General features: G+C 70.9%; 49 protein-coding genes and 1 pseudogene (2 of these 50 cut by a window edge). 25 read left to right on the top strand and 25 right to left on the bottom strand.

Annotated features, from left to right (window positions below):
• The 7 genes and pseudogenes from OG714_RS39845 to OG714_RS39875 all read left to right on the top strand — a co-directional run.
• Positions 1–1,316, top strand: partial view of an FAD/NAD(P)-binding protein gene (locus OG714_RS39845; RefSeq protein ID WP_406128422.1) — the 3' portion only. It extends 451 nt beyond the left edge of the window; 1,316 of the gene's 1,767 nt are visible here — the last part of the coding sequence; its start codon lies off the left edge, out of view; its stop codon occupies positions 1,314–1,316.
• Between the two features lie 87 nt (positions 1,317–1,403).
• Positions 1,404–2,480, top strand: coding sequence for an LLM class flavin-dependent oxidoreductase (locus OG714_RS39850; RefSeq protein ID WP_406128424.1), 1,077 nt, complete (start codon positions 1,404–1,406; stop codon positions 2,478–2,480).
• Complete coding sequence (locus tag OG714_RS39855; protein ID WP_406128426.1) at positions 2,477–3,787, top strand: NtaA/DmoA family FMN-dependent monooxygenase; 1,311 nt, start codon at positions 2,477–2,479, stop codon at positions 3,785–3,787. Before OG714_RS39850 ends, OG714_RS39855 begins: the two co-directional genes overlap by 4 nt.
• A 36-nt stretch (positions 3,788–3,823) precedes the next feature.
• Positions 3,824–4,360: pseudogene (locus tag OG714_RS39860) on the top strand (DUF1684 domain-containing protein); the annotation flags it as partial.
• Positions 4,361–4,601: 241 nt separating this feature from the next.
• The gene (locus tag OG714_RS39865; RefSeq protein ID WP_406128428.1) at positions 4,602–5,498 is read left to right on the top strand and encodes a S1 family peptidase; all 897 of its coding nucleotides are present in this window, start codon (positions 4,602–4,604) and stop codon (positions 5,496–5,498) included.
• A 161-nt stretch (positions 5,499–5,659) separates the two neighbouring features.
• Complete coding sequence (locus OG714_RS39870; protein WP_406132114.1) at positions 5,660–6,577, top strand: slipin family protein; 918 nt, start codon at positions 5,660–5,662, stop codon at positions 6,575–6,577.
• Positions 6,578–6,808: 231 nt separating this feature from the next.
• Positions 6,809–7,891, top strand: a complete 1,083-nt coding sequence (locus OG714_RS39875; RefSeq protein ID WP_406128429.1) for a S1 family peptidase — start codon at positions 6,809–6,811, stop codon at positions 7,889–7,891.
• 73 nt (positions 7,892–7,964) lie between these two features.
• Here the strand turns inward: OG714_RS39875 and OG714_RS39880 are convergent, their stop codons facing one another.
• Both OG714_RS39880 and OG714_RS39885 read right to left on the bottom strand, forming a co-directional pair.
• The gene (locus OG714_RS39880; RefSeq protein ID WP_406128430.1) at positions 7,965–9,164 is read right to left on the bottom strand and encodes an AAA family ATPase; all 1,200 of its coding nucleotides are present in this window, start codon (positions 9,162–9,164) and stop codon (positions 7,965–7,967) included.
• Entirely contained in the window at positions 9,161–10,243 is a 1,083-nt protein-coding gene (locus OG714_RS39885) for a DUF3533 domain-containing protein (protein ID WP_406128432.1), read from the bottom strand. The genes OG714_RS39880 and OG714_RS39885 overlap by 4 nt, the downstream gene beginning before the upstream one ends.
• A 279-nt stretch (positions 10,244–10,522) precedes the next feature.
• Between OG714_RS39885 and OG714_RS39890 the strand changes: the two genes are divergently transcribed.
• On the top strand, positions 10,523–13,990 hold the full coding sequence (locus OG714_RS39890) for a DNA polymerase III subunit alpha (RefSeq protein WP_406128434.1): 3,468 nt from the start codon (positions 10,523–10,525) through the stop codon (positions 13,988–13,990).
• 5 nt (positions 13,991–13,995) lie between these two features.
• Complete coding sequence (locus tag OG714_RS39895) at positions 13,996–14,976, top strand: DNA polymerase thumb domain-containing protein (RefSeq protein WP_406132116.1); 981 nt, start codon at positions 13,996–13,998, stop codon at positions 14,974–14,976.
• A 28-nt stretch (positions 14,977–15,004) separates the two neighbouring features.
• Here the strand turns inward: OG714_RS39895 and OG714_RS39900 are convergent, their stop codons facing one another.
• A complete protein-coding gene (locus OG714_RS39900; protein ID WP_406128436.1) occupies positions 15,005–15,211 on the bottom strand; it encodes a hypothetical protein in 207 nt (68 codons plus the stop codon).
• Between the two features lie 161 nt (positions 15,212–15,372).
• Positions 15,373–15,747 (bottom strand): cupin domain-containing protein, encoded by a 375-nt coding sequence (locus OG714_RS39905; protein ID WP_406128437.1) that lies wholly within the window; start codon positions 15,745–15,747, stop codon positions 15,373–15,375.
• Positions 15,748–15,842: 95 nt separating this feature from the next.
• Between OG714_RS39905 and OG714_RS39910 the strand changes: the two genes are divergently transcribed.
• Entirely contained in the window at positions 15,843–16,286 is a 444-nt protein-coding gene (locus tag OG714_RS39910) for a MarR family winged helix-turn-helix transcriptional regulator (protein ID WP_406128439.1), read from the top strand.
• A gap of 146 nt (positions 16,287–16,432) precedes the next feature.
• On the top strand, positions 16,433–17,293 hold the full coding sequence (locus OG714_RS39915) for an esterase/lipase family protein (RefSeq protein WP_406128441.1): 861 nt from the start codon (positions 16,433–16,435) through the stop codon (positions 17,291–17,293).
• Positions 17,294–17,357: 64 nt separating this feature from the next.
• Here the strand turns inward: OG714_RS39915 and OG714_RS39920 are convergent, their stop codons facing one another.
• Positions 17,358–18,392, bottom strand: a complete 1,035-nt coding sequence (locus tag OG714_RS39920; protein ID WP_406128443.1) for a lytic polysaccharide monooxygenase — start codon at positions 18,390–18,392, stop codon at positions 17,358–17,360.
• 193 nt (positions 18,393–18,585) lie between these two features.
• On the opposite strand from OG714_RS39920, the gene OG714_RS39925 reads away from it, so the two are divergent.
• Positions 18,586–19,038, top strand: a complete 453-nt coding sequence (locus OG714_RS39925) for a GNAT family N-acetyltransferase (protein WP_406128445.1) — start codon at positions 18,586–18,588, stop codon at positions 19,036–19,038.
• 27 nt (positions 19,039–19,065) lie between these two features.
• Here OG714_RS39925 and OG714_RS39930 read toward each other — a convergent pair whose 3' ends face one another.
• Positions 19,066–19,200, bottom strand: coding sequence for a hypothetical protein (locus tag OG714_RS39930; protein WP_267930306.1), 135 nt, complete (start codon positions 19,198–19,200; stop codon positions 19,066–19,068).
• 136 nt (positions 19,201–19,336) lie between these two features.
• Between OG714_RS39930 and OG714_RS39935 the strand changes: the two genes are divergently transcribed.
• Entirely contained in the window at positions 19,337–19,945 is a 609-nt protein-coding gene (locus OG714_RS39935; protein WP_406128447.1) for a class I SAM-dependent methyltransferase, read from the top strand.
• Positions 19,946–19,984: 39 nt separating this feature from the next.
• On the opposite strand, the gene OG714_RS39940 is transcribed toward OG714_RS39935, so the two are convergent.
• Both OG714_RS39940 and OG714_RS39945 read right to left on the bottom strand, forming a co-directional pair.
• Entirely contained in the window at positions 19,985–20,485 is a 501-nt protein-coding gene (locus OG714_RS39940; protein WP_406128448.1) for a DUF402 domain-containing protein, read from the bottom strand.
• Positions 20,466–21,395 carry a GNAT family N-acetyltransferase gene (locus OG714_RS39945; RefSeq protein ID WP_406128450.1) on the bottom strand — a complete coding sequence of 310 codons (930 nt, stop codon included), beginning with the start codon at positions 21,393–21,395 and terminating at the stop codon, positions 20,466–20,468. The genes OG714_RS39940 and OG714_RS39945 overlap by 20 nt, the downstream gene beginning before the upstream one ends.
• Positions 21,396–21,506: 111 nt before the next feature.
• Here OG714_RS39945 and OG714_RS39950 point away from each other — a divergent pair, with 111 nt between their 5' ends.
• Positions 21,507–21,878 (top strand): GntR family transcriptional regulator, encoded by a 372-nt coding sequence (locus OG714_RS39950; protein ID WP_406128451.1) that lies wholly within the window; start codon positions 21,507–21,509, stop codon positions 21,876–21,878.
• Between the two features lie 97 nt (positions 21,879–21,975).
• Here the strand turns inward: OG714_RS39950 and OG714_RS39955 are convergent, their stop codons facing one another.
• Positions 21,976–23,070: a DUF5925 domain-containing protein gene (locus tag OG714_RS39955; RefSeq protein WP_328684271.1), complete on the bottom strand. Its 1,095-nt coding sequence runs from the start codon at positions 23,068–23,070 to the stop codon at positions 21,976–21,978.
• Between the two features lie 208 nt (positions 23,071–23,278).
• On the opposite strand from OG714_RS39955, the gene OG714_RS39960 reads away from it, so the two are divergent.
• Positions 23,279–24,694, top strand: a complete 1,416-nt coding sequence (locus OG714_RS39960; RefSeq protein ID WP_406128453.1) for a GH39 family glycosyl hydrolase — start codon at positions 23,279–23,281, stop codon at positions 24,692–24,694.
• Between the two features lie 42 nt (positions 24,695–24,736).
• On the opposite strand, the gene OG714_RS39965 is transcribed toward OG714_RS39960, so the two are convergent.
• The 6 genes from OG714_RS39965 to OG714_RS39990 all read right to left on the bottom strand — a co-directional run bounded on the left by OG714_RS39965 (position 24,737) and on the right by OG714_RS39990 (position 33,618).
• Entirely contained in the window at positions 24,737–28,588 is a 3,852-nt protein-coding gene (locus tag OG714_RS39965) for a lipopolysaccharide biosynthesis protein (protein ID WP_406128455.1), read from the bottom strand.
• On the bottom strand, positions 28,581–29,381 hold the full coding sequence (locus OG714_RS39970; protein WP_406128456.1) for a polysaccharide deacetylase family protein: 801 nt from the start codon (positions 29,379–29,381) through the stop codon (positions 28,581–28,583). The genes OG714_RS39965 and OG714_RS39970 overlap by 8 nt, the downstream gene beginning before the upstream one ends.
• A 144-nt stretch (positions 29,382–29,525) precedes the next feature.
• Positions 29,526–30,581 carry a glycosyltransferase family 2 protein gene (locus tag OG714_RS39975; protein ID WP_406128458.1) on the bottom strand — a complete coding sequence of 352 codons (1,056 nt, stop codon included), beginning with the start codon at positions 30,579–30,581 and terminating at the stop codon, positions 29,526–29,528.
• Positions 30,578–31,441, bottom strand: coding sequence for a glycosyltransferase family 2 protein (locus OG714_RS39980; RefSeq protein ID WP_406128460.1), 864 nt, complete (start codon positions 31,439–31,441; stop codon positions 30,578–30,580). The genes OG714_RS39975 and OG714_RS39980 overlap by 4 nt, the downstream gene beginning before the upstream one ends.
• Positions 31,442–31,809: 368 nt before the next feature.
• Positions 31,810–32,235, bottom strand: a complete 426-nt coding sequence (locus tag OG714_RS39985; protein WP_406128462.1) for a hypothetical protein — start codon at positions 32,233–32,235, stop codon at positions 31,810–31,812.
• Positions 32,236–32,409: 174 nt separating this feature from the next.
• Positions 32,410–33,618, bottom strand: coding sequence for a S8 family peptidase (locus OG714_RS39990; protein WP_406128464.1), 1,209 nt, complete (start codon positions 33,616–33,618; stop codon positions 32,410–32,412).
• A gap of 285 nt (positions 33,619–33,903) precedes the next feature.
• On the opposite strand from OG714_RS39990, the gene OG714_RS39995 reads away from it, so the two are divergent.
• Entirely contained in the window at positions 33,904–34,710 is an 807-nt protein-coding gene (locus OG714_RS39995) for an SGNH/GDSL hydrolase family protein (RefSeq protein ID WP_406128466.1), read from the top strand.
• Positions 34,711–34,714: 4 nt separating this feature from the next.
• On the opposite strand, the gene OG714_RS40000 is transcribed toward OG714_RS39995, so the two are convergent.
• The 4 genes from OG714_RS40000 to OG714_RS40015 all read right to left on the bottom strand — a co-directional run bounded on the left by OG714_RS40000 (position 34,715) and on the right by OG714_RS40015 (position 41,725).
• Positions 34,715–36,331, bottom strand: a complete 1,617-nt coding sequence (locus tag OG714_RS40000) for a serine/threonine-protein kinase (protein WP_406128467.1) — start codon at positions 36,329–36,331, stop codon at positions 34,715–34,717.
• A 45-nt stretch (positions 36,332–36,376) separates the two neighbouring features.
• The gene (locus OG714_RS40005) at positions 36,377–38,092 is read right to left on the bottom strand and encodes a nickel transporter (RefSeq protein ID WP_406128468.1); all 1,716 of its coding nucleotides are present in this window, start codon (positions 38,090–38,092) and stop codon (positions 36,377–36,379) included.
• Positions 38,089–40,017 (bottom strand): tetratricopeptide repeat protein, encoded by a 1,929-nt coding sequence (locus tag OG714_RS40010; RefSeq protein ID WP_406128470.1) that lies wholly within the window; start codon positions 40,015–40,017, stop codon positions 38,089–38,091. The genes OG714_RS40005 and OG714_RS40010 overlap by 4 nt, the downstream gene beginning before the upstream one ends.
• Before the next feature lie 166 nt (positions 40,018–40,183).
• Positions 40,184–41,725: a DUF4331 domain-containing protein gene (locus tag OG714_RS40015; RefSeq protein WP_406128472.1), complete on the bottom strand. Its 1,542-nt coding sequence runs from the start codon at positions 41,723–41,725 to the stop codon at positions 40,184–40,186.
• Positions 41,726–41,954: 229 nt separating this feature from the next.
• Between OG714_RS40015 and OG714_RS40020 the strand changes: the two genes are divergently transcribed.
• The 3 genes from OG714_RS40020 (at position 41,955) to OG714_RS40030 (ending at position 43,726) form a co-directional block, all read left to right on the top strand.
• The gene (locus OG714_RS40020) at positions 41,955–42,497 is read left to right on the top strand and encodes a sigma-70 family RNA polymerase sigma factor (RefSeq protein ID WP_406132117.1); all 543 of its coding nucleotides are present in this window, start codon (positions 41,955–41,957) and stop codon (positions 42,495–42,497) included.
• Positions 42,494–43,333 carry an anti-sigma factor domain-containing protein gene (locus tag OG714_RS40025; RefSeq protein ID WP_406128473.1) on the top strand — a complete coding sequence of 280 codons (840 nt, stop codon included), beginning with the start codon at positions 42,494–42,496 and terminating at the stop codon, positions 43,331–43,333. Before OG714_RS40020 ends, OG714_RS40025 begins: the two co-directional genes overlap by 4 nt.
• 126 nt (positions 43,334–43,459) lie before the next feature.
• Positions 43,460–43,726, top strand: a complete 267-nt coding sequence (locus OG714_RS40030; RefSeq protein ID WP_033286328.1) for a hypothetical protein — start codon at positions 43,460–43,462, stop codon at positions 43,724–43,726.
• A 42-nt stretch (positions 43,727–43,768) separates the two neighbouring features.
• On the opposite strand, the gene OG714_RS40035 is transcribed toward OG714_RS40030, so the two are convergent.
• Positions 43,769–44,977 (bottom strand): CaiB/BaiF CoA transferase family protein, encoded by a 1,209-nt coding sequence (locus OG714_RS40035; protein ID WP_406128475.1) that lies wholly within the window; start codon positions 44,975–44,977, stop codon positions 43,769–43,771.
• Positions 44,978–45,060: 83 nt separating this feature from the next.
• Between OG714_RS40035 and OG714_RS40040 the strand changes: the two genes are divergently transcribed.
• Positions 45,061–46,707, top strand: a complete 1,647-nt coding sequence (locus tag OG714_RS40040) for an amidohydrolase (RefSeq protein WP_406128476.1) — start codon at positions 45,061–45,063, stop codon at positions 46,705–46,707.
• 4 nt (positions 46,708–46,711) lie between these two features.
• Here OG714_RS40040 and OG714_RS40045 read toward each other — a convergent pair whose 3' ends face one another.
• Both OG714_RS40045 and OG714_RS40050 read right to left on the bottom strand, forming a co-directional pair.
• Positions 46,712–47,494 (bottom strand): ABC transporter permease, encoded by a 783-nt coding sequence (locus OG714_RS40045; protein WP_406128478.1) that lies wholly within the window; start codon positions 47,492–47,494, stop codon positions 46,712–46,714.
• Positions 47,491–48,435, bottom strand: a complete 945-nt coding sequence (locus tag OG714_RS40050; protein WP_406128479.1) for an ATP-binding cassette domain-containing protein — start codon at positions 48,433–48,435, stop codon at positions 47,491–47,493. Before OG714_RS40050 ends, OG714_RS40045 begins: the two co-directional genes overlap by 4 nt.
• 63 nt (positions 48,436–48,498) lie before the next feature.
• Between OG714_RS40050 and OG714_RS40055 the strand changes: the two genes are divergently transcribed.
• Positions 48,499–49,221, top strand: a complete 723-nt coding sequence (locus OG714_RS40055) for a TetR/AcrR family transcriptional regulator (RefSeq protein ID WP_406128481.1) — start codon at positions 48,499–48,501, stop codon at positions 49,219–49,221.
• 65 nt (positions 49,222–49,286) lie between these two features.
• Here OG714_RS40055 and OG714_RS40060 read toward each other — a convergent pair whose 3' ends face one another.
• From OG714_RS40060 to hmgA, 3 genes are all read right to left on the bottom strand, one after another.
• Entirely contained in the window at positions 49,287–50,453 is a 1,167-nt protein-coding gene (locus OG714_RS40060) for a type ISP restriction/modification enzyme (RefSeq protein ID WP_406128483.1), read from the bottom strand.
• 12 nt (positions 50,454–50,465) lie between these two features.
• Positions 50,466–51,218, bottom strand: a complete 753-nt coding sequence (locus OG714_RS40065; protein WP_406128485.1) for a GntR family transcriptional regulator — start codon at positions 51,216–51,218, stop codon at positions 50,466–50,468.
• Positions 51,219–51,345: 127 nt separating this feature from the next.
• Positions 51,346–52,662 carry a homogentisate 1,2-dioxygenase gene (gene hmgA / locus OG714_RS40070; protein ID WP_406128487.1) on the bottom strand — a complete coding sequence of 439 codons (1,317 nt, stop codon included), beginning with the start codon at positions 52,660–52,662 and terminating at the stop codon, positions 51,346–51,348.
• A 160-nt stretch (positions 52,663–52,822) separates the two neighbouring features.
• Between hmgA and OG714_RS40075 the strand changes: the two genes are divergently transcribed.
• The 4 genes from OG714_RS40075 to OG714_RS40090 form a co-directional block, all read left to right on the top strand.
• Positions 52,823–53,386 carry a hypothetical protein gene (locus OG714_RS40075; protein WP_406128489.1) on the top strand — a complete coding sequence of 188 codons (564 nt, stop codon included), beginning with the start codon at positions 52,823–52,825 and terminating at the stop codon, positions 53,384–53,386.
• A 64-nt stretch (positions 53,387–53,450) separates the two neighbouring features.
• The gene (locus tag OG714_RS40080; protein ID WP_406128490.1) at positions 53,451–54,068 is read left to right on the top strand and encodes a TetR family transcriptional regulator; all 618 of its coding nucleotides are present in this window, start codon (positions 53,451–53,453) and stop codon (positions 54,066–54,068) included.
• A 65-nt stretch (positions 54,069–54,133) separates the two neighbouring features.
• Complete coding sequence (locus tag OG714_RS40085; RefSeq protein WP_406128492.1) at positions 54,134–54,994, top strand: hypothetical protein; 861 nt, start codon at positions 54,134–54,136, stop codon at positions 54,992–54,994.
• Positions 54,975–56,708, top strand: partial view of a caspase family protein gene (locus OG714_RS40090; RefSeq protein ID WP_406128494.1) — the 5' portion only. The gene runs 3,696 nt beyond the window's last position; the window shows 1,734 of its 5,430 coding nt (coding positions 1–1,734); the start codon lies at positions 54,975–54,977; the stop codon falls past the right edge of the window. The genes OG714_RS40085 and OG714_RS40090 overlap by 20 nt, the downstream gene beginning before the upstream one ends.

The following is a 56,708-nucleotide window of genomic DNA, read 5'->3' on the forward strand; positions in this document are numbered from 1 at the left end:
AGGGCCGCCCGCACCCACTCCTCGCCGACCTGGTCGTCCTCGCCCTCGGCCACCTCGACGCCGAACTCGACGAGGACCAGCGCCAGTTGGCCGCGTACGCTCGCGACCACGACCTCGTCCATCTGCCGCCGGACTTCACCGCCGACAGCGACCTGTCCTCCCTCGCCGCCGGCGAACCCGTCCTCGTCCGCGGCTTCGGCCTCGCCTTCGTCGACCTGATGGTGCTGCTCACGGAGGGGAGAGGCGGACGCTACGACGGCGACACCTACATCCCCTCGGGGCAGGAGCCGGTGCTGTACGTCGGGTCGCGGCGCGGAGTGCCGTACCACTCGAAGATCGGCTATGAGTGGAGTGGTGAACGGCCGCCGCTGCCACGGTTCTTCGGGCCCGCCGAGGTCGACGCGGTACTCGCGCGACCGAACGGGTTCGACTTCCGGCGGGACGTATGGCCGCTGATCGAGAAGGAGTTGGGGTTCGCGCACTACCACCGGCTGTTCGGTGTGCACCCCGAGCGGACGAGCATCGCCTGGACCGACTTCGAGGAGAAGTACGCGGCCGGGGAGGCGGCGGAGCGCGAGGCCCTCGTGGCGTCCGCGGTGCCCGACCCTGCCGACCGGCTCGACCTCGCGGCGCTCGACCATCCGCTGGACGGGGTGCGGTACGCGTCGCACGAGGAGTTCCAGGAAGGGCTACGGACGTATGTGGAAGGCGATCTGAGTCGCCGTCACGATCCCTCCAACAGCCCGGACTTGGCGGTCTTCCTCGGACTGCTCTCCGTCTACGTGCAGTTGATCCGGCTCGGTGACGTGGGGCCCTGGTGGCACGGCTTCTTCAGCTATCTCGCCTCCGGGCCGCCCGGACCCCGGCTGCGCCAACTGCTCGCGCTGTCCCGGGCCGGCGTCGTGCGGTTCGTCGGCGCGGACATGGCCGTAGCGGCCGAGGACGGGGTGTTCCGCGCGTCGAGCGCGACCGTGCCGGGTGTCACGATCGAGGCGCGGGCGCTGGTCGAGGCGCGGCTGCCGGAACCCACGGTCGGGCGGTCCGTGGACCCGCTGCTGCGTGACCTGCACGCCGACGGGGCCGTGGTGGAGAGCCCCGAAGGGCTGCTGCGGGTGGACCGCACCGACGGACGGATCCTCGGCCGGGACGGGCAGCCGCACCCCCGGCGGTTCGCGCTCGGGCCCTACACCGACGTACGGACGCCCGGCGCCTTCACCCGGCCGCGCACCGGCGGGCCCGCCTTCCGGCAGAACGACGCCACCGCGCGGGCCGCGCTGGCGTTCCTGCGGGACCTCGCGTGTCGGGCCTCCGTGTAGCTCCGAGCTGGTCGGTGAAGTCCCGGGCTTCGCCGAGGACTTGGCCCTCTCCGAGGCGCTCCCGAACGACAGGAAGGCTTCCCTCCCATGACCTCCTCGCACGGCCGGGGCCTGCATCTGGCCGCCGCCGTCGACCAGCGGTCGGCCTACGACGCCGACTCCTACGTCGCGTTGGCGCGGCTCGCCGAGAGCGGCGGCCTCGACTTCGTGACCCTCGACGACACCTTCGCGCGCCCAGGACCCGACGCCCTCGCCGTCCTGTCCCGCGTCGCCCCGGCCACCAACCGGATCGGCCTGGTGCCGACCGTGACCGTCACGCACACCGAGCCCTTCCAGGTGCAGGCCGCGGTCGCGACCCTCGACTGGGTCAGCCGGGGCCGGGCCGGCTGGCGGCTCGACGTGTCGACCACCGAGGGCGAGGCCCGCCTCTTCGGCCGCCGGCACGCCGCACCGGCCGACGCGCTGTGGGAGGAGGCGGGTGAAGTCGCCCAGGTGGCCGCCCAGTTGTGGGACAGCTGGGAGGACGACGCCGAGATACGGGACACCGCCACCGGCCGCTTCGTCGACCGCGACAAGCTGCACCACGTCGACTTCCAGGGCTCCGGGTTCTCCGTCAAGGGCCCCTCGATCGTGCCCAGACCACCGCAGGGCCACCCCGTCCGCGTGGTCGACGCCACCGAGGGCCAGGCCCGGCGGACGGCCGCCCGCTACGCCGACGTCGCGCTCGTCCGCGCGGCGAGTTCCGCGCAGGCCGGCGCCGTACGGGCCGAACTGCGGGCGTCCGCCGAGAAGTTCGGCCGCGACCCCGACACCCTGCGGGTCCTGGTGAGCCTCGTCGTCGACCTCGGCGACGGCGAGCACGCGGCCGAACCGGGTCACGGCGGGGGCGGGCCCCGGCAGACCGCGCACGGCCCGCTGTACCGGGGCGGCCCCGTCGACCTCGCGGAGCTGATCGCCGGCTGGCACGGCGACCGTACCGTCGACGGCTTCCACCTCACGCCCGTCGAACCCCGCCGCGACCTGGAACGGCTCGTCAACGGCACGGTCGCACTGCTCCAACACCGGGGCCTGTTCCGCACGTTCTACCCGGGCAGCACGCTCAGGGAGCACCTGGGCCTGGCCCGGCCCGCCAACCAGTACGCCGTGACCGGGGGAGCGTCATGACCGTACGGAGGCCTTCTCGCAAGCGGATCCATCTGGCGGCGCACTTCCCCGGCGTCAACAGCACCACCGTGTGGGCTGATCCGCGGTCGAAGTCCCAGATCGAGTTCTCCTCCTTCGAGCATCTCGCCCGCACCGCCGAGCGCGGTCTCTTCGACTTCTTCTTCCTCGCCGAGGGGCTGCGGCTGCGCGAACACAAGGGCCGTATCCACGACTTGGACGTCGTCGGACGCCCGGAGTCCCTCACGGTCCTCAACGCGCTCGCCGCCGTCACCGAGCGGATCGGGCTGGCCGCCACGGTCAGCGCGACCTTCAACGAGCCGTACGAACTCGCCCGCAGACTCGCCACGTTGGACCACCTCAGCGGCGGCCGGGCCGCCTGGAACGTGGTGACCTCCTCCGACGCCTTCACCGGTGAGAACTTCCGGCGCGGGGGATACCTCGACCGCGCGGACAGGTACACCCGGGCGGCCGAATTCGTGGACGTGGCACGGGAGTTGTGGGGCTCCTGGACCCCCGACGGAGTGTCCCGCCCCTTCGCCCACCGGGGCCGGCACTTCGACATCGCGGGCGAGTTCACCGTGCCGCGCTCACCCCAGGGACACCCGGTCGTCATCCAGGCCGGGGACTCGGGGGAGGGCCGGGAGTTCGCGGCGCAGACCGCCGACGTCATCTTCACCCGGCACGGCACGCTGGAGGACGGCCGCGCCTTCTACGCCGACGTGAAGGGACGCCTCGCGAAGTACGGCCGCAGCGCGGACGACCTCAAGATCATGCCCGGCGTCAGCGTCGTCCTCGGCGACACCGCGGCCGAGGCGCAGGAGAGGGCCGCCGAGATCCGGCGGCAGCAGGTCTCCCCGCAGAACGCGATCCTCGCCCTGGAACAGATCTGGGGCACGGACCTCTCCTCCTACGACCCCGACGGCCCGTTCCCCGACTCCGACCCGGTGCCGGAATCGTCGATCACCCAGGGGCGGACCCGGCGCGGCGACACCGTCGCGCTGGCCGAGAAGTGGCGGGCGCTGTCCCGCGAGAAGGGGCTGTCCATCCGGCAGACCGTGATCGAGACGAGCGGCCGGCAGTCCTTCATCGGCACCCCGGAGGCGGTCGCCGCCGAGCTGGAGACCTTCGTACGACAGGACGCCGCCGACGGCTTCATCCTCGTCCCGCATCTCACCCCCGGCGGCCTCGACGAGTTCGTCGACCGGGTGGTGCCGCTGCTCCAGGAACGTGGCGCGTTCCGCACGGAATACCGGGGCACGACCCTGCGCTCACATCTCGGGCTCCCCGACCCGGCCGGGAAGGGGTGACCGCACGACGACAGGACTGAGCGCACGGCGATGGAGGTGAGCGCGGCCCGGGTCGGTCTCGGCGAGCGCCGGCTGGTCGTTCTGGTCCGCGAGGGGATCCGGGGCGTGCGCGACTACGACCCCGACTCGGCGGCGCGGCGCGCGTTCCGGGGGGTCGAGACCACGCCGTACGACCCGCGCTGGTCGGTGCCGGGGCGCTTCACGCCGTACGACGCGCGGCGCACCGTGCGTGTCGACACGGCGGACGGTGTCGAACGCGGGCTCGGGCTCGCGGGTGAACTCGCCTTCCGGCTTGACGGGTTGGAGGTGACGTTGCAGGTGGCGGTGCAGGACGACGGGAAGTTGTGGGCGGTGTTCGCCGACTCCACGAGCGGGGACGGCAGTTACCGGTTCCGGTTCCTGTACCCGGCGGCGCCCGATGAAGAGGGGCACACGACGGTCGACTTCAACCGGGCGGCGCTCCCGCCGTGCGCGTTCGCCGACCATTTCATCTGCCCTTTCCCACCACCCGGGAATACGCTGGGCCTCGCGGTCGAGGCGGGGGAGCGCATCCTTCGGCAGGCAGGGCGTTGACCTGCGGCGGGCCGGGTTTCGGCCCACTGCGTTCGGGTGATCAACTCGCGTAGACCGTGGGCCAGTTGAAGGCCGTACGGCCGAAAGGCGCCCTTGCGCCCGTCGGTCGGGCGGCCGAATACTCCCCCACAGCGCTTGTCAGGAGCACGGCGTGTTCGAAAACCGGACGGCCGACCCTGACTGCGCCTCACGGGCCCCGACCCCACGCGGGCCCCCGAATTCCCCTAGGAGGGAACGAAACGTGAGGATCAAGCGCACCACCCCGCGCAGCGGAATCGCGAGACGGACCAGGCTGATCGCCGTGGCCACCGGATTCGCCGCCGCTGCCGCGTTCGCCGTCCCCACCGCGAACGCCAGTGAAGCCCGGACGTTCAGCGCGACCCAGCTCTCCGCGGCCAACTCGTCCGTGCTCAAGGCCGATGTCCCGGGCACCGCCTGGGCGGTCGACAGCAAGACGAACCGTGTCGTCGTCACCGTCGACAGCACGGTGTCCCAGGCCGAGATCGCGAAGATCAAGGCGCAGGCGGGCAGCACCGCCGACGCGATCACCATCAAGCACACGGCGGGTCAGTTCAAGAGGCTGATCACCGGCGGCGACGCCATCTACGGCGGTGGCTACCGCTGCTCGCTCGGCTTCAACGTGCACAGCGGGAGCACGTACTACTTCCTGACCGCCGGCCACTGCGGTGAGGTCGCCTCCACCTGGTACTCCAACTCCGGTCAGAGCACGGTGCTGGGCACCAACGTCAGCTACAGCTTCCCGACCAACGACTTCGCGCTGGTGCGCTACACCGGCTCGGCCGCGCACCCCAGCTCGGTCGGCAGCCAGACCATCAGCAGCGCGGCCACGCCGAGCGTGGGCACGACCGTCTACCGTCGTGGCTCCACCACCGGTACGCACAGCGGCCGGGTCACGGCACTGAACGCCACCGTCAACTACGGCAGCGGCGACGTGGTGTACCAGATGATCCAGACCACCGTCTGCGCCGAGGGCGGCGACAGCGGCGGTCCGCTGTACTCCGGCACCGTGGCCTACGGTCTGACCTCGGGCGGCAGCGGCAACTGCACCTCCGGTGGTACGACCTTCTTCCAGCCGGTCACCGAGGCGCTGAGCTACTACGGCGTGAGCGTCGGCTGACGCCCGCCTGAACCACCTCCGCTCCGGACTGCAGCCGGCAGCGGGTGAGCCCCCGTACGCAACTGGCGTGCGGGGGCTCGCTCTTGTGCGGCACACGGAGTTACCGTCGTGGGTATCGGAGAAGGCACCTGATGCGCCACGTCGGACCCTGGGGGGCCGTGATGGTCGAGGAGCTGGTGACGGCGGGAGTGACACTCGCGTCCGTCGGAGTGGTGTACACGATGGCGGCGGCGCGGGTCGTCAAACAGTACGAGCGGGGTGTGGTGTTCCGGCTCGGCAGGCTGCGGCCCGAAGTGCGCGGGGCCGGCTTCACGATGGTCGTCCCGTTCGTGGACAAGCTCCGCAAGGTCAACATGCAGATCGTGACGATGCCCGTGCCCGCGCAGGAGGGCATCACGCGGGACAACGTGACCGTGCGCGTGGACGCGGTCGTCTATTTCAAGGTCGTCGACGCGGCGGACGCGTTGGTGCAGGTCGAGGACTACCGGTTCGCGGTCTCGCAGATGGCGCAGACCTCGCTGCGGTCGATCATCGGCAAGAGCGACCTCGACGATCTGCTCTCCAACCGTGAAAAGCTCAACCAGGGGCTGGAGTTGATGATCGACAGTCCGTCCATCGGCTGGGGCGTGCAGATCGACCGGGTCGAGATCAAGGACGTGTCCCTCCCCGAGACGATGAAGCGGTCGATGGCCCGGCAGGCTGAGGCGGACCGTGAGCGGCGGGCCCGGATCATCAACGCGGACGCCGAGTTGCAGGCCTCGAAGAAACTCGCCGAGGCCGCCGAGCAGATGTCCGAACAGCCCGCCGCGCTCCAACTGCGGCTGCTGCAAACGGTGGTGGCGGTCGCGGCCGAGAAGAACTCGACGCTGGTGCTGCCCTTCCCGGTGGAGCTGCTGCGCTTCCTGGAGCGGGCGGCCCCGGCTCCGGCCGCAGCTGCCGCGCCCGCGGCGCCCGTAGCGCCCGTTGCTCCCGCGGCGCCGGTTGCCCCTGTGGCACCGCAACCGGTGCACGAGCAACTTCCGCCCGCCGGGCCTCAGCCGGATCCGGACTCCGATGGGTCGATTTCAAGACAGGACTAGACCTCACCCGCTGATGAGCGTTACTCGCACGTGGTGTTTGCAGTGCGAATGGCCTGGGGTGACCGTGAACTGTCAAAGCGAGGGGGGCGTGCAACCGCGTTCCGCGCACGACCTGAAGTCGACCTTGTGCGCTCCCTGTGCGATTAGGAAGAGTAGGCGCTCGTCAACCTACCTTTCGGCCGGTCGGGTCCCCATAACCTGGCGGGCCGACCCCCCACAGGAGGACACGAGTTGAAGCACCGACGCATACCCAGGCGACGGGTGGCCGTGGCAGGCGCGGGCATAGCCGCACTGGTCGTCGCGGGAGTCACCTTGCAGAGTGCGAACGCCAGCGAGACCACGCGGGCGGCCGCACCCCACACCCTCTCGGCCCTGGCGGCCGGAAAGCTCGCCTCGACGCTCGGCAAGGACCTCGGCACCGACGCGGCCGGCACGTTCTACGACGCGAAGACCAAGAGCCTCGTGGTCAACGTGCTCGACAAGACCGCCGCGGACACGGTCGAGGCGGCCGGCGCCAAGGCGAGAATCGTCGAGAACTCCCTCGCCGAACTGACCGGCGCCCGCACGACCCTCAAGCAGGACGCGACGATCCCCGGCACCTCGTGGGCGACCGACCCCACCACCAACAAGGTCGTCGTCACCGCGGACCGCACGGTCTCCGACGCCGAGTGGACCAAGCTCGCCAAGGTCGTCGACGGGCTCGGCGGCAAGGCCGAACTCCAGCGCACCAAGGGGGAGTTCAAGCCCTTCATCGCGGGTGGCGACGCCATCTCCGGCTCGGGCGGGCGCTGTTCGCTCGGCTTCAACGTGGTCAAGGGCGGCGCGCCGTACTTCATCACCGCCGGGCACTGCACCGAGGCCATCTCCACCTGGTCCGACTCCAGCGGCAACCAGATCGGCACGAACGAGCAGTCCAGCTTCCCGGACAACGACTTCGGGCTGGTCAAGTACACCTCGGACGTCGCCCACCCGAGCGCGGTCGACCTCTACAACGGCTCCTCGCAGGCCATCACCCACGCCGCCGACGCCACCGTCGGCGAGAAGGTGACCCGCAGCGGCTCCACGACCCAGGTGCACACCGGCACGGTCACCGGCCTGGACGCCACCGTGAACTACGGCAACGGCGACATCGTCAACGGCCTCATCCAGACCGACGTCTGCGCCGAGCCCGGTGACAGCGGCGGCTCGCTGTTCGACGGCGACGCGGCGATCGGCCTCACCTCCGGCGGCAGCGGCGACTGCACCTCGGGCGGCGAGACCTTCTTCCAGCCGGTCACCGAGGCGCTGTCGACGTTCGGGGCGCAGATCGGCTGACCTGCCCACAGGGTGGTGCGAAGTCCCGCTCCCGCGCGCGAGGGAGCGGGACTTTCGTGTCCGTACGGTCGGCTCAGCGCGTGGGCCAGTACCACAGCGGTTCGTCGAGCGGGCCCTCGCGGCCCGCCACCGTCGTCTGCCCGAACTCCTTCACCAGCTCTATGGAGTTGACGTCGAGACGGTGCCGTATCGCGCCCTTCTGGAGGGCGTCCGCGAGTGGTCTGGCGTGGGTGACCACGACGATCTGGGTGTCCTTCGTGGCGGTGAGGATCAGATCGGCGAGCGGCGGGATCAGGTCCGGGTGGAGGCTGGTCTCCGGCTCGTTCAGCACGAGCAGCGACGGGGGCCGGGGCGTCAGCAGCGCCGCCGCCCACAGGAGATAGCGCAGGGTGCCGTCCGACAGCTCGGCGGCGGTGAGCGCGCGCAGCAACCCGTGCTGGCGCAGGGCGAGTTGGAAACGTCCGCCGAGGTCGGCGATGTGGACCTGACTGCCGGGGAAGGCCGCGTCCACGGCCGCGTCCAGCGCCTCGGCGTCACCGACCTCGCGGATCGTCTGAAGGGCGGCGGCCAGATCGGAGCCGTCACCGCTCAGCACGGGCGTCCGCGTGCCGATCTGGGCGGCCCGGGCCGGTGCGTCCGCGTCGGTGCGGACATGGTCGTAGAACCGCCAGGACCTGATGAACTCCCGTACCGCCAGGACGTCGGGTGCGTGCTGGGGGTCGGCCAGTTCGCCGAGCATGCTGTCGTACGGGCGCAGGGTGCCGTGGGCGCGGGACCAGCCGCCGCCCGCGCCGCGGAGTCTGACGGCGGCTCCCGCGCGGTCGGAGAGCACGGAGGCCGGGCGCAGGACGGGGCCGCTCCAGATGGACTCGCGTTTGATCTCCGGGTCGAGGTTGAACATGGACGACACTCTGTCCGTCCCCGGGGACGGGCTGGGGTGACCGAAGTCGATCGCGTACCCGAACTCGTCGCCCGCGAAGCCCAGTTGCAGACTGACCGGGCCCGAGCGGGCCGTGCCCTGCACGGGATGGAGTCCCTCGCGCACCGCGCGGCTGATCTTCTCCGGGCCCGCCCACAGCACCGACGGCAGCCCGCCCTCCTGCGCGAGCGCGGCGACGGCGCCGCCGCGCGCGGACGCGGCGAGCAGGCGCAGCGAGCGGTACAGGCTCGACTTGCCCGTGCCGTTCGCCCCTGTGATCACGTTCAGTCGCGTCAGCGGGACGATCAGGCGGCGCAGGGAGCGGTAGTTCTCGACGGCCAGGGTGCTGATCATGCGTCCAGGGTTGCAGACGGGTCTGACAATCCCGGTCGGTCCAGGAGGTCCTCGTGCTTGCGCCGTAGCGTCGCCGCCAGCAGGGTGACCACGATCCCGGCGAGTGCCCACGCGGAGAGGACCAGCAGCGGGCCGGTGACGGCGTTGCCCTTGAAGTAGGCGATCGAACGCGCCACCCAGGTGCCGGCGCCCGGTGGCAGCGCGGGCCCGATCGCGTTCCAGAACGGCGGCAGCAGCGGCAGCGGGAAGGCGCCGCCCGCGCTCGGGTTGCCCGCGATCACCACCAGCAGGATCGCAAGACCGATGCCCACGACCCCGAAGACCCCCTGAAGTCCGAGGGTCGCCGCCCCCACGGCGAACGTGATCAGGGCGCCGAGCCCCCAGAACGCCATGACACTGCCCGGCAGCGCGCCCAGGACCGGCCCGACGATCACCGCGCCGCCGAGGCCGCCGACGATCGCGACCAGCGCCATGACGATCAGCCGGATCACCGCGCGGCGCGGGTTGGCGGGCCGGGCGCCGGTGCTGATCGCCAGGATCGAGGCGCACAGATAGCCGCCGACACACCAGCCGACGACCAGGTAGAACGACGACAGCCCGTCGAAGTCCTGGGACGAGGCCGGGGCCACGTCCACCGTCCGGACCGTGCGCTGCTCGGTCCTCTCCAGGGTGGCGGTGATGGTCTCCAGGGTGGTGGCGAGGACCGTGCCGCCGCCGGTGGCGACCAGGAGCGTGTCCGTGGTGCCGCGCGGGTCGATGACGAGGGCGCCGTCGATGTCCCGGTCCAGGATCTGCCTCCGCGCGGTCGTCGCGTCGGACACCGCGCGCGGGGCGAGCGGTGAGCCGGGCAGCTGCTTCAGCCGGGCCACCGTCTGCTCGGCCGTGACCTGAGGAGCTACGACCCCGAAAGCCACGTCCCTGGGCTTCGGGTTGTGGAGCGCGCCTACGTAGGAGGCGATGAAGAGCAGCTGAAGAGCGACCACTCCGATGACGAGCAGGGTGGCCCGCAGGCTGACCGCGTCCTTCACCTCACCGAAGAAGGACGTACGGGACGTACCGGCACCCGGGGTCTCTGTCATGTCCCCACGGTCTCGGCGGCAGGGCGCTCGCGCAGGCGGGAAGGGACCGAATGGATGTCGTACGTGTGTTCGGAAAGCATTTTTTCACCAACTGCTCAGCCTGGGCGGGGAGCTGACGGAGTGGTGTCTGTTTCGGCCACCACGTATCTCCCCAAGGAATCGTTTACGTGTTCGAATGAGGTCGCTGACCGGGGCTGATGGGGCTAGAGTAATCGAACGGGCGTGCGATGAACATATCGGGCGGATGACCGAAAAGGGGTGGAGTGATGGAGGTGCGGCATGGCGGGCTTCGCCCATCTGCATGTCGCGTCCGGTTACTCCGCCCGCTACGGCGCCTCCCATCCCGAGCAGCTCGCCCAGCGGGCGGCCGAACGGGGCGTGACGGCGCTCGCGCTCACCGACCGCGACACGGTCACCGGCGCCGTCCGGTTCGCGCGGGCCTGCGCCAAGGGCGGTGTCCGGCCGGTCTTCGGCATCGACCTGGCGGTGGAGGCGCTCGCACCCCCGCCGCCCACCCAACGCCGCCGCACTCCGGTCCACGGTGGCTCGCATGTCGTAGAGCCACCGCTCCGCTTCGTGCTCCTCGCCCAGGACCGGGCGGGCTGGGCCCGGCTGTGCCGCATCACGTCGGCGGCTCACGAGGGCGCCTTGTCCGGTACGGCGCCGGTGGTGCCGTGGGAGGCGCTGCGCGCGTACGGCGGCCCCGGACTGACCGCGCTGCTCGGGCCGCTCTCGGAGCCGGTGCGGGCGCTGTCGGTGGGGCGGGAGGACGTCGCGATGAAGCTGCTGGCGCCCTGGAAGGAGGTCTTCGGGAGGGGGGTCCGGTTGGAGGTCGTCGCGCAGAAACGTTTCAGCGCAGGTCCGGGCTCCCTCCGCCTGGCCGCCCGCACCCTGGCGCTGGCCGACCGCACCCGCACCACCGCCGTGCTCTCCAACGCCGTCCGCTACGCCGACCCCGACCAGCACCGCCTCGCCGACGTCCTGGACGCGGCACGCCTGCTGCGCCCCATCGACCGACGCCGGCTGGACAGCGGGCAGCGCTGGCTCAAGGACGAGAGGGAGATGACGGTCGTGGCGCGGATGATCGCCGAATGCGCCGGAGCGGACGTACGGCGGGCCCGCCGGCTGATGGCGGACACCGCGAACACGGCGGAGGCGTGCGTCGTGGACCCCGTGGACCTCGGCCTCGGCAGGCGGCACTTTCCGGAACCGTCGCTGTTCGGGACCGGGCAGGGGGCGAGCGCCGCGCTGGAGGCGGGCGGTGCGGCCCGGCTGCTGCGCCTGAGGTCCGAGGAGGGCCTGGTCCGACGCGGCCTCGACCGCGACCGGGCGGCACTCGACCGGCTGGAGGAGGAACTCGCCGTCATCGCCCACTGGAACTACGACGCGTACTTCCTCGCCGTCGGACAGGTCGTCGCCGACATCCGCGCCAAGGGCATCCGGGTCGCCGCCCGCGGCTCCGGCGCCGGCTCGCTGGTCTGCCACGCGCTGGACATCGCCACCGCCAACCCGCTCGACCACAGCCTGCTGTTCGAACGCTTCCTGAGCACCCGCCGGGAGTCACTGCCCGACATCGACATCGACGTGGAGTCCGCCCGCCGCCTGGAGTGCTACGACACGATCTTCGAACGCTTCGGGAAGGAGCGGGTGGCGGTCACCGCGATGCCCGAGACCTACCGCGCGCGCAGGGCGCTGCGGGACACCGGCCTCGCGCTCGGTATCGCGCCCGCCGACGTCGACCGGATCGCCAAGAGCTTTCCGCACCTGCGTGCCTCCGACATCACGAACGCCCTCGCCGAACTGCCCGAACTACGCCAACTGGCGGGAGAGACGGGCCGGTTCGGACCGTTGTGGGAGCTCGCCGAAGGCCTCGACTCCCTGGTCCACGGCATGGCCATGCACCCCTGCGGCGTGGTCATCAGCGACGCCACCCTCCTGGACCGGCTGCCGGTGCAGCCCACCCCGCAGGGCGACTACCCGATGGCGATGGCCGCGAAGGAGGAGATCGAGGCGCTGGGCAACATCAAACTCGACGTCCTGGGCGTCCGTATGCAGTCCGCGATGGCCCACGCCGTCACCGAGATCGAACGCGCCACCGGCGACCGAATCGACCTCGACGACCCCCAACAGGTGCCGCTCGACGACGTGTTCGCCTTCAAGTTCATCCAGGAGAGCCAGACGCTGGGCCTGTTCCAACTGGAATCCCCCGGCCAGCAGGACCTGTTGTCCCGGCTCCAGCCCCGCGACGTGCAGGACGTCATCGCCGACATCAGCCTCTTCCGCCCCGGCCCGGTCGCCGGCGGCATGCCCGAGCGGTACATCGCCGCGCGTCATGGCGGTACGCCGGTGTATGCGCACCGGGACCTCGAACCCGTGCTCGCCGACACCTACGGCGTGACCATCTGGCACGAGCAGATCATCGAGACGCTGCGTGTACTGACCGGCTGCGACCGGGCCTTCGGGGAGGTCACCCGACGAGCACTCGGCGACAAGGACCAACTGCCCAGGATCAAGGACTGGTTCCACCGGAAGGCACGCGCGCGTGGCTACAGCGCGGCCGTCCGCGACGAGGTCTGGAAGACCGTCGAGGCCTTCGGTGCCTACGGCTTCTGCCGCGCCCACGCGGTCGCCTTCGCCGTACCGGCCCTACAGAGCGCCTGGTTGAAGGCACACCATCCAGCGTTCCTGCTGGCGGGCTTGCTCGAACACGACCCCGGGATGTGGCCCAAGCGCGTCCTGGTCTCCGACGCCCGCCGGCGCGGTGTGCCGATCCTGCCCGTCGACATCAACCGCTCCAGGGTGAAGCACACCGTGGAGATGACCGAGCAGGAGGAGTGGGGCGTGCGGCTCGCGCTGTCCGGGGTGCGCGGTATCGGCGAGGAGGAGTGCGCGCGGATCGAGGAGGCGCAGCCGTACGGATCGCTGTCGGACTTCTGGCAGCGGGCCCGTCCCAGCAGACCGGTCGCCGAACGCCTCGCCGAGATCGGTGCGTTGACCTGTCTGCACGACGGCCGTCTCACTCGACGGGATCTGCTGCTCCAGATCGCCGAGTTGCACCGGCAGTCCCGCAACCGGACCGCGGGGGCCGGTCAACTGCCCATGGATACGGGCGCTGTCGGGGGAGCGGAGCCGAGCGGGCTGCCGGAGATGACCGGACGTGAGGCGCTGAGCGCCGAGTTGGGCGCGCTCGGCATCGACGTCTCCAGGCATCTGATGGAGCATCACCACCGGCTGCTGCGGGAGATCGGCGCGACGGACGCGGCGCATCTGGCCGAACTGCGTGCCGGACAGCAGGTGTTGGTCGCCGGGGTGCGTGCTTCCACCCAGACCCCGCCGATCGCGAGCGGCAAGCGGATCATCTTCGTCACTCTGGAGGACGGCTCGGGCCTGGTCGACCTCGCCTTCTTCGAGGACTCCCACCCGGCCTGCGCGTACACCGTCTTCCACAGCGGGCTGCTCCTGGTGCGCGGCACGGTCCAGGAGCGCGGCACCCGTCGTACCGTCGTCGGTTCCATGGCCTGGGACCTGGACGAGATCGCGGGCGCCCGCCGGGACGACGGCCCCGAGGCCGCCCTCGCGCTCCTCGGCGCCGACCGCCCGCACCCGACCCCCGCCCAGCCGCAACGCACCCTGGCCGACGGCACCGCCGGCGCGCGCCTGCATCCGTATGCCGACCTCCAGCCCGCCGGCACCCGTTCCGCCGACCTGAAGAAGTTCGGCCACCGCAGCCCGGGGAGTGCGGGATGAGCGGGATGACCACGCGGCGGCGGCACATCGCCCACTTCCATCTGCATGCCGCGCTGAGAGAGGCCCGGTACGACGACATAATCGAACTGGTGTCCGGGATCACGCCTCACGTCCAGGCCATCCCGCCCAACGCCCTTCAGGTGGACCTGACTTCGGCGCTCCGGTACTTCGACATGTCTCCCTACGACGCGGTCCAGACGGTGAAGATGAGACTGAAGGCCCACTACGACATCGACAGCAGCGCCGGTCTCGCGGGCAACCGCATGCTGGCGGCGATGGCGGCCGACGCGTCCGCCCCAGGGGACACCACCTCGGTGCCCACCGGGGAAGCGGCCGACTGGTTGTACCCCCGGCCGGTCACCGCACTGCCCGGCATCGGCCGCGCGACGGCGGACACGCTGCACCGGTACGGCCTGCACACCATCGGCCAGCTCACCGACCTGCCTCCGGCGACCCTGCAACGGCTCCTCGGCGCAGGCCAGGCACGGCTGTTGACCGAGCGCGCCCTCGGCCACGACCCCCGCCCGATCGTGCCCGCGGAACCGGCGGCACATCTGGCCGCCGACCTGGTCCTCGGCCGGGACTGCCTGGACCCGGCCCAACACCACCGAGCCGTCCTGGAACTTGCCGACCGGATCGGCCAACGCCTGCGTGGAGAAAGGGAGTTCGCGGGCCGACTCACCCTCACGGTCCGCTACGCAGACAGCACCTCCACCACGCGCACCCGCGCCCTGCCGGAACCCACCGACCACTCACCCGCCCTCGCCGCCACCGCCCTGGGCCTGTTGACCTCCCTCGGGCTGCAACGCGCCCGCGTCCGTGCCTTCGTGCTCCGCGCCGACGACCTGCGGCCGGCCGGCAGCGCCTACCGTCAGCTCTCCATGGACCCGGCGGACGCCCGCGCCCGCGCGGTCGAAGCCGCCGCGGACCGTGCCCGGCGACGCTTCGGGCAGGAGGCGGTACGCCCGGCCGCGCTGGCCGACTGACCTCTGTCGGCCACAACTGTCCATACGCTCAGGGGCGTTGGTGGAGGTCGGGGTTCTTCCGTATCCGCCAGGCACGCAGCAGCAGGAAGAGCCCGATCAGCGCGACCACCACGCCCAGCACCGCGTACTGGCCGTGGCCGGACATGGCCGAGCCGTTCATCGCGCCGATGCCCTGCGCGATCCAGACCGCGCCGAGCACGACGAGGATGATCCCGCCGATTCCGCGGACCAACATGGTCACTCCATTCCCCGCATCGATACGTCCGCGGCGGTACCCGCCCACGTTCACCGCTCAGCTTCGCCCCGTTCGGTGCGGCTGGGGCGGTCGAAAACCTTACGGAACGGGAACGTCGTGCGGTCGCTGTCCGCATGCGACCAAGGCGCCTTGTCCGTACGTCAGTTGGCCCACGGTGCGACGATGCGCGTGCCGTCCGCCAGCTCCGCCTCCAGGCCGATGGTCGTGGTGACCCATGTGAGCACGGTCCGGTCGGTGGGGTTCTCGACGCCGAAGGTCGCCCCCGGGTTGATGATCAACGTGTCACCCGCGCCGACCCGCTCGGTACGGCCGTCGAGTGTGATCACCAGTTCGCCTTCGAGGATGTGCAGGATCTCCTCGCGGTTGACGGTGTGCAGGGGCGCCTTGGTGCCGGCGGGGATCTCGCCCCGCCACGCGCACAACTCCTTGCTGCCGGTGCCGGGATGGGCGTACGAGACGAAGCGGGCGCCGTGGATCTCGTGGACGACGGCGTCGGACGGGTGGATGACGGGCATGACTGCCTCCGGGAGTAGTTAGTCAAGCTGCTTGACCATATGCCCAACATGGTCAAGCAGCTTGACCAATCCGTCAAGGGTGTTTCAATGCCGTCGTGGAGAACTCCGAGGCCATCGCCCTGACCGCCGCCCTGCTCGCCGCCGCGGGCGACCTGACGAAGCGCATCAACGACGGGGTCGTGGCGCGCGGCTTCGAGGTGCGCCCGGCGCACGGCTTCGCCTTCGCGCGGCTCGCGCCGGACGGTGCGACGGCCACCGATCTCGCCGCGCACCTCGGAATCACCAAGCAGGCCGCGAGTCAGCTCGTCGACGAGATCGTGCGCAAGGGGTACGCCGAACGGCGTCCGCACCCCGGAGACGCGCGCGCCCGGCTGGTCGTGCTCACGGAGTTGGGCTGGGCCTGTACGCGAGCGGCGGAGGAGGCGGCGCTGGAGGCCGTGGAGCCCTGGGTCGAACTGCTGGGTGAGAGTGAAGTGCGCGTGTTGTGTGACCGTTTGCGGCGTATTGCGCCCTACGGTCCCCTCAGGCCCACCTGGTGACCGGTTACCACTGGAAGTTTTTACTGACGCGTAACTTCACACTTCACCTACTCGCTCGTAACTTGACGAGTGAACAGCATTCTTGTGATCCGGATCACAGGGCGTAAGGCCGTCGCAACTCCCTTGAGCCGCAAGGAGATCACACGATGCTGCCCTGGAAACGAGTGCTCAGACCCCTGACCGCACTGCTTCTGACCGCCGCGGTCGTCGCCGTACCCGCCGCCACCGCCCAGGCGTCGACCGCGTCCAGCAGCGGTTGGAACGACTACAGCTGTGAGCCCTCCGCCGCCCACCCCGACCCCGTCGTCCTCGTGCACGGCACCTTCGCCAACGGCACCGACAACTGGCTGGCCCTCGCGCCCTACCTGACGGCCCGCGGCTACTGCGTCTTCTCCCTCGACTACGGCCAACTCCCCGGCGTCCCCCTCGTATACGGCCTCGGCCCCATCGACGAGTCGGCGGCCCAACTCCAGGTCTACGTCGACAAGGTGCTCGCCGCGACCGGCGCCGCGAAGGTCGACCTGGTCGGGCACTCGCAGGGCGGCATGATGCCCCGCTATTACCTCAAGTTCCTCGGCGGAGCCGCCAAGGTGGACACCTTCGTCGGTATCGCGCCCGACAACCACGGCACCACCCTGAACGGCCTCACCAAACTCCTGCCGTACTTCCCGGGCGCCGAGGACGTGATCGCCTCGGCCGCACCCGCCCTCGCCGACCAGGTCGCCGGTTCGGCCTTCCTCGCCAAGCTGAACGCGGGCGGCGACACCGTGCCCGGCGTCCACTACACGGTCATCGCCACCCGGTACGACGAGGTGGTCACGCCGTACAGCAGCCAGTTCCTGAGCGGGTCCGACGTGCACAACGTGCCGATCCAGAACCTGTGTTCACTCGATCTCTCCGAGCACGCCCTGCTGGGACTGACGGACCGGATCGCCTTCCACGAGGTCGCCAACGCCCTCGACCCCGCGCACGCCACCACCACCAACTGCCTGTCGGCACTGAGCTGATCGCGCCTGCGGGACCTGTCCGACCTGAGCCGCCGGACAGGCCCCGCCCCCTGCACGGGCCGTACTAACGGCCGTGCCGTCCACCGCCGTTGGTCGCGCGGCGGCGGACCGAGGCGAACAGGGCCGCGGCGCCGAGCGCCAGGGATGCCGCGCCGCCCACGACGAGATACGGCGAGTTGTCGTTGGCGCCGGTCGCGGCGAGGTTCTGTGAACTCCCTGCCGCCTGCGGTTCGTTGGCCTGTGTCGTCGCGGCGACCGGTTCCGCCGAGGTGCTCGCGTCCGCGTCCCCGTGGCCGTGGTGCTCGACCGTCGACTTGTCGGCACCGGCCGCGATCTGCTGGTCGGAAGGGGCGGAGGCGGTGGGCGCGGGAGTCGTGGGAGCGGCCGGGGTGGGCGTCGACCTGCCCGCCGAACTGCCCTTCGTACCGCCGCCGTTGGCGCCCGTGCCGCTGCCGCTTTCACCGCCGCCGTAGCTGACGTCCGAGCAGGAGTAGAACGCCTCCGGGCTGTCCGAGCGCTGCCAGACCGCGTACAGGAGCTGCTTGCCGGAGCGCTGCGGCAGGGTGCCGGAGAAGGTGTAGAAGCCGCCCGTGGCGACCGGGTCGGTGGAGGTCGCGACCGGGTGGTCCAGGTCCAGGTCCGCCCAGGCGAGCGGCTGCGCGGGGTCGTAGCCGGACTTGGTGACGTAGACCTTGAAGGTGCCCTTGTGCGGTGCGGTCACGCGGTACTTGAAGGTGTACGAGCCGCTGCTCACGCTCGTCGCCGGCCAGTCGGCGCGGGCCAGGTCGAGGCCCTTGAACTCCTCGTTGTTCGCGCTGCACAGCTTGCCGTCCGGGATCAGCGTCTGGTGCTGCCCGTTCGCGTCACCGATCCTGATGCCGTTCCAGTCGTACAGCGCCTGCGTGCCACCGGCCGCGACCGCCGCCCTGCACGCGTCCGACCTGGGGTGCTCCGGACCCTCCGCGTAGCACTGCGCGACCCGGCTGACCGGGTCGCCCATCGAACCGTGCGCCGCCGCGGGCGTCGCGGCGAGCGCGGTCAGGGCGAGCGGGGTCATCCCGAGGACGGCGACAGCGGCGACCTTGCGGCGTGCGGGCATGGGGGAACTCCAACTCCTCGGACGGTGCTCGGCGCGGCGGACGGATCCTGTGGGGGTGATCAGAAACTAGCCCCTGGAAACCGCGGAATCGCCTGCTGGAGAGGGGAGAGGGAGATCCTTATGGTGGTGTTAAGGCAGGGCTAACCGAGGGCTCAGGGAGGGACGGTTCCGTGAGCCCGGAGAGGTGTCGCGGATGAGTGGACCGGACGGGGTTCGCGTCGCGGTCGTCGCCGATGTGCCCGTCGTCAAGGCCGTGACCGACATGGCGTACCGCCACTACATTCCACGCATCGGTGTGGTGCCGCAGCCCATGGAGGCGGACCACATGGCGAATGTGGCCGCCGGGCGGGTGTTCGTGACGGGAGACCCCATGACGGGGCTGGTGGTGATCGAGGAGCGTGACGATCACCTGTTCCTCGACAGCATCGCCGTCCACCCCGAGGCGCACGGCAGGGGCGTCGGGCGGCTGCTCCTGCGCTTCGTGGACGCACACGCGCGGGAGCTCGGACTGCCGGAGGTCAGGCTCTACACGAACGCGCTGATGTGGGAGAACCAGGCGATCTACCCGAAGTTCGGGTACGAGGTCGTGGAGCGGCGCACGGACGGGCCGTACGACCGCGTCCACTACCGGAAGCGGCTGGGCTGACCGGGGCAGGCAGGAGGCGGACCGGGGTCAGCCGTCCGGCCACCATGTGCGGGCGATGTCCTTTCGGACCTCGGGGCGCTCTACAGGGCGCTCGTCGGTCTCGTCCCGTACCCGACGGGTGTCCGACTTCTTCAGGGGCTTCTGCACGGTCACGCGGCGCATGGCTGCCTCCTTGTGTCCACCCGGGGTTCGTGTTCTCACGGGGTGGACCGTTCCCGGGAGGGTGACTCATCGGCGGGGATCTGTCTGTGGCCGCTGTCACGATGGGACTGTCAGTGGTGGGTGTCACGCTAGGCGCATGAGTGAACCTGTAGCGAACTTCGACTGGGACGCGGAGGCCGCCGCCTTCGACGAAGAGCCTGATCACGGCCTGCGCGACCCGGAGATCCGCCGGGCCTGGGCCGACCGGCTGCGCTCCTGGCTGCCCGCCGGAGCGGCCGACATCCTCGACCTCGGCTGCGGCACCGGCACCCTGTCGCTCCTCGCGGCCGAGCAGGGACACCACGTCACCGGCGTCGACCTCTCCCCGGCGATGATCGACCTCGCCCGCGCGAAGCTGGCCGGCCGTGACGCGGCGTTCCTCATCGGTGACGCGGCCGCGCCCCCGGTGGGCGAGCAGCGCTTCGACGTCGTCCTCGTACGGCACGTGCTGTGGACGCTGCCCGACCCCGCCCGGGTCCTGCGGCACTGGCGCGGGCTGCTGAGGCCCGGCGGCCGGCTCGTGCTGATCGAGGGCCGCTGGGGGACGGTCAGCCCGGTCGGCATACCCGCCGACCGCCTCGCCGGACTCCTGGCACCCCTGGTGCCCGACGCCGGGCACGTGCGCGTGGAGCGGCTGTCCGGGGACCCGCTGCTGTGGGGCGGGGCCGTGGACGACGAGCGGTACGCGGTGGTGGCGGTGCCGTAGCCCGGCCCGCCCGCCGTCACCCCGACGCCGCGCCCGACGTCATGCCACCAGCTCGTCGAACCCGCCCTCACGGGCCAGCCTCTCCAGCTCGTCGAGCGCCGCCACGGCCGCCGCCGCGGCCGTGGGGTCCGACTCCGCCAGCCCGCTCTCCTCGAACTCGTCCTCGTCCAGGCGCCGTACGTCCGTCCCGTCGGCGGAGATCCACAGGTCCAGATCGAGGTCTTCTACGACGAGTTCGGCGCCGGAGAGGGTGGCGGGGCGGGCGATGTCGCAGTACCAGCCCTTCAACTGCCCGGTGCCGTCCCGGACTTCCTTCACGGCGTACCAGCGGTCCCGCCAGTAGTACTCGGTGAACACGTCACCGCTCTCGAAGCGCACGAAGCCGAAGTCGCGGACGCCGTCACCGGCCCACGGGGCGCGGACGGCGAGGCGGGTGCCGTCGTCGAAGAGCAGTTCCGCCGAGTAGCGGATCTTCGTGCGGCCCGCCTTGACGAGGACGACGTCCAACCGGCGTGCGGGATCAGGTGAGTTCACGGACATGGCGCACCTCCGTGGCGCAGGTTTCGTAGCCGAACCATTTGTTGATCGCGAGCATCGGCCCGTTGCCGGTGTCGTTGCCCGTGAAGGCCTCGGTGTAGCCGGCGGCGCGGGCGCGGTGCAGGGAGTCGTTCTTGGCGAGCTTGGCGAGGCCCCGGCCGCGGTGGGCGCGAGCGGTGCCGGTCATGACGGTGCCGTAGCGCGTGCCGCCGTCCGTGCGGGCGGCGCTGAAGGCCGCCGGGTGTCCGCCGACGACCGCCACGGACGTCAACTCCGGGCTGAACAAGGGGTGTTGCCAGGTCTCGTCCAGCCAGGCCTCGTAGTCCGTGAACTCGGTGTCGATGTCGCTGGGTTCGTCCAGCGTCGCCTCCGAGTCCAGGGCGAACAGGGGGCGCGGGTCGTCGGCGAAGTCCGAGCCCGGGCGGATCTCCACGCCGGGCGGCGGGTCCTGGAGCGGGGGCAGGGTGCCGTGCGCCAGGTCCAGGCGGAGGAAGTGCGCGGAGCGGCTCGCCGTATAGCCGAAGCGTTCGGCGAAGGCGCGGTTGGCCGGCTCGTCCAGGACCCAGGCGTAGAGCCTGGTCGCGCCCTGGGCGGCCAAATGCTCCTCGGCGGTGCGGACCAGGAGCGAGCCCGCGCCCCGGTGTTTGCGCTCCGGGTGCACGTACACGTTGACGAAGCCCTGGCCCGGCTCCGGGCTCTCGTAGGCGATGCCCACCTGGGCCGTGCCGATGATCTCGCCGTCCTCCTCCGCGACCAGCCTGCGCAGCCGGGCCTCCGGGTGGGCACGGGCGATGTCGTGGGCGACGGAGTCCGGGGTGAACAGCATGTAGGGGAGGGCGAGTCGACGGACCTGGACGAAGCCTTCCAGGTCCGCTCGGAGGTCGGGGTTCAGGTCACGCACGATCACGGTCATGGAGTCGCACGCTACGGCGGGGCCGCGCCGGAGTGCCTCCTATTTTCCGGCGGGTGCCTTCGCCGGATTTCCGGCGGGCGCGTTCCGCGGTGGGTGCGGGACAATCGGGCCGTGACCTTGAAGATCCACATCGACGACAGTGCGGCGCCGTACGAGCAGATCCGCGCCCAGATCTCGAAGCAGGCCCGGTCCGGAGCGCTGCCGGTCGGCTACAAGCTGCCCACGGTACGAGGACTGGCCGAGTCGCTCGGCCTCGCCGCCAACACCGTCGCCAAGGCGTACCGGGCCCTGGAGACGGACGGGGTGATCGAGACACGCGGACGCAACGGGACGTTCGTCGCCGCGGCGGGCTCGGCCGCGGAGCGGGAGGCGGCGGCCGCCGCGCAGGTCTACGCGGAGAAGGTTCGGCGGCTGGGGCTTACGGAGGGGGATGCGGTGGCGGCTGTGCGGGATGCCCTGCGGGCGGCTTACGGGAAAGGGTGAGGGGAGTTCGGCACCGCCGTGACGCACCGTTGTGGCCGAGCGCCGTTGCGGCGGGGATGAACGCCGGCCGGACGGAGGCGTAGCGCAGCCGGTGTCGCTACAGGTACAACCCCGCGTCCGCGCCCTCCCGTTGGTCCGGTACCGAGGTCGGTTGCGTGCCCCGGCGCAGGGCGTACAGCTCCGCCAGGGTCGCGCCCTCGCGGCCCACGCCCTCCTCCGTGCCGAGCCAGTTCACCGACTCCTTGCGGGTGAGGGGGCCGACCTCGATACGGGCGAGGCAGCGGCCGGGGCGGACCACGGCGGGGTGGAGGCGCTCCAGGTCCTCGTTCGTGGTGACGCCGACCAGGACGTTGCGCCCCTGGCCGAGGAGGCCGTCCGTGAGGTTGAGGAGCCGGGACAGGGCCTGGCCCGCCGTGTGCTTCGCCTCGCCGCGGATCAGCTCGTCGCAGTCCTCCAGCAGGAGGAGCCGCCAACGGCCCTTGCCCGTCGTGTCGTCCTCGCCGATCGCGATGTCCATCAGATAGCCGACGTCGCTGAACAGCCGCTCCGGGTCCAGCACGCAGTCCACCTGACACCAGTCCCGCCAGGAACGGGCCAGCGTGCGCAGCGCCGAGGTCTTGCCGGTGCCCGGCGGGCCGTGCAGCAACAGCAGCCGGCCCGCGATGTCCTCCGGGGTCGTCTTCATCAGGGTGTCCATCGCATCGGCCACCGGACGCGTGTAGTTGGCGCGCACCTCGTCCCATGTGCCCGCCGAGATCTGCCGGGTCGTGCGGTGCGGGCCGCGCCTGGGGGAGACGTACCAGAACCCCATCGTCACGTTCTCCGGCTGCGGTTCGGGCTCGTCCGCCGCGCCGTCGGTCGCCTGGTCGAGGACCTTCTCGGCGAGCTCCTCACTGGTCGCCGTGACCGTGACGTCGGCGCCCCGGTTCCAGCGGGAGATCAGCAGGGTCCAGCCGTCGCCCTCGGCCAGCGTCGCGCTGCGGTCGTCGTCGCGGGCGGCGCGCAGCACCCGGGCGCCCGGCGGGAGCAGGGTCGCCCCGGTCCGGACGCGGTCGATGTTCGCCGCGTGCGAGTACGGCTGCTCGCCCGTCGCGAACCGGCCGAGGAACAGCGCGTCGACGACATCGGACGGGGAGTCGGAGTCGTCGACGTTGAGCCGGATCGGCAGCGCGTCGTGCGGGTTAGCGGACATGGGGCCATGATCCGGCACACGGACGCCGTGTGCACCCGCTTTCCGTAGTGCGCCCCCCAGTGTCGCCTCCGTCCGCCGCATCCGATGTGTCCGGACCGTGTCCGCCGCCTCCTGGCTGTGTCCGCCGTGTATCCCCTCCGCCCTGTTACAAGGCTGTGCACGCGGAGACCTGCCCCACCGCCAGGAACCGACGTTACTGTTGCCCTTGATGGGACGTCATGGGTGGAATTCGGGGGCACTGCGGTGGCGGCTCACCGCGCTGCTCGGCGTGGGAGTGGCCGCACTGGCGCTGATCGTGACCCTGATCAACACGCTTCCCGGCGGCGGAAGCACCACGGGCACCTCGCGCGACGGCGACAAGGTGCACGGCACCCCGGCGACCCCGCCCGACGAGGACCGGCCCGAGGTCGGCTGGGGCTTCACCCACACCCAGTACAGCGCCGACGAGGGCAGCGACACCGCGACCGAGCGCGTCGAGGGGCTGCTGGAGAAGTCCCAACTCCCGCAGGACCAGGCCATCATGGGCTGGGGCGCCGACAACCCCGAGCCGGTGAAGGGGCGTTACGACTTCGGCGCCCTGGACCGCCGTATCGACTTCATGCGCAAGTCGGGCGGTACCCCGGTCATCACGCTGTGCTGCTCCCCGGACTGGATGAAGGGCGGCAAGTCCGGCGTCGACAACACCGACTGGAGCCAGGCCTCGCTGGAGACGGCGCCGAAGCCCGACCACTACGCGGACTACGCGGCGCTCGCCGCGACCGTCGCCAAGCGGTACCCGGACGTCACGCACTTCATCGTGTGGAACGAGTTCAAGGGCTTCTGGAACGACGCCAAACAGCGCTGGGACTACGAGGGTTACACCCAGCTCTACAACCTGGTCTACAAGGCGCTGAAGAAGGTCAACCCGAAGATCATGGTCGGCGGGCCGTATCTCGTGATGGACAGCGTGGACCCGCGCGACGCGAACGCCTCCAGCACCTTCAAGGGCCCCTGGGGCGCGATGGACCAGCGGATCATCGACGCCTTCGACTACTGGAACAAGAACAAGGCCGGCGCGGACTTCGTGGTCGTCGACGGCTCCAGCTACACCAACGACGACGACCTGCTGCCGAACGAGTTCGGGGCCACCGACAAACTCACCGCGGTCAGCAAGTGGGTTCGGGAGCAGACGCACGATCTGCCGCTGTGGTGGGCCGAGTACTACGTAGAGCCCGCCGACGGCAACGACGACCGCAAGGGCTGGTCCGAGACCCACCGCGTCGCCGTCCAGGCCACCGGCATGATCGCCATGGCCAAGGGCGGCGCCACCTCCGCCTTCTACTGGAACCCGGAGGACGAGAAGGGCACGGACTGCGCGGGCTGCCTGTGGACACCGACCGACGGTTCCGACGGCGGGAAGCAACTGCCCATGTACGACCTGGTCTCCCGCTTCGACGCGGCCTTCGGACCCGGCACCACGTACGAGACCGTGCCGGTCGCCGCCGACGACGTGCCCAACGTACGGGTCCTCGCCACCGACAGGACGATCCTGGTCGTGAACACCCTGGACCGGCAGATCAGCGCGAAGGTCGACGGGAAGCAGTTCGAGATGGCGGCCTACGGGGTCAAGTGGCTGACCCGATGAGCCACTTGACGCCGTAGAACACCGCTACTTCATCGAACCCCGCTACTTCATCGTCAGGAACCGCTGCACCAGCGAGGCCAGCAGCACCGCCAGCAGGGGCAGCGAGAACCAGAAACTGCTCTGAAGCCACCGCAGTTGACGCACACTCGGCCGGACCGCGACCCGGACGACCTCGCGGGCGGTCAGCATCAGGATCAGCGCGAGCGCGGCGAGCGCGCCGACCACCGACCACGGCGTCCAGGTGATCTGCGGTCCGATCGGACCGGGATCGGGCTTCGGGACCGCGCCGGCCGGCTGCTCGCGCAGCGCGTACATGGTCACGTCGGCGTTGACGAGGACCTTCTTCAACTCCTGCCGGTTGTCCAGGTTCTGGATGAGCCGGGACTCCCAGGTCGCCGAGTAGCCCGCGTCCAGCTGGAGCGAGACGACCTGGCTCTTGTTGAGCATCAGATACGAGTTCGGGCCCGCGTCCTTGAGCGCCTTGACCAGACCGGACACCAGCACCGGGTCCGAAGGGGCCAGCGTCGGGACGTAGTTGACGCGTTCCATGTCCTTCGCGCCCCACGGCATCGCCGGCGTCACGTCGTTGACCGTGTCGTTGCTCAGCCACAGCAGCCGTACCGTCGGCTTGTCGTGGGCGTACACGTAGTTCATGGCCGCGACCTCGCCGGGCCGCACCCGCTCGAAGCCCTCGTTGCCCCAACGGGCCACCAGGAAGCCGCTCATGAGCAGCAGCCCGGCGATCAGGGCGGCCAGCGGGGCGAGGCTCATGCGGTCCTTCTCGCGCTCCTTGGCGGTGGCGCCGGTGCGCGGGAAGAGGGCGAGGCCCGCGAGCAGGGCCGCGCCGGGAACGGCGAACATGAAGACGCGCAGCGCCATCTCGCCGCCGTAGGACTGCATGCCGAAGCCCAGGAACGGGACGAAGGTGAGGACGAGCAGGGAGCGTTCGCGGTACTTGTGGTCGCGGCGGCGCCACCAGCCCCAGCAGGCGAAGGCCATGACGCCGCCGGCCAGCAGGACGCGGGTGTAGAGGACCAGCTTGTGGGTCGAACTGCCGCCCTGGATACGGCCGGAGACGGACGTCGAGACATTGCTGCCGACGCCGCCGACCCCGCCGAAGAGGTCGTTGAAGTGCCCGGACCAGTACGGCTCGGCCATGAAGCCGAGCCACACCGCGACCAGCACCCCGAACAGGATGGGCAGGCCGCGGAGTTCGGAGCGGCCGGTCAGGACGAGGACCGTGAGCACGCCCAGCATCACGAACGGCGTGAGCTGGTGGGCCGGGACGCTCGCCGCGAACAGACCGATCAACACCAGGAGCAGGACGGCCTGTTGACGCCGGTCGGTCGGTTCGACCTCCGCCTCGCCGGGCCGCATCCTCGTCCACAGGACGTGCGGTGCCCGGAACCAGACCAGCAGGATCGCCACGAAGGCCAGGTAGAGCAGGAAGGTGAAGCCCTGCGGGGAGAAGTAGTCCTGGCCGACCCAGCCGCTGAGCACGAAGATCCAGATGCCGGTCCACTTCGCCCGCCAGCTCGCCCGCAGGGAGCGCACCAGCAGGAACATCGGTGCCAGATAGGCGAGTTGGATGGCCGTGGGCCACCAGCGGATGACCTCGGTCCAGTCGGTGACCCCGCAGGCCTTGCCGATGAACGCGGCCACCGCGAAGAAGCCCGGCCAGCTCCAGCGCGCGTCCAGGTCGGGCACGGCCGACCCGGTGCGGTCGATGTAGTCGATGAACCCGAGATGCTGCCAGGCCGTCGGGAAGCGCGGCTCGGTCTCGATCACCGCGGGCAGCGCGTGCAGCGAGACGACGGTCGCGAGCAGGGTGATCAGCAGCAGTGCCTTGTGCTCGCGGCCCAGCCACAGCAGCGAGGCGAACACCACGATCAGCAGCGCGGCGCCGACCAGCGTGGGCAGCGGCAGCACCGAGATCAGGCCGAGCCCGCCCATGCGGTCCAGGTCGGACTCGCCCAGCCGCGCCGCGGGCACCCAGTACAGGAGCAGCGCGGCGACCAGCAGACAGCCGAGGACGACCCCGGGGCGCGTGGGCATCAGGCGCTCGCGGAGGGACAACGGCCGGGCGGGCGGCGGGACTTCGGACTCCTGTGCCTTCCGCTCCTTCTCCGCCGCGTCCTCCCGCGCCTGTTCCCGTACGAGCGATTCCTCCGGTACGACCACCCGGTCGGAGCCGTTGGCGGGCTCGAACGGCGCGTCCACCTCCGGCTCGGCGGACGGGCTCAGTGAGGACTCCGAGCCGGGCTCACGTTCCTCCACGGGCAGCCCGACGGCCTCGGACCGCTTGATGCCGAGCGCCCAGGTCGGACGCTGGTCGCCGGACACGATCGGGGTGCCGGTGGGCGGGGTGCCGGGGCCCGGGCGTACGTCGGGCCGGCGTTCCAGGTGGTCGAAGTCGACGTGGATGCCGAGCGCGAGGGTGTCGGAGTCGAGCGCCCAGGCCGGACCGCGACGGCGCGGTGCGGCCGGGACCTCGCGCGCCCCCAGGTCGGCGAGGTCCCCGTCCGGTGCCGCGTCCTCGGGCGACTTCGCGGCCGGCGCGGCCCGGAGCGTCTTGAACAGCTTGGGGGCGGCGATCATCACGATCACCGCGAGGCTGGAGATCTCGGCGACGCCCGCGCCGGTCAGGCCCATGCGGGGGAGCAGCAGCAGCGTCAGACTGAGCACGAGGACGCACAACAGGCCCTGTAGCCAGGCGAGTCCGGCGGTACGGCTCTGCGCGCGCAGCACCGCGAAGTACGTCTCCATGAGGACCCGCAGCAGCGCGCCCACCGCGAACCAGCGCAGCAGCGGCGTCGCCGCGTCCGCGTAGCCCGCGCCGAACACGCCCAGGATGTACGGGGCGCCGATGAACAGCAGCCCGCAGATCGGCAGCATGATCCGGGCCATGCGCTTGAGCGCGGCCCGGGTGTTGGCCGCGATGCGCGCCGGGTCGTGGGAGCCCTCGACGGTCAGCGAGGCGCCCATGTTGATGGCGAGCAGGTTGATCGTGCCGCCTATCGTCGTGGTGATGTAGAAGTACGCGTTGTCCTCGGAGCTGACCTGCGAGGCGATGATCACCGGCACCAGGTAGACCACGGCGAGCGAGAACAGGGAGCCGGTGTAGTCCCCGGCGAGGAACCTCCCGATCTCCCGCAGTGTCGGCGGCTTCGCGTGCTCCTCGGTCGCCTTGATGTGCCGGGGCACCAGCCGCCGGAACACCAGCCAGCCGAGCGGCACCACGGAGAACGCGATCGCCGCGACCCAGGACACGAAGACACCGCTCGCGGCGAACACCGTCGCGAGCCCCACCAGCAGCGCCAACTTCACCGCCGAGAACACGGTGTTGCCCACCGGCACCCAGGGCGCGCTGCGCAGCCCGGTCAGCACCCCGTCCTGGAGCGTGAGCAGGTTCCAGGCGACGACCGCGACGACGAAGCCGAGCGCGGGGACCGGCCCGTGCAGGAAGCGGTACGAGGGTCCCCAGTCGTTCAGCGTCAGCAGGAAGATCCCGGCCCCGAGCGCGACGACGATCGAACTGCCCGCGTACGTACGGAAGATGAGGCGCCCGGTGGCGCGTCCGGCGACCGGGATGAAGCGGGCCAGGGCGCCGGTCAGCGTGACCGCCGTGAGCCCGGCCAGCAGCTTCATCGCGGCGATCGCCGCCGAGCCCTGCCCGACCGCGGTGGGCGAGTAGTAGTGGGCCGCGATCAGCCAGTAGCCCAGCCCGAGCACCGCGGAGATCCCGGTGTTGAGCATCAGGGCGTAGGCGTTGCGGAACAGCGGGCTGCCGCCGGGGGACCTGCCCCTTCCCGGCAGGCGCAGCCGGCGCCCCGTCTGCTGGGGCGCCTCGGTCTCGGGCGCCGCGTCCTGGGTGGTGGTCGTCGTGTCAGACACGGGAACGGCTGGCCTTCCGGCGGACCTGTCGAGCTCTGCGGACCATGGCGTAACCCCGGGTGAGGGCACGGTCCCTGGCGAAGTTGCGGGCGATCGCACGGCCCTCGACGAGCCGCTCGAACTCCTCGACTCCCGTACTGCGGCGAACAGTTACCCGCCGCAGGGTGTACGGTCCCTGGCGGCGCCGGGCGAGGTCGTTGCCGACGGCGAGCGCCTGCGCGAACCCGGTCTCCCGTACCGCCTGGCGCACCCGGCGGCTGGAGTAGCCGTAGGGATACGCGAACGAGACGGGTACGGCGCCGAGTTCGTCGGCGACGATCTCCCGGCAGCGGACCAGCTCCGTACGCAGGGCCTCGTCGTCGAGCTGGTCGAGCTGAGGGTGGGTGTGACTGTGGCCGCCGATCTCGACGTCCGCGCCCGCGAGTTCACGCAACTGGTCCCAGTCGAGCATGGTGTCCAGGCCGCCGCCGGTGTCGTGGGCGCCCCTGATCCAGCCGGTGGAGACGAACAGGGTGGACGCGAAGCCGTGTCGGGCCAGCGCGGGCAGCGCGTGCCGGTGCACGCCTTCGTAGCCGTCGTCGAAGGTGATCAGGACCGGGCGCTCGGGCAGCGGTTTGCCGGAGCGCCAACTCGCCGCCAGATCAGCCGTGTTGACGGGCGTGAAGCGCAGGTCGCCGAGGAGAGCCAGCTGCTCGGCGAACGCCTCCGGCGCGACGGACAGGGCGCGGGTGGCGTCGTTCGGGGCGGTGGCCACCGAGTGGTACATCAGGATCGGCACCGGTGTGTCACTCATGGCAGACCCCCGCGCTCGTTGCCGCCACCGCGCCTGGGTACGTCGGCGCGTTCGGGCGCGTCGTCCCCATGCCCGGGTGTCTCCTCGCGTCCGGGTGTCTCCCTGCGTCCGTGTGCGTCCCCGCGCCCGCGTGCCTCCCCGTGCTCATGTCCGACCCCCGTGCTCATTACCGCCTCCAGGCCCACGCCCGCGCCCGCCCCCGCGGCCGTGTGCGTCCCCCTCGATCTCCACCACCGCGTAGGTGGCCCCGCCGCGCCGGGCCCGGACGCTTCCGACGACATACCCGCCCGCCGCCGTGAACACCCCGGCGACGATCGCGGCCGCCCGGCCCGCGCCGCCCGGCCGGGCGAGCACGGCGTCGCGCAGGCCGCGTGCGACGCCGGCCGGCAGGACCCGGGTCGTGTACCGGCGCTCGGACTCAAGTCCCTTGTCGGCGCCGACACTTCGGGCCACCAGCGCCTTGGAGAGGCCCTCGGCGTACGTGCGCGTACGGAAGTACCCGAAGTGTTCGCGCACCGGGGGCACCCGGTGGTGGATCACCGCCCGGTCGTCGATCAGCAGCACGGCGTCGGGCCTGGCCCGCGTGAGCCGGATGCAGAGTTCCGTCTCCTCGCCGCCCAGCGGACGCTTGTCGCCGTCGCGCCCGATACCGGTCGCGAAGCCGCCGGCCGCGTCGAACGCCGTACGCCGGAAAGAGGCGTTGCCGCCGAGGACGTTGCGCACCCGGACCCGGCCCGGCGGCAGGCCCCTGTACGTGCAGCCCACCACCCAGTCGAACTCCTCGGGGAACCAGACGGGCCGGCGGCCCGACGCCCAGATCGGCATCGTGCGGCCGCCGACGGCCATCACCTTCGGATCGGTGTACGCCTCGGCGAAGTACCGCAGCCACTCCCGCTCGGCCACGGCGTCGTCGTCGAGGAAGGCGATGACCTCGCCGCGCGAGGCGGCGATGCCGGTGTTGCGGCCCGCGGACAGTCCGCGCGGGCCCGCGTTCGCCAGCACGCGGACCTCGCCCGTCTCCTTCAAGTCCTTGTACTCCCTGGTGAGTCGGTCCAGGAGAGCGGGGTTGTGGTCGACGACCAGCAACGTCTCCAGCGCGGGCCGTGACTGTGCCCGCACCGAGGAGACCGCCGCGAGGATGTCCTCCCAGCGGTCCTCGGTGTAGACGCAGATCACGACAGAGATGTCATGACTGCTCAAGACACCTCTCCCCGAACCGAGTTGAGCTGCGGGTCGAGCTGAGGATCGCGTTGCGGGTCGAGCGTGTCGATCATCGTGGAGTGCGAACGACGGCGCAGCGCACGCCGGTTGGAGCGCTCCTTGAGGATCACCTTGAGCACCCGGATCCCGTCCCGCACGGCGCGCAGATTGCTCGTGCCGTGGATACGGAGGTACTCGTGGCTGGGGATCTCCTGCACCTTGAGGCCGGCCTTGACCACCCGGATGTTGATGAGCGTCTCGATCTCGAAGCCGGTGCAGTCGAGGTCGATCTTGTCGAGGCAGTGCCGCCAGAACGCGTTGTATCCGTAGCAGAGATCGGTGTAGCGAGCGCCGAACTTGCGGTTGACGATCGTGCACAGCGCCCAGTTGCCGAGCTTGCGGATGAACGTCATGTCGTCCGTGCCGCCGCCGTTGGCGAAGCGTGAGCCCTTGGCGAAGTCCGCGCCCGAGACGAGGGCGGAGACATAGCTGACGATCTCGTTCCCGTCGGCCGAGCCGTCCGCGTCGACCATCACGATGATGTCGCCGCTACAGGCCTCGAACCCGGTGATCAGGGCATCCCCCTTGCCCTTGCCCTGCTGTTCGACGACCTTGACCCCGGGCCACAGCTCGCGGGCCACCTCGACGGTGTTGTCGGTGGAATTGCCGTCCACAAGAACCACTTCGTGTATCCACGCCGGAAGTGTCTTGAAGACGTAGGGGAGATTCTCCGCCTCATTCATGGCGGGAATCACCACGCTCACCGGCGGTGTGATCGCCAGGTGAGAGGAGATCGGCCGGTATTCGACCGACATTAACGGATCTTGGCCCGATGCAGCTGGGCGCAGAACAGAACTCACGAGTCTGGTCCCTCTCGTCCGGCGGACCGCCCGCCCCTGGGCGGCCCGGCTCTGTGCTCCGGTTCGAAAGGGGGGTTCTCACGGGCGCCACGGAGAAATGAATCTCCGTGCGCGCATGGTGAGCTGGCAAAACTGGTCGACCCCCGGAAAACATGAAAGCCGGCCGCGCGGACGACTCGGTCACAAATACGGTCACCGAGCACGGCACCCCCCTACCGCGCCCCGCCCCGGATCCATCGCGGTCCTTGAGCCCTCCCCTAGAGCCGCTCGATGATGAACCAGTGCGGGTGAGATGTACGACGGTATTGATGATTGAACCTGTATGGCAAGACCTGGAAGGAGGCCTCACGTTTTTGTTGGTTTGACCGTTACACAACTTTGTCAGCCGTTGTACGGCCCGGCATATGCCGTATGAATACCGATAGCGATATCAGGCCACTGATCGCCGCCACCGCGATGATTCCGCCGTCGACCGACCATCGGTGCACGGCCAGCATTCCCTGGGCCACCAGCATGTCGACGACCACCGCGCCCGCCACCGAGGTGAGAACGCGGCCGAAGGGATCAAGTCCGCGCAACACCGCGGCAATTGCCGCGGCCGGTGCCGCGAACAGGAAGAACAGCGCGAGCGGACCGCGCAACGGTGATCCCGAGTCGACGAGCGCGAGCAGCGCGCCGGTGCCTCCCACGGCGACCGCCGCGCCCGCGAGCAGTGGCGCCAGGTCCTTCCCCGGTCCTGGTCGTGCCCGCTCGGTGTCGGCGATGAATGGTCTCTTGGTACGGAAGGTCTGCATTGGCGACTTTGCCCCCCAGCGCGCCGGATGCCGGGCTTCAATGTCGCGCAGCCCGACCGGGCACGTCAAGGTGCGGAGGCCGCTTGCACCGGTTCTCGCGTATGCCCGAATGGATGTTCCCCGGAGGCGTGTGCTGCCTCCGGGGAACCGTTGTTCGGGTGGAGCGGACGGGTGTTACGAGACGAGCTTCAGCAGCAGGTTCGGCGAACCCGTGCCCGGGCTGGTCACGACACCCGAAGTGGCGCCGCTCACCAGGGCCGTGGCGACCTGGGCCGGCGTGGACGAGGTGTGGCCCGAGAGGTATACGGCGGCCGCGCCCGCCACGTGCGGGGTCGCCATCGAGGTGCCCGACAGGGTGGCGGTGGCGGTGTCGCTGGTGTTGTAGCCCGCCAGGATCGACGAGCCGGGCGCGAAGATGTCCAGTATCGAACCGTAGTTGGAGTAACTGGCCTTGGCGTCCGTGCTGGTGGTGGCGCCGACCGTGATCGCGGTGGCGACCCGGGCGGGGGAGTACGAGGAGGCGTTGGCGGCGCTGTTGCCCGCCGCGACCGCGTAAGTAACGCCACTGGATATGGAGTTGGCGACCGCCGTGTCGAGCGAGGTGGAGGCGGAGCCGCCGAGCGACATGTTGGCGACCGCCGGCGTGGTGTGGTTCGAGGTCACCCAGTCGATGCCCGCGATCACCCCGGCCGTCGTACCCGAGCCGCTGTTGTCGAGCACCCGGACCGCCACGATGTTCGCCTTCTTGGCGACGCCGTACGTCGAGCCCGCGATCGTCGTCGCCACGTGCGTGCCGTGGCCGTTGCCGTCGGAGGCGGTGGTGTCGCCGTCGACCGCGTCGTAGCCGTACGCGGCGCGGCCGCTGATCTGGGTGTGGGTGATCCGCACGCCGGTGTCGATGACGTACACGGTCACACCGCTGCCCGCGCTGTCCGGGTAGGTGTACGTCCCGGAGAGCGGCAGCGCGGCCTGGTCGATGCGGTCCAGGCCCCAGGGGGCGCTGGACTGGGTGGTGTCGGTCAGGTGGACGCGCTGGTTCTGCTCCACCGCGGCGATCGCCGGGTCGGCGGCGAGTCTCTTGGCCTCGGCGGCGGAGAGGCTCGCCGTGTAGCCGTTCAGCACCGTGCCGAACGTCTTGGTGACCGTGCCGCCGTACCCCTTGATCAGGCCCTTGCCCGCGGCCGAGGACGCCTTGAGGCCGGCGCCCTTCTTGAGGGTGACGATGTAGCTGCCGTCGACGGCTGTGGGGGAGCCGGCGGCCAGTACCGTGCCCGTGGCCGGGGCGGCCTGGGCGGGGAGTGCGGTGAGCCCGCCGACGAGAGCGGCGGTGGCGGCGCCGGTGATCGCGGCGAGCCGGAGCTTGTTGCTACGCAGGAGTGCCATTACGAGGGAGTCCTCCTCCAGGCGGCGCGCGCCCGGGTCGGCGCGCGACTGTGGGGATGCGCGCGTTGACGCGCGCACGGCCGTGGAGCGTTGCGTTCCGCGCCAAGGCTGAGCAAAGCCTGGGTCATGAACCGGTGTGGTTCAAGGGAGTTGACGGTCTGTCACAGAGCTGTCATGAGCACGCAATCCAGCTCTCCGTCGGCCTCTCTATTGGCATGGACACTTCCCGTCAATGCGTGTCGTTGGTACGACGGTTGTGGCAGAGATCCTGCTAAGGGAGGTTCCATGAGACGTTCCCGATTTACGGCATACGTGACCTCGCTCCTCCTCGCCGCCGCGCTCGCCCTCACCGGGGCGATGACGGCGCAGGCGTCCCAACTCGCCGCCACCGGCGGCTATGTAGCCCTCGGCGACTCCTACTCCTCCGGGGTCGGCGCGGGCAGCAAGATCAGCTCCAGCGGGTCCTGCGACCGCAGCACCAAGGCCTACCCCTACCTCTGGGCGGCCGCGCATTCACCCTCGACGTTCGACTTCAAGGCCTGCTCGGGCGCTCGTACGGGTGATGTTCTCGCCAACCAGCTCGGCACCCTCAGCACCTCCACCGGCCTCGTCTCGATCAGCGTCGGCGGCAACGACGCCGGCTTCAGCGACGTCATGACGACCTGCGTCCTGCAGTCCGACAGCGCCTGCCTCACCCGGATCGCCACCGCGAAGGCGTACGTCGACTCGACACTGCCCGGCCTTCTCGACAAGGTCTACTCGACGATCAGCGCCAAAGCCCCCTCCGCGCACGTGGTCGTGCTCGGCTACCCGCGCTTCTACAGACTCGGCACCACCTGCCTCGGCCTCTCCGCGACCAAGCGCTCCGCCATCAACGGCGCGGCCGACTACCTCGACGCCGCCCTCGCCAAGCGCGCCGCCGACCACGGCTTCGCCTTCGGCGACGTACGCACCCCGTTCACCGGCCACGAGATCTGCTCCGGCAGCTCCTGGCTGCACAGCCTCAACCTGCTCAGCATCAGCGAGTCGTACCACCCGACCGCGGGCGGCCAGTCCGGCGGCTATCTGCCGGTGTTCACCAGCGCGGCCTGACGTCTCACTCGTCCGAGGGTGATGCCGAATCCGATGCGGAGGCCCCGTCCGACGGGGTCTCCGTCAGGCAAGTCACCGAGAACGGCACCGAGTTGGACTCCCCCTTGACCGGGCTGCGGATCTCGACACTGATCTCGTTCGTGAACGTCCCGCTGTTCGAGTACGTCGTGAGGAACACCCGGTCCTGCTTGGTCTTCCCACCGCCCGACGGGAACGACAGCGTCTTCCAGCCGGGGTTGGAGACCGAACCGGTCTTCGTCACCCACCGGTAGGACACCTCCGCGGGCAGCTTCCCCACCGTGATGCTGGCCGTGAACGTCGGCGCCTTCGCGTTCGGCGGCGGACAGCTGCCGGAGTACTCGGTGTTGGCACCCTCCACCGTCGCCTTCACCGACTGCGGCGCCGACGAGGACTTGCTGGCGCTCGGGCTCGGTGTCTCGCTCGCGGCCGTGGTCTCGCTGCTCGCACTGGGCGAAGTCTTGTCCGAGGGCTGGCTCTTGGGGCTGCTGCTGCTCTTGCCCGCGTTCGAGTCCCCGTCGCCGTTCCCGTTCAGCAGCGCGTACGTCAGCCCACCGATCGCCAGGGCCAGCGCGACCACACCCGCGATGATCACGGCGGCCGCCCGCCGGTTCTGGTGCGGCTCGTCCGCGGCCGTCGGCGTCGAGTAGGAGGCGGGCGGCGGCCCGAAGCCCTGCGGCGGCGTCCGCGACTCCTGCTGGGAGTAGGAGTCCCGCGGGGACCCCGCCATCGTCGGCGTGTACGGCGTCGTCGGCGCCGTGGACGCGCGAGGAGCACCGCCCGCGGCCACCAGCCGCAGGTCCTGCTCCGCCTGCTCCGCGGACATCCGCTCGGCCGGGTCCTTGCGCAGCAGTCCCTCGATGACCGGGGTGAGCGGCCCCGCCAGCCGCGGGGTCGGCAACTCCTCGTCGACGATGGCACGCAGGGTGCTCAGCGGGGTGTTCTGGCGGAACGGCGAGTGGCCCTCGACCGCCGCGTACAGCAGGACGCCCAGCGCCCACAGGTCGGATTCGGGGCCCGGCGTACGGCCCAACGCCCGCTCCGGGGCGAGGAATTCGGGCGAGCCGATGACCTCGCCGGTCATGGTGAGCGCCGAACTGCCCTCGACCATCGCGATACCGAAGTCGGTCAGTACGACCCGACCGTCGTTCGACATCAGCACGTTGGCCGGTTTCACGTCCCGGTGCAGCACCCCGGCGTCGTGCGCGGCCCGCAGCGCGGCCAGCACCTCGGCACCGATGTGCGCGGTCCGCTGCGGCGTCAACGGGCCCTCGGCGTCCAGGAGATCGGCCAGGGACATGCCCCGCACCAGCTCCATGACGATCCAGGGGCGGCCGTCCTCCGTCGCCACGTCGTACACCGTCACCACGTTGCGGTTGGCGACCCGCGCCGCCGCCCACGCCTCGCGCTCCAGCCGGGCGTACATCCGCTCGACGTCATCGGACGCCAGTCCGGCCGGCGCGCGCACCTCCTTGACCGCGACCTCGCGTTGCAGTACTTCGTCGCGGGCCCGCCACACCGTGCCCATCCCGCCCTCACCGAGGGGGGACAGGAGCCGGTAGCGGCCCGCGATCACACGTTCAGTGCCCGGATCTTCGGACATGGGCTCCCCCCATTCGCAGCCGGGCGAATTCTCGCCAAACGTAACTCAGCCGAGCGCTGATGCCGCCCCCTTGAGCACCAATCCGACCCCGAGGGCCACGACGACGAGCGCCGATGCCAGCGGTGCGGTCCGGCGGACCAGGACTGCCACGGTGCTGGTGGTCCAGCGGGGGCGCCGGTCCAGCACACGGTTCATTCCTGTACCCAGCTTGACGACGGCGAATCCGGCGGCTGTGAGGGTGAGGGCGAGACCGACGCCGTACGCGACGACGAGCAGCAGCCCGAACCACGCCTGACCGAGTGCGGCGGCCCCCACGAGGACGACCACGGCGGACGGACTCGGCACGAGCCCACCGGCGAAGCCGAGCAGGATGGTGCCGCGGACGGTGGGCGCGGTGTCGTGGGTGTGGGTGAAGCCGCCGTGCGTGTGTTCCACGGCGTGATCGTGCGTGTGGCCATGGGCGTGGGGGTGGTCATGGCCGTGGTCGTGCGTGTCGCCGTGGTCGTGACTGTGGACGTGGTCGTCGTCGTGGCTGTGCGGGTGCGGGTGCGCGTGGGTCTCGGTGCGGGGGGCCGCGGACCCGGCCTGGGCGTGCGCGGAGACCAGGACCAGGGAACGCTCGGGGGCCTTGGCGGTCTCGTGATCGTGGGGGTGGGGATGCGGGTGCGGGTGAGGGTGTGAACTGGCTTGTGGGCGTGGGCGGTTGCGCCATGCCCGGCGTACGAGGTTGGTGCCCGCGAAGAGGACCAGGACACCGCTCGCTATGCCCAGCCAGGCGATCACCGAGGGGGTCGCGGCGGAGCCGGCCGTGACCAGGAGGCCCAGGGCGACCACGCCGAGGGTGTGGGTGACGGTGACCGAGGCGGCGAGCGGGAGGACGTCCTTGAGGCGGGCGCGGCCGCCCCGCGCGGCCGCCGTGGCCGCCATCAGGGTCTTGCCGTGGCCGGGCGCGAGCGCGTGCATCGCGCCCAGGGCGATCGCGATGAGCAGGGCGAGGGCGGCGAAGCCGACGGTGAGGTGGTGGCGGGCCACCAGGTTGTTCAGGGCCTCCGTCCAGCGGTCGGCGCCGCGCGGCAGCACGGAGGCGGCGGGCGGTTCCGACGTGGACCGGTCGGTGAGGGCCGGGCCGCCGGGGCGCGCGTGCAGGGACGCGGTCGTGGTGTCGTCGGGGGAGGAGAGCAAGTCCTTGGGATAGCTGGTGAGTTCGTGCGAGTTCGACTTCGTCGCCACGTCCGACTTCGTGAGCGTCATCCGGTCGGCGCGCGCGGTGATCTCCCGCCAGCCCGGGCCGGTGGTCAGTCCCGCGCTGTGGAAGCCGAGGGTGACCGTGCTCCCCTTGGGCAGCGCGGCGGTCGAACCGCACTCCACCCGCAGGGTGTTGAGCCCGGCCTGCCCGGGCCGCAGGCGCGCGGTGCTGGTACCGGGCGTGAGGGCGACGGTACGGCCGTCGACGGTGACCTTGCTGCCCTCGGCGGCCTTGTCGCACCGCTGCCGGGCCCACTCGGTCATGCCCAACTGCTTGATCTCCGGCTTGACCTGGGTCGCCGGGATCTCGGCCAGGTCCTCGATGTGCGTGACCCGCAGCTCGCCCGGGGCGACCACGAGACCGTCGTAGCGGTTGACGGTGAAGTTGCCGAGGGGGTGCGCGCTCGCGGCGGCCGTGGGGACCAGCAGGAGCGCGCCGGCGGCGGTGAGGACGGCCGCGGCGGAGGCGAACAGGCGGCGGGCGGGCCTCACTCGGAGGCGGCGGACCGGCGTCACTTGGTCGCCTCCAGCGCCTTGCGGGCCTTGCTCGCGCCCAGCGGTGAGAAGCCCGGGTTCAGCTTCAGGGCCTTGGCCAGGTGGGCGCGGCCGTCCGCCTTGTGGCCGGTGGCGAGTTCGATCATGCCGAGGTGGTAGATGAACGATGCGTTGTGGTAGTCGGTGGCCGTGGCCTGCCGGGCGTAGGGGAGGGCCTCCTTGTCGAGGCCGTTGACGTGCAGGGCCCAGGCGAGGGCGTCCGCCGTGTGCACGGTGTGGCGGCGGGCCCACTCGGCTCGGGCCGCCTTCAGGGCCGACTTGACGTCTCCGTGGTCGGCGGCGGCGAGCGCGGTGTCCAGGTCGGCGTTGACGCCGTTGGCGCGGGCGAGGGCGATCCAGGCGTCGACGAGGGCGTACTGGTCGTCGGCCTTCGCCTTGTCGCCCTCGGCACCCCGGCTCTCGTACAACTCGCCGAGTTCCACGAGGGGTTGGGGCAGCGGGTAGCGGGAGACGACCAGCTCCATGCCCTTGATGGCCTCGGCGCGGTCGCCCAGGGCGGCCTGCGTGCGGGCGCGGCCCTCCAGGGCGGGGAGGTAGTTCTCGTCGGCGGCCAGGGCGCGGCTGTAGTCGTCGAGCGCGGTCTTGTAGTCGCCCTGGTTCCAGGCGAGTTGGCCGAGCGTGCCGGCCACGTACGAGATGTCTCCGGGGGAGGTGGCGGCCGCAAGGGCCTGCTCCAGGACCTTGCGGGCCGTGGTCACGTCACCGCGCAGCTCGTGCACGTACGCGTACCGGGTGAAGACCGGGACGCCGGGCTTGCGGGCGTCGGCGAGGTCGGCGGCCTTCGACGCGTCGGCGTAGCGGCCGAGTTCGACGAGCGCGTCGATCCGGGAGCACAGGGCCCGCTCGCTGTACGGGTTCTCCTTCAGTACCTGGTCCGCGTAGGTCAGCGCCTCCGCGAACTCGTGCCGGGCGGCGGCGAGCGCGGCCCGGCCCTCCAGGGCGTTCTCGTTGCCGGGCGAGATCTTCAACGACCGCTGCAACGCGGCCTGCGCCTGCGGGTACCGGGACGGGTCGCCCTTCGTCCTGGCCTGCTCCACATACGCCAGCCCGAGCGTCGCCCACCCGTCGAAGTCCTTGGGCTGCGTCCTGAGATGAGCCTGTAGCGAGGCGATACTCGCGTCCAGACTCCCACTGGCCAGCAGCTCCGGCGACACGGCACTCGACGCGGCGGCCCCCGTGGCCCCGCTGTCCTTGGCCGCCCCGATGGCAATGGCCCCGGCGGTCATCGCCACGGCCAACAGGGCGGCACAACCGGCGAGTTGAACGGCCCGCCAGCGACGACTCGCGGCGGCCACCCGGCGAACGGCGGCGACGCGGTCGTCGTCGGCGTGGGAGTGGGAGTGGGGGTGAGTGGGGGCGGCGGTCGGGTCGTCGTCGGGGGTCGCGTGACTGTGGGGGGCGACCGATCCGTCGGTGTGGTCGTGATCGTGGTCGTGGCTGTGGGGAGTGGCCGGTCCGTGGTCGTGGCTGTGGGGCGAGCCTGACCCGTCGGTGGCGTGGTCGTGGGTGGGGACCGGCCCGTCGGTGTGGTCGTGGTCGTGGGCGGAGACCGGTTCATCCGCGTTGCTCTGCGCGGGAGTTGAGGCCGGAGCCGCGTCGTCGACGGTGGGGGTCGGCTCGGGGGCCTTGGCGGTGGTGAGGCTCGGAGTGTCACGAGTCTCGGTGGCGGTGGTGTCGCCAGAGGCGTCGGAGGCCTCGGCCGCGGTCTCGGAGGTCTCGGTGACCACCTCTCCGTCGACCTTCCCCTCGCCCTCGTCCTCGCCCCCCGAATCGTCCCCCTGCTCCCACAGCCGCTCCCACTCCCGCTCCGCCGCCGCGGGCACCGGCACCGGCGTTTCGCCGGGTTCGCCCTCCGGCGGCTTGTTGTCGTTCTCGCGCGGGGCCATGCCGTTTCCTCCATCGCCTGGGTGGATCAGTGGTTCCGTGGATCGGCGGATACATGTGGATACGTGGGTCAAGTGCCGTACTGCTCAAGGAAGGTGAGACGTGGGGTGGCGCGGCCCGCACCGTGGGGGAAGGTAGCTGTGCGGGCCGCGCCAGTTCGAGGGGGGTTTAGTACGGGCGGTAGCTCATCCGGCGGCGCCACCACGCGACACCCGCGCCGATCAGCAGGACACCGGCCACACCGGAGGCCGCCGACGCGACGATCAGCATCATGTTGTCCGTGCCGGAGGACGAACCCGCCGGCTGCAAGGCGTCGCCCAGCTGGTTCTTGACGTCGCTGCCGCTGGTCGTGCCCTTGGCGAGCGGACCGCGTGAACCGGTGGTCGGCTCGGCGACGTACGGGAAGTACTTCTCGAAGCCCTTGTCGTTCTTGTCGACCGCGTCGCCCAAGTCGTTCTTGGAACCGACGAGTTCACCCTCCATGACCTGGAGCGCGGAGTCGATCACGTCGTCGGTGAGCCGACGCCCGTTCGGGAAGCCCGCGTTGTCGCCGTCCAGGACACCGAGGCGCTTGGGGTGCGCGGCCGGCTTGATCGACGTGTTCAGGCGCAGCATCTCCGACGGCTTCGCGTACGGCTGCTCGGTGTTGAGGCCCTTGACGCCGGTGAGGAACACGCTGACGAGGTCGTTGCGCGGCTCGGCCGGTGCCTTGATCTTGTAGATCGACTCGATGAGCTTCGGGATCTCGGGCTCGGTCACGTTCTTCAGGAACTGCGCGTCGTCCTTGGGCTCGGACGCGTTGAACTTGTCCTTGTCCTTCTGCGGGTTGACGACCTCGTTGACCAACGGGTTGCCCAGGCGCGAGACCTGCGTGTAGTAGCCCTTCGCGTTCTTGCGCTGGGTCGTGGAGTAAATACCCACGGTCGGACGGGACTTGGACTGCCGGATCAGGTCGTTCGGCACCTGGAGGGCGATCGTGTTGACGTTGTAGCCCTTGAGGGTGTCGTTGCCGACCTCGCTCAGGTTGCCGCCGTACAGCAGGTCGAAGACGCGCAGGTCCGCGAAGAACGGGTCGTCGGCCTGGCCCGCGAAGGTCGCGCCGCCGTTCGACGTCTTGTAGATCGCCTGCGAGCGCAGCTTGGCGTAGTCCGGCATCGACGCGTCGCCGACGTCCGACGGCGCCGCCGGGATGTCGTCGGCGATCTTCGTCTCGTGGACCGCCTTGCCGTTCTTCAGCTTGATCAGCTCGACGTCGTACGACTGCGTGATGTTGAGGTCGGGGTCGGTGAGGCTGGTGACCGGACCCGTGTTGTAGAGGAACGTCTTCTTGTTCTTGATCTGCGTGTTGAACGTGTAGCGGAAGATGAAGTCGTCCAGCGCGTCACCGTTGTTGTCGATGTGCAGGTCGTACTGGGCGTCGTCCGCGAACTGGTAGAAGTTCGGGCCGCCGGCGGGCTCCTCGAACGGTATCCAGTTCGCCACGATCGTCGTGGTGTCCGGCTTGTCCGGACTGACGAACGCGTACAGGTCCGTGTTGTCGTACTGCGGGGTCCCCGAGATGAGGGGGGCCTCACGGTGGGAGGAGGCCGAGGCCACTCCCGGTTCCAGCGCGGCCGTACCGGCGGCTGCGAGCCCCCCGGTGGCCAGCGCGCCGCATACGAGGGCCGCGAGCTTCCTGCGTCCCGCACCGCTCCTGGAGATAGGTGTCATGCCGTCCGTCCTCAGTGCCAACTTGCCTGACGCTCGGGGATTCGGAGCAGGTGCCGGGGCGGATTGGTCAAACCTGAAAAGTTTTTTTGGCGCCTTCCAATCCGTCCCTTGACCCGCGTTTTGGGCACTCTGATCCGTAACCCATCCGTAGAGGTGTTCGCTACGAACGCCTCGTGTGACGGGATGTGATGAGGGGATGGGCCGCGTGCGGTCGAAGAGTGGGGGACGGGTGGAGGCCGACGAGCTCCTGGTGCAGGTGGCGGCAGGTGATCAGCGGGCCTTCGAGGAGCTGTACGGACTGGTGTCCGGGCCGGTGTTCGGACTGGTGCGCCGTGTGGTGCGCGACCCGGCGCAGTCCGAGGAGGTGTCCCAGGAAGTGCTGTTGGAGATGTGGCGGTCCGCCGCCCGCTTCGACCCTGGCCGGGGCAGCGCCCTGTCCTGGGTCCTCACCCTCGCCCACCGCCGGGCCGTCGACCGGGTGCGCAGCGCCCGCGCGGCCGTGGACCGGGAGCAGCGGGAGGCCCGGCGCTCCCACCACCCCGCCTTCGACCAGGTGACCGAGGAGGTCGAGGCCGGGCTGGAGCGGCAGTTGGTGCGCCGCTGCCTGGACCGCCTCACCGCCCTGCAACGGCAGTCCGTCACCCTCGCCTATTACGACGGCTATACGTACCGTGAAGTGGCCGAGCGGCTCTCGCTGCCGCTGGGCACGGTCAAGACCCGCATGCGTGACGGACTCACCCGGCTGCGCGACTGCCTGGGAGGTGTCGCATGAGCATCCTCGCCCGACTGTTCGGCCGGGGGGATCTCCACTCGCTCGCCGCCCCCTACGCCCTCGACGCCCTCGAACCCGGCGAGCGCCGCACCTTCGAGAAGCACCTGGCGGGCTGCGACCGCTGCGCCGAGGAGGTGCGGGCCATGACCGAGGACGCGGTCCGCCTCGCCTGGTCCACGGTGGCCCAGCCGCCGCTCGCCATGCGCGACCGGGTGCTGGCCGCCGTACGGCAGACGCCGCAGGAACCCGGACCGCTGCGGGAACATGTGCGGGAACCACAGGCGCGGGAGTACACGCCCCGGCTGCCGGCACATGTGTGGGGCACACAGCCGCAGGCGTCGCGCGCCCGCGCACCCCAACGGCGGCCGTTCTTCGTGCCGTTCGCCACCGTGACGGCCGCCGCCGCGCTCGTCGTGGCCTCGCTGTTCGCCGTGCAGGCGAACAAGACACAGGACAAGCTGGACGCCGCGCAGGCGCAGTCACGTGACATCGCCCACGTTCTCGCAGCTCCCGACGCCCGCGCGACCGCCGGCGCGGACACCGAGGGCCGGAGCATCGGCGTGATCGCCTCGGCGTCGGAGGGGCGCGCGGTCGTCACCCTGAGCGGATACGGCGCGCTGCCGAGCGGGCGCGTGCATCAACTGTGGCTGATGCGCCCCGATGTGCAACCGCGCTCCCTCGGGCTCTTCAAGGACGACACGCCCTTGGTGGCCACCGGACTCGACAAAACTGCAACATCACTCGCAGTGACCGTCGAGCCCGACGGGGGCTCAGCGCAGCCCACAACTCAGCCAGTTGTCCAACTCGCCCTGAAATCGGTTGGATTCGGAGAGTAATCAAGGAGGGGTCGTCAACACCCTTACGGGGAAGGTGAATCCTGAGACCTCGATACACGAGTGCCCGGTTGGGGCGATAGGGTTACCCTGCCCGGGCCGGGTGGACTCGTACGGGTGGGGAGTGACATGGAACAGATAGTGCGCAGCAGGGCAAGGGTCCCTGCGATCACGTGCGGGAGCAGCGCGACGAGTTCGCGCCTCGACCGCCATCTCTCGGTGCTGGGCGGCCCTGTCGTCCCGCAGCGCGAGACGGCAGAGGCGACCTCGCTGATGCGTGAGCTCACCTCGCGTGACACCACGCAGGAACGCAGTGCCACAGGTACCCGAGTGAGCCGCGTCAAGCTGTTCGCGCCACTGCGCAGGCTGCGCCGTTCGCTGTTCGGCGGGCGCTGAGCAACTCCTCGGCGCCCCCGGGGAGTTCCCGGGGGCCCGCGCTCAGGCCGCCACACCGTCCCGGCGCAGTGCTGCGATCTCAGTGTCCGCCATCCCCACGGCACGCAGCAGCGCCACGGTGTGCTCCCCGAGCGCGGGTACGTCGCCCATCCGCGCCTCGCCCCCGCCCGGCAAGGTGATGGGCGGCAGCAGCGCCCGCAGTGGCCCGACCGGCGACCCAACCACCCGCCACCGCTCCCGGGCCGCCAACTGCGGGTGCTCCGCCAGCTGTTGTACGTCCCGCAGTCGCGCGCAGGCCACACCGGCGCGCTCCAGCAGCCCCACCGCCTCGTCGGCACCGAGCCCACCCAGCGCCTGACCGACGAGGGCGTCGGTGCGCTCCCGGTTCACGACCCGCGCCGCGTTGGTGGCGAAGTCGGGATCCACCCCCAACTCCGGCCTCCCCAACACCTGTTCGGCGAGCCGCCGCCACTCCCGGTCGTTCTGCACCGACAGCAGCACCCGCCCGCCGTCCGCCGTGGGGTAGGCGTCGTACGGTGCGATGACGGCGTGCGCAAGTCCCGTGCGCGCCGGGGGAGTTCCCCCGTGCATCGCGTGGTGCAGCGGATGCCCCATCCACTCCGCGAGCGCGTCCAGCATCGCCACCTCGACGGGCCCACCGCGCCCGGTCGCACCCCGGCGCACGAGCGCCGCGAGCACACCCGAGAAGGCGTACATGGCCGCCGCGATGTCGGCCGCCGGAATCCCGGCCTTCACGGGCTGCTCCGGCGTCCCGGTCACCGACACCAGCCCCGCCTCGCACTGCACGAGCATGTCGTAGGCCCGCTTGTCGGCGTACGGGCCGCTCGGGCCGTATCCGGAGATGTCCACGGCGACCAGCCGCGGATGCGCCGCGCACAGGGTGGCCGCGTCGAGCCCGAGCCGGGCGGCGGCCCCGTGCGCGAGGTTCTGCACGAACACGTCCGCGTCGGCGATCAGCCGCCGTACGACGTCCAGTCCGCGCGGGTCCTTCAGATCGAGGGCGATCGACTCCTTCCCCCGGTTGCACCACACGAAGTGCGAGGCCAGACCGCCCGCCGCCGTGTCGTACCCGCGGGCGAAGTCACCCCCGTCGATCCGCTCGACCTTGATCACCCGGGCGCCGAGATCGGCGAGCTGGCGGGTGGCGAAGGGGGCGGCGACGGCCTGTTCGACGGCTACGACGGTGATGCCCTCCAGGGGCAGCGGCAAGGGCTCCATGCCGGGGATCATGTCCCGCGCCTGACACCTCTGTCATGTGGGGAGCATGATTCGTATGGCCGATGCACCGATCCTCGCCGCTCCCGGAGGCGCACATGTGTGACCCCCACGACCAGCACGAACACGAGACGACGTCCGCCACCGACCCGGTGATGGCGGCCTCCGCCCACGTCACCGCGCCCACCTATGTCCCGCCCGCGGGCCTGGCCCGGGACAGCCCGGCCAAGACGGCCGCGCTGGAGTGGATCGGGGAGCACACGGACCGCATCACCGGCCTCAACTCCGAGATCTGGGAGTACGCCGAACTCAGCCTCCGCGAATGGGAGTCGTCCCTCGCCGAGGCGGCCTTCCTCGAACAGGCCGGATTCCAGGTCGAGTTCGGCACGGCCGGCTTCCCCACCGCCTTCACCGCGACCTACTCGCAGGGCACCGGCGGCCCCGTCCTCGGCTTCAGCGGCGAGTACGACGCGCTGCCCGGCCTATCGCAGCACAGCGGCGTCGGCCACCACGACCCGCGCGAGTACGTCCACGACCCCTTCGCGCCGGGCTACGGCCCCGGTCACGGCTGCGGTCACTGTGCCCTCGGTACGGCGGCGGCAGCGGCCGCGGCAGCCGTGGCACAGGCCGCGCAACGGCACCAACTCCCGGTCACCGTACGGTTCTTCGGCTCGACCGCCGAGGAGAACCTGATCGGCAAGACCTACGCGGTCAGCCGGGGTGTCTACGACGGCCTCGACGCCTTCCTCGACTGGCACCCCTCGACCTCCAACGCCACCGGCTGGGGCAGCAGCACCGCGATGACGGCGGTGACCTTCACCTTCCTGGGCGTGGCCGGGCACGGCGGCCATCCCCTCGGCAACAAGAGCGCGTTGGACGCGGCCGTGATGATGGCGACCCTCTCGGAGTTCCTGCGCGAGGAGAGCGTGGCGCCGAGCGGTCGTCTCCACTGGGTGATCAACAACGGGGGCGACATCCCGAACGTCACACCCGAGATCGCGGAGATCAGCTACTACGTCCGCGAGGGCAGCCCCGCCCGCGTCCAGGTCCTCCTCGACAAGGTGATCGCCGTCTCCGAGGCGGCGGCGAAGGCCTCGCGGACCTCGGTACGGCACCGCGTCACCGCCGCCTGCTGGAACCAACTCCCCTCCAGGGCCTTCGCGGAGCTGATGTACGACAACATGCGACAGCTCGGCCCGCCCGAATTCACCGAGGAGGCACAGCAGTTGGCGCGGGACCTCCAGGAGTCGCTCGGGCTGCCGCAGCAGGGCCTGCACGCCGAGATCGCCGAACTCGCCCCGCCCAGCCCCGTGTTCCTGGGTGGTGGCTCGACGGACGTCGCCGACATCAGCTGGAACGTGCCGACCGTCTCCATGGGCGCCGCCCTCGCCCCCATCGGCAGCAAGCTGCACACCTGGGCCCTCACATCCTGCGCGGCGGCGGCACCCGGCCGGGCGACCGTCATCGCCGCCGCCCGGTATCTCGCGGCGACGGCGATCGACCTGCTCACCCAGCCGGAACGACTCAAGGCGATCAAGGACGAGTTCAAGGAGCGCACGGAGGGCGTCGAATGGCGGACCGCCCTGCCCGACGGCTACGAACCGCCCCTGTACGAACCCCCGGAGTGGTTCCTGGAGAGGACCGGCCAGACCTGGCCACCGGACACCATCACCTGGCCGCCCCGACGGGTGGTGTCCCGGGAGCAGTTCTCGTCCCTGGGGCCCGAACTGCCGCCTCAGTACTAGCGGTTCACCGGTCGCCGTGCGCGTACCGGTGCACGGCGAGCGGGGCGAACACGGCGATCAGCGCGGCGCACCAGGCCAGCGAGCCGGCGATCGGATGGGCCACCGGCCAGGCGGCGCCCTCGGGCACGGGGGAGTTGCCGAACAGGTACCGCAGGGCCGTGGTCACCGCGCTGATCGGGTTCCACTCGGCCAGGGTGCGCAGCCAGCCCGGCAGCCGGTCGGTCGGGATGTACGCGTTGGACAGCAGCGGCAGCATGAAGGTCGCGCTGCCGAGCTGACCGGCCGCCTCCTCGCTGCGCGAGGCCAGCCCGAGCAGGATGCCGACCCAGGCACAGGCGAACCGGAACAGCAGCAACAGGCCCACGGCAGCGGCGGCCTGGAGCGGTGACCCCTCGATCCGCCAGCCCACCGCGAGGCCGACAAGCAGGAACGGGACGGTGCCGGCCGCCGTGACGACCAGATCCGCGGTCGCCTGTCCGAGGGGTACGGCCGCCCTGCTCATCGGCAGGGTGCGGAAGCGGTCCGTCACGCCCCGGTGCGAGTCCTGGGCCGCCTGGAACATGCCCGTCATGATGCCGTTCGCGGCGGTCGCGACCAGCAATCCGGGGACGAGGTAGGAGCGGTACGCGTCGCCCGGCATCGCGAGCGCGCTGCCGAAGACGTACCCGAAGAACAGCAGCATCGTGATCGGCATCGTCTGCGTCAGGATCACCAGCGCCGGGTTGTTCCGCACCCGGCGCAGCTGCCGGCCGAGCATCGCGGTGCCGTCGTACGCCAATGCGCTCATGCCACGGGCTCCTTGCTGTCCGTCAGGCGGAGGAACACGTCGTCCAGGGTCGGCGGGCGCATGCTCGCGTCGAGCAACGGCACGCCCGCCGCGTCGAGTTCGCGGACGAGCCGGGGGAGGGTGAGCGTCGGATCGCCGGTGACCGTACCGACGGCGTTGCGCTCGTGGTCGAACGAGGGCTCGGCGCCGGTGAGTCGGTCGAGGACACCGGCCGCCTTCGCGAGGGCGTCCGGGTGCGCGACGACGACCTCGGCGTACGTGCCGATGAGCGCCTTCAGCTGGGCCGGTGAACCGCTGTGCGCGACCCGGCCCTTGTCCACCAGGGCGATGTCGTCGGCGAGTTGGTCGGCCTCCTCCAGGTACTGCGTGGTCAGCAGCACGGTCGTACCCTCCCTCTTCAGGTCCCGTACGGCGTCCCAGATCCGGTTCCGGCTGGCCGGGTCGAGGCCCGTCGTCGGTTCGTCCAGGAACAGCACGTCGGGACGTCGTATGAGACTCGCCGCCAGATCGAGGCGGCGGCGCATCCCGCCCGAGTAGGTGGACACGGGCCGGTCCGCGGACTCGGTCAGACCGAAGCGGTCCAGCAGCTCTCCGGCTCGGTCCGCCGGCCCTCGCACCCGGTGCAGCCGTGCGAACAGGCACAGGTTCTGCCGGCCGGTGAGGTCTCCGTCGACCGACGCGTACTGCCCGGTGACGCCGATCCTGCGCCGTACGGCCGAAGCCTCCCGGACGAGATCGTGCCCGGCGATCCGCGCGGAGCCCGCGTCGGGCCGCAGCAGCGTCGTGAGCAGTCGGACGGCCGTGGTCTTGCCCGCGCCGTTGGGCCCGAGGACTCCGCAGACCGTGCCCCGCGCCACCGCCAGGTCCAGCCCGCGCACGGCGTGCACAGCGCCGAAGCGCTTCTCCAGACCTTCACTAAGTACAGCGTACGTAGTAGTCATGGGTCGACCATAGCGCACTACGTACGGTGTACGTAACTAGGATGGTGGTCGAGGTGATGATCAATGGCGGACCGAGCGGCCGTACCCGAAGTGATCTGGGCGCGCCCCGAGCGTGCGGGGCGGGGGCCGAAGCCGGCGTACCGTCGCGCGGACATCGCGGCGGCGGCGGTGCGGATCGCCGACGGTGGGGGGCTGGACGCGGTCTCCATGCGGCATGTCGCGGCCGAGTTGGGCTGCGGCACGATGTCGCTGTACAACTACGTCCCCCGCAAGGAGGACCTGTACGAGCTGATGGTTGACGCGGTCAGCGGCGAGCACGAGGCGTGGGAGCCGTCGGGGGACTGGCGGGCGGACATGATCCGGGTCGCCCATCAGACGCGGACGCTGATGCACCGGCATCCCTGGCTGCCGCGGCTGATGTCACCGGTGTACGGCTTCAGCCCGAATGCCCTGCGGTATCTGGAGCACTGCCTCGCCTGTCTCGATCCGGTCGAGGCGCCGTACGGCACGAAGATGCAGCTGGTCGGGCTGCTCAACGGGGTTGTGACGATGTACGTGACCAATGAGTTGGCGACTGCTGAGCGGTCGCGGTCGTTGCCGTGGTCGGAGGAGCAGGAGAACGCGGTGCGGATCGCGTACTTGGGGAGTCAGATCGCGGGTGGGGCGTATCCGCGGATGGCTGCGGCGTTCATGGAGGATCCGGGGCCCATTGATCTGGACGCGGTGTTTGATATGGCGCTCGGGAAGGTTTTGGATGCTTTTGCGCCGCGGGGGGATGGGTCGTAGGCGGGGTGCGGGTGCGTTGTGGCTGGTCGCGCAGTTCCTCGCGCCCCTGGGGGTTGCAGGTGCCCTCAGATCAAAGCGAACTGGCCTTCCGGGCCCTCCTCATGATGGTCCAAGACTGATGCGGGGCGGCGTGCTGAATCCGGCACCGGTAGGACGCCCGCCTTGCGCAGTTCCGCCGTCGTGATGGGGTCCGTCACCTCCAACTCCTCCTGCTGGGGCCGTAGTTCCGCCAGTAGTGCCAGTACGGTGATCAGCTCCAGCAACTCCGACGTCCACGTCTGTTGCCAGGTCCCCGGGCGGATCGCCGTCAGCGTGCCCGGATCGGCCTCCGCCGTGCGGGAGTTGAACCACTGCTCCAGTACCCGTACCCCGCTCACCTCGAAGTCCCAGGACTCGGGCGGTACCGGGGAGATGCGGCCCTCGTCGAGGTGGAGGGTCTCCTCGTCGCGGTCGTAGTGGAGGGTGAGGGGGAGGGACGGCAACGGGGCGCGGACGTAGGGGCGTCGGCCGCCGGGGAGTTTGGGGCGGTCGCCGTTTCGGCGCATCAGCCAGAGGAGGCGGTGGCCCAACTCGACTCCGCGTGACCAGAGTTCGGGGTCCGTGGTCAGGGGTACCGCCGGGCCGGGGCGGGCCGTCGTCACCGTCCAGGCGAGGACGTCCGCCGGAGTGGGGGAGTGGCCGAGGTGGGTGGCGAGGTGGTCCAACAGGCCCGGCGCCAGGTTCGGTTCCTCGGCTGCGGGGCGGCGGTAGAGCGGGCGGACGCGGCCGGGGCGGAGCAGGGGGAGGATCGAGGAGGCGAGCAGGAGCGGGCCGGGGGAGCCCGCCACCGCCGGGGTCTCCACCACGAAGATCTGGCGCTCGTCCGCCACCCGCCACAACTCCGGGCGGGCCACGTCGATCAGACGGTGGTCGGGGATCAGCCACTGCTCGTCGAAGGGGGCGTGCAGGACGCGGATCGGTTCCGGGCAGGGGCCCGTGGCGCGGATCAGTTTCTCCGTGCCGCTGGGCTGGCCGGGGAGTTGGGAGACCGCCGAGTGCAGGGTGCGTGAGCGCGTCGGCTCGAACAGGGTCTCCCGGTCCGGGACTTCGGCCTTCACCAGGGCGTCCCAGCGGGCTTTCAGGGTTGCCGCGTCGGGTGCCGTCGGCCACCCCCGGCCGAGCCGGATCGGTGCGACGGACCACGGCATGAGGTCCGCGAGCAGCGGAGCGTCGTCGTGCGTCACGCTGGGCATCGTACGACGACCTCAGTTCGCGGCGTCCAGGGTGACCGAGAAGGAGAAACGGTCGCCCCGGTAGTGGATGACGGCCACGTCCAGCACCCTGCCCTGGGTGTCGTAGGTGATGCCCGTGTAGTGCAGGATCGGGCTGAGCAGCGGTACTTGGAGGAGGCGCGCGGTCTCCGGGTCGGCCAGGCGGGCCTCCACGGTGTCCGTGATGCGGCTGATGTCCGCGCCGACGACGTCCCGCAGCACCTTGGTCATCGGCCAGCGGACCAGGTCGTCCAGGTCGAGGCGGGCGGCCAGCTCGGGGCGGATGTGGTTGCGGGCGTGGTTGGTCGGCTCGCCGGTCTTCTCGTCGCTGCGGAGCCGGTGGTACGACGCGACCACGGTCAAGTCTGGGAAGTGTTCGGTCAGTTCGGGCGGCACGGTCACCGGTCCGTGGTCGAGGAGTTCGGTCGTCATGCCGGACTGCTGCGCGACGATCGCGTCCACCGAGCCCAACAGCCGTACGGGCGTGGCCCGTCGGACGTCCGGCTCGATGAACGTGCCCCGGCGGCGGTGCCGGGTGATCAGGCCCTCGTCCTCCAACTCCTTGAGCGCCTGCCGCATGGTGAGCACGCTGACGCCGTAGTGCCCCGCGAGTTGCTCCTCCGTGGGCAGCCGCAGCGGGTCCCGGGGCGAGCGGCCGAGTATCGAGGCACGCAGCGACTGCGACACCTGGTACCAGAGCGGCAGCTTGCGGTTCAGGACGATCGAGTCCGGGGCGAAGGAGGTCACGGGGCCATCCGTACCGTTAGGGAGCGATCAGTGCAAGGGCCGTAAAACCGGTGGGAAGAGGCTGTGCGCGGGCGTCGGTCGGTGGCGGAGGGTCCGTGCGCGGGACGTCGGTCGGCGGTGAAAGGGGTCAGTGTGCGGCGCGGAAATGCCGTTGTAGGCCCTGCCACACGCCGTCGTACCCGTGTTGCAGGTGATCGGCGTGTGCCGCCTGGGCGGTCGCCGTCACCGGCCAGCGGGTTTCGAACATGAACGCCAGGCCGTCGTCGATCTTCTGGGGTCGCAGCTCCGCGGCGCTCGCGCGGTCGAAGGTCTCGCGGTCCGGGCCGTGTGCCGACATCATGTTGTGCAGCGAGCCGCCGCCCGGTACGAAACCCTCGGCCTTCGCGTCGTAGGCGCCCTCGATGAGGCCCATGTACTCGCTCATCACGTTCCGGTGGAAGTACGGCGGCCGGAACGTGTCCTCGCCCACCAGCCAGCGCGGCGCGAAGACCACGAAGTCCACTCCGGCCAGACCCGGGGTGTCCGACGGAGACGTCAGCACGGTGAAGATCGACGGGTCGGGATGGTCGTAGGAGATGGAGCCGAGCACATTGAACCGGCGCAGGTCATAGGCGTACGGCACATGGTTGCCGTGCCAGGCGACGACGTCGAGGGGTGAGTGGTCGTAGGTCGCCGTCCAGAGGTTGCCGCAGAACTTGTTCACCACCTCGACCGGGCCCTCGACGTCCTCGTACGCGGCGACGGGCGCGCGGAAGTCCCGGGCGTTGGCGAGGCCGTTGGCGCCGATCGGGCCGAGGTCGGGGAGTTGGAAGGGCGCCCCATAGTTCTCGCACACATATCCGCGGGCTGAAGCATCCAGCAGCTCCACACGGAAGCGCACCCCACGAGGGATCAACCCCACGTGTCCCGGCTCCACATGGAGGAGCCCGAACTCCGTGCGCAGCAGCAGTCCGCCGCGCTCCGGGACGATCAGCAGCTCGCCGTCCGCGTCGCTGAAGACACGGTCCATGGAGGAGTCGGCGTGGTAGAGGTGCACGGCCATGCCGGTGCGCTGGGTCGCGTCGCCGTTGCCGCCCAGGGTCCACAGGCCGGCCAGGAAGTCGGCGCCGGGGGCGGGGTCGGGGAGCGGGTTCCAGCGCAGGCGGTTCGGGTCGGGCACCGCCTCCGTGAAGGGCGCCGTACGGAGGGAGCCGTTGTCGGCGCGGGTGAAAGCCGGGTGGGCGGCCGAGGGGCGGATGCGGTACAGCCACGAGCGCCGGTTGTGCGCCCTCGGCTCGGTGAACGCCGTACCGCTGAGCTGCTCGGCGTAGAGGCCGAGGGGGGCGCGCTGCGGGGCGTTGCGACCCTCGGGCAGGGCGCCCGGCACCGCCTCCGAGCTGTGTTCGTTGCCGAAACCGGTGAGGTGGGTCAGTCCCTCGGCGGCCTTGCGTGCGTCCCCGCTCATGCCTGCTCCCTAGCCATCTGATTCCTATGTAACACCGTAGGATTGCGGTTTCCCGGGCGCAAGGGGACGGGGGTGAGCGGCCGGATATCCGACTCGCGGAGACGAAGAACCAGCCTCCAGGGGGATCCGGCTGTCGGACCGGTGTTCTACTCTCCCCCGCATGTCGTGGTCGCGCGCACTCCTCACCGCGCTCGCGGTCTGTGCCCTGCTGCTGGCCGGATCGGCGGGCTGCGGCTCCGCCGATGCCCATGGGCGCAAGGGTGACCGGGTGTCGCCGTCACCGGTGGGCAAGGTGCTCGACGAGACCGACGAGCAGGGCCGGCACTACCGCGAAGTGGACAAGAAGGGCGCGCCGGGGGTCGGCATCGAGGTGGAGCCCGACGCCGCCGACGACAGCTGGGACGTCACGCTGACCGTCCACGACTTCCGCTTCTCGCCCGCCGGCGCGAAGCCGGTCGCGGTCGCGGGCCGGGGAACCGTCCGCCTCCTCGTGGACGGCCGCACCGTCGCGCGGCTCCGCGTCCCCGAGTACCACCTCGCGGGCGCCCTCGTCCCGCACGGCACCCACCACGTCACCGCACGCCTCTACGCCGACGACGGCACGGTGTGGGCCGTGCACGGCAAACCGGTGCAGAGCACGGCGGACATCACGGCGTCGGCGGCCCAGGCGACCCCCGACGGCAGCAAGGTCCCCGGCTCCACGTCGACGCAGGGGGCGAAATGAGTGCTACGGACACCCAATTCCGTACTCAGGTACGAGCTTCACCTGACCGCGGCGGAAAGGCATCATGAAGCCCGTGCCCCACACGACATCGCTCCGGCGTGCGCCCGTGCAGCGGCGCAGCGCCGAACGGCTGACCAGGATTCTCGACGCCTGCGCCGACCTCCTCGACGAGGTCGGCTACGACGCGCTGAGCACCCGGGCGGTGGCCCTGCGCGCCGGCGTGCCCATCGGCTCGGTCTACCGCTTCTTCGGGAACAAGCGTGCGATGGCCGACGCCCTCGCCCAGCGCAACCTGGAGCGCTACACGGAGCGCGTCACCGAGCGCCTCAAGGAGACCGGCGCGGAGGGCTGGCGGGCGGCGATGGACGCCGTCCTGGACGAGTACCTCGCGATGAAGCGCACGGCACCCGGCTTCTCCCTCGTCGACTTCGGCAACCAGATCCCCATCGGCTCGGGCCACGCGGAACCCAACCGCCGCGTCGCCGACCGCCTCACCGACCTCCTCTCCGGCTACCTCGTCCGCGAGCCCGACGAGGACCTCCGCCGCACCTTCCTGATCGCCGTGGAGACCGCCGACGCCCTCGTCCACCTGGCGTTCCGGGTCGCTCCGGAGGGCGACGAGAAGGTCATCGGGGAGACACGGGAGATGCTGCGGGCGTATCTGGCACGGGTGTTGGACTGAACGGGGCCCACGCGCACTCCCGTTGCTAAGGTGATCTCTCCTTGGGTCGGGCATGGGGGGACGCTGTGGCTCGGGTGGTCTGCATTCACGGGATCGGACAACAGCACACCGGAGAGCGGGAGTTGCACGGCTCCTGGCATCCGGCACTGTGCGACGGACTGATCCGCGCCGAAGCAAGGTTCACGCCGGACGCCTCCGACGTCCAATGCGTCTTCTACGGCGACCTGTTCCGTCCGCCCGGCCGTACCCTCTCCTTCGATGACCCGCCCCTGGACGCCTCCGACGTGGCGGACGGCTTCGAGACGGAGCTGCTGCTGGCCTGGTGGCGGGAGGCGGCCCGCACGGACGAGACGGTGCTCCCGCCCGACGCCCGCACCCTGGCCCGAACCCCACACGCGGTCCAGCGGGCCCTCAACTCCCTCAGCCGCTCACGCTTCTTCGCGGGCATCGCCCTGCGCGGCCTCGTCCTCGACCTGCGGCAGGTCCGCGCCTATCTGTGCGACCAGGCACTGCGCGCCGCCGTCCAGCAGCGGGTCGCCGACGCGGTGACCGACCGGACGCGGATCGTCGTGGGCCACTCCCTGGGCAGCGTCGTGGCCTACGAAGCGCTGTGCGCGCACCCCGAGTGGCCGGTGCGCTCCCTGCTCACCCTCGGGTCCCCGCTGGGCATCCGCAACCTCGTCTTCGACCGGCTGCACAAGGGAGTTGACGGTACGTCAGGAGCCTGGCCGGGCGCTGTCGAGCAGTGGACGAACCTCGCCGACGAGGGCGATGTCGTAGCGCTGGTCAAGGACCTGCGACCGCTCTTCGGCGAACGGGTCCGGTGTCAGGTGGTGCACAACGGAGCACGGGCCCACGACGCCACGCGCTACCTCAACACGGCGGAGGCGGGCCGGGCGGTGGCGGATGCGTGCGAAGCCGGCTGAGCCGACGGCCCCCGGGAAGCGTGCCGCCCGCCGGTTCCTGATCACCGCCGCCGTCACCGACGTACGCGCCCACCCCGAGGCGGAACGGGCCGAACTCGCCGACGACGTACGGCGGATGGACGACCTCTTCCTGGGCGAACTCGGCTACCACAGAGGCGTCGAATGCGGCCTCAACCCGACGGGGGCGGAGCTGAGGGACTCCCTGCGCGCGTTCGCCACCGACCCGGCCCGCCACCCCGACGACTACGTCGTCCTCTATCTCGCCGCGCACGGAGTCACCGACCAGGGCAGCGGACGCCACTACCTGCTGCTGCACGACAGCGACGCCCGGGACCTGTACGGCACCGCGCTGCCCACCGAGGACCTCGTCGCCCGGCTCTGGGACGGCACCGCCATCGAGCGGCTGCTCGTCCTGATCGACGCCTGCTACGCCGAGGAGGGCGCCGACCGGGCGCTGCGCGCGGCCCTGGAGGCCCGCCGGTTCCGGGACCAGGTCACCGACCACGGCTCCACCGGCCTGGTCGTCGTCTCCTCCTCCCGCCGCAAGGAGGAGTCGTACACGGGCGCGCTGTCGGCGGCCTTCGACCGTGCCGTGCGCGGCCGGGCCACCGTGGGACACGCACCCGCGCACATCAGCCTCGCCGAGGTCATGTCCGCCATCCAGAGCGACCCCCGCGTGCCGCCCGCCCAGCGCCCCTCGTGGTCGATCACCCACGCCACCGGAGACATCCCCGCCTTCCTGCCCAACCACCGCCACCTGCCCGACTCCGCCGGCCTGGGACTGGAGGAGATCGACCGGATCGTCGCCCTCGGGGCCCGCGAACGCGACGCCCGTGAGCAGGACATGCGCGGCTTCTTCCTGCCGCGCGCCCGCGGCACCGACGTACCCGCCGAGGCCGTCTGGGACTTCACCGGCCGGCACGTGGCACTCGGAGACCTCACCACCTGGCTCGACCCGCGCCGCACCGACGAACGACTGTGCGTGGTCACCGGCGACCCCGGCTCCGGCAAGTCCTCACTGCTCGGCATGGTCGCCGTCCTCACCGACAGGGAACGCGGCGCCGCCGTCCCGCGCGCCGGACTCCCGTCCGTCCTGCCACGCCCCGGCGACGTCGACGAGCGCATCAACGCGAGCCACCTCTCCACCCGGCAGCTCCTCGACGCCCTCGCCGCGGCTTCGGGCTGCGCGGCGGAGTCCCTCGGCGCGCTCACGGCCCACCTCCAGACCAGGACGAGACCCCTGGTGGTGCTCGTCGACTCCCTCGACGAGGCCCTCGCACCGCACGAGAGCGTCGAGGAACTCCTCGCACCGCTCACCGACCCGGAGCGCCGGCTCCCGCTGCGCCTGCTGATCGGCTCCCGCCCGCACATCGCCGCCCGGCTGCCCGCCGCCGCACCCCGCATCGACCTCGACTCCGAGCGCTACGGCGACCCGGACGCCATCCGCGCCTACACCCGCAAGCTGCTCTGCACCCCCGGCTCGGTCCTGGTCACCGCCCCGCCGCACCGGGTGGACGAGATCGCCGAGGCCGTCGGGGAAGCCGCGGGCCGCTCCTTCCTGGTGGCCCGCATCACCGCCCGCACCATCGCCCGCGAGCCCCGCCCACCGGACCCGTACGACCAGAGATGGCGCGAGGAACTCCCGCGGCTGCCCGGCGAGGCGATGGAGCGGGACCTGACCCAGCAGCTCGGCCCGCTGGCCGGCCGGGCCCGC

Origin of the sequence: Streptomyces sp. NBC_00989, assembly GCF_045162655.1 — a bacterium.
Classification (GTDB): domain Bacteria; phylum Actinomycetota; class Actinomycetes; order Streptomycetales; family Streptomycetaceae; genus Streptomyces.

What these genes read in the sequence shown, in the direction of transcription:
- OG714_RS39850 (WP_406128424.1), top strand. Translation starts at nt 1,404, where the DNA reads ATGACCTCCTCGCACGGCCGGGGCCTGCATCTGGCCGCCGCCGTCGAC.
- OG714_RS39855 (WP_406128426.1), top strand. Translation starts at nt 2,477, where the DNA reads ATGACCGTACGGAGGCCTTCTCGCAAGCGGATCCATCTGGCGGCGCAC.
- OG714_RS39870 (WP_406132114.1), top strand. Translation starts at nt 5,660, where the DNA reads ATGGTCGAGGAGCTGGTGACGGCGGGAGTGACACTCGCGTCCGTCGGA.
- OG714_RS39880 (WP_406128430.1), bottom strand. Translation starts at nt 9,164, where the DNA reads ATGATCAGCACCCTGGCCGTCGAGAACTACCGCTCCCTGCGCCGCCTG.
- OG714_RS39885 (WP_406128432.1), bottom strand. Translation starts at nt 10,243, where the DNA reads ATGACAGAGACCCCGGGTGCCGGTACGTCCCGTACGTCCTTCTTCGGT.
- OG714_RS39890 (WP_406128434.1), top strand. Translation starts at nt 10,523, where the DNA reads ATGGCGGGCTTCGCCCATCTGCATGTCGCGTCCGGTTACTCCGCCCGC.
- OG714_RS39895 (WP_406132116.1), top strand. Translation starts at nt 13,996, where the DNA reads ATGACCACGCGGCGGCGGCACATCGCCCACTTCCATCTGCATGCCGCG.
- OG714_RS39900 (WP_406128436.1), bottom strand. Translation starts at nt 15,211, where the DNA reads ATGTTGGTCCGCGGAATCGGCGGGATCATCCTCGTCGTGCTCGGCGCG.
- OG714_RS39905 (WP_406128437.1), bottom strand. Translation starts at nt 15,747, where the DNA reads ATGCCCGTCATCCACCCGTCCGACGCCGTCGTCCACGAGATCCACGGC.
- OG714_RS39915 (WP_406128441.1), top strand. Translation starts at nt 16,433, where the DNA reads ATGCTGCCCTGGAAACGAGTGCTCAGACCCCTGACCGCACTGCTTCTG.
- OG714_RS39920 (WP_406128443.1), bottom strand. Translation starts at nt 18,392, where the DNA reads ATGCCCGCACGCCGCAAGGTCGCCGCTGTCGCCGTCCTCGGGATGACC.
- OG714_RS39925 (WP_406128445.1), top strand. Translation starts at nt 18,586, where the DNA reads ATGAGTGGACCGGACGGGGTTCGCGTCGCGGTCGTCGCCGATGTGCCC.
- OG714_RS39930 (WP_267930306.1), bottom strand. Translation starts at nt 19,200, where the DNA reads ATGCGCCGCGTGACCGTGCAGAAGCCCCTGAAGAAGTCGGACACCCGT.
- OG714_RS39935 (WP_406128447.1), top strand. Translation starts at nt 19,337, where the DNA reads ATGAGTGAACCTGTAGCGAACTTCGACTGGGACGCGGAGGCCGCCGCC.
- OG714_RS39940 (WP_406128448.1), bottom strand. Translation starts at nt 20,485, where the DNA reads ATGTCCGTGAACTCACCTGATCCCGCACGCCGGTTGGACGTCGTCCTC.
- OG714_RS39945 (WP_406128450.1), bottom strand. Translation starts at nt 21,395, where the DNA reads ATGACCGTGATCGTGCGTGACCTGAACCCCGACCTCCGAGCGGACCTG.
- OG714_RS39955 (WP_328684271.1), bottom strand. Translation starts at nt 23,070, where the DNA reads ATGTCCGCTAACCCGCACGACGCGCTGCCGATCCGGCTCAACGTCGAC.
- OG714_RS39960 (WP_406128453.1), top strand. Translation starts at nt 23,279, where the DNA reads ATGGGACGTCATGGGTGGAATTCGGGGGCACTGCGGTGGCGGCTCACC.
- OG714_RS39970 (WP_406128456.1), bottom strand. Translation starts at nt 29,381, where the DNA reads ATGAGTGACACACCGGTGCCGATCCTGATGTACCACTCGGTGGCCACC.
- OG714_RS39985 (WP_406128462.1), bottom strand. Translation starts at nt 32,235, where the DNA reads ATGCAGACCTTCCGTACCAAGAGACCATTCATCGCCGACACCGAGCGG.
- OG714_RS39990 (WP_406128464.1), bottom strand. Translation starts at nt 33,618, where the DNA reads ATGGCACTCCTGCGTAGCAACAAGCTCCGGCTCGCCGCGATCACCGGC.
- OG714_RS39995 (WP_406128466.1), top strand. Translation starts at nt 33,904, where the DNA reads ATGAGACGTTCCCGATTTACGGCATACGTGACCTCGCTCCTCCTCGCC.
- OG714_RS40000 (WP_406128467.1), bottom strand. Translation starts at nt 36,331, where the DNA reads ATGTCCGAAGATCCGGGCACTGAACGTGTGATCGCGGGCCGCTACCGG.
- OG714_RS40010 (WP_406128470.1), bottom strand. Translation starts at nt 40,017, where the DNA reads ATGGCCCCGCGCGAGAACGACAACAAGCCGCCGGAGGGCGAACCCGGC.
- OG714_RS40015 (WP_406128472.1), bottom strand. Translation starts at nt 41,725, where the DNA reads ATGACACCTATCTCCAGGAGCGGTGCGGGACGCAGGAAGCTCGCGGCC.
- OG714_RS40025 (WP_406128473.1), top strand. Translation starts at nt 42,494, where the DNA reads ATGAGCATCCTCGCCCGACTGTTCGGCCGGGGGGATCTCCACTCGCTC.
- OG714_RS40030 (WP_033286328.1), top strand. Translation starts at nt 43,460, where the DNA reads ATGGAACAGATAGTGCGCAGCAGGGCAAGGGTCCCTGCGATCACGTGC.
- OG714_RS40035 (WP_406128475.1), bottom strand. Translation starts at nt 44,977, where the DNA reads ATGATCCCCGGCATGGAGCCCTTGCCGCTGCCCCTGGAGGGCATCACC.
- OG714_RS40040 (WP_406128476.1), top strand. Translation starts at nt 45,061, where the DNA reads ATGTGTGACCCCCACGACCAGCACGAACACGAGACGACGTCCGCCACC.
- OG714_RS40045 (WP_406128478.1), bottom strand. Translation starts at nt 47,494, where the DNA reads ATGAGCGCATTGGCGTACGACGGCACCGCGATGCTCGGCCGGCAGCTG.
- OG714_RS40050 (WP_406128479.1), bottom strand. Translation starts at nt 48,435, where the DNA reads ATGACTACTACGTACGCTGTACTTAGTGAAGGTCTGGAGAAGCGCTTC.
- OG714_RS40055 (WP_406128481.1), top strand. Translation starts at nt 48,499, where the DNA reads ATGGCGGACCGAGCGGCCGTACCCGAAGTGATCTGGGCGCGCCCCGAG.
- OG714_RS40060 (WP_406128483.1), bottom strand. Translation starts at nt 50,453, where the DNA reads ATGCCCAGCGTGACGCACGACGACGCTCCGCTGCTCGCGGACCTCATG.
- hmgA (WP_406128487.1), bottom strand. Translation starts at nt 52,662, where the DNA reads ATGAGCGGGGACGCACGCAAGGCCGCCGAGGGACTGACCCACCTCACC.
- OG714_RS40075 (WP_406128489.1), top strand. Translation starts at nt 52,823, where the DNA reads ATGTCGTGGTCGCGCGCACTCCTCACCGCGCTCGCGGTCTGTGCCCTG.
- OG714_RS40080 (WP_406128490.1), top strand. Translation starts at nt 53,451, where the DNA reads ATGAAGCCCGTGCCCCACACGACATCGCTCCGGCGTGCGCCCGTGCAG.